The organism is Leifsonia shinshuensis, assembly GCF_013410375.1.
Classification (GTDB): domain Bacteria; phylum Actinomycetota; class Actinomycetes; order Actinomycetales; family Microbacteriaceae; genus Leifsonia; species Leifsonia shinshuensis.
In genome coordinates this window covers 4,218,225-4,275,895 of record NZ_JACCFL010000001.1, presented here as the reverse complement: position 1 = coordinate 4,275,895, position 57,671 = coordinate 4,218,225, and the positions used below count along the sequence as shown (strand labels likewise).

Annotated in this window: 49 protein-coding genes and 1 tRNA gene (2 of these 50 cut by a window edge); 34 read left to right on the top strand and 16 right to left on the bottom strand. The window is 68.3% G+C overall.

What is annotated here, in order from left to right; genetic code table 11:
• The 3 genes from HNR13_RS20575 to HNR13_RS20565 all read left to right on the top strand — a co-directional run.
• A protein-coding gene (locus tag HNR13_RS20575) for a glycoside hydrolase family 66 protein (RefSeq protein WP_208041633.1) crosses the window boundary here: on the top strand, window positions 1-651 show its 3' portion. 969 nt of this gene lie to the left of the window's left edge; only the last 651 of its 1,620 coding nucleotides appear in the window; its start codon lies off the left edge, out of view; the stop codon is at window positions 649-651.
• A complete protein-coding gene (locus HNR13_RS20570) occupies window positions 648-2,408 on the top strand; it encodes a glycoside hydrolase family 13 protein (protein WP_179608776.1) in 1,761 nt (586 codons plus the stop codon). Before HNR13_RS20575 ends, HNR13_RS20570 begins: the two co-directional genes overlap by 4 nt.
• A 720-nt stretch (window positions 2,409-3,128) precedes the next feature.
• Window positions 3,129-3,276, top strand: a tRNA-Ser gene (locus HNR13_RS20565).
• Between the two features lie 202 nt (window positions 3,277-3,478).
• On the opposite strand, the gene HNR13_RS20560 is transcribed toward HNR13_RS20565, so the two are convergent.
• On the bottom strand, window positions 3,479-4,315 hold the full coding sequence (locus HNR13_RS20560; RefSeq protein ID WP_179608774.1) for a nucleoside hydrolase: 837 nt from the start codon (window positions 4,313-4,315) through the stop codon (window positions 3,479-3,481).
• 4 nt (window positions 4,316-4,319) lie between these two features.
• Window positions 4,320-5,567 carry a family 1 glycosylhydrolase gene (locus HNR13_RS20555; RefSeq protein WP_179608773.1) on the bottom strand — a complete coding sequence of 416 codons (1,248 nt, stop codon included), beginning with the start codon at window positions 5,565-5,567 and terminating at the stop codon, window positions 4,320-4,322.
• A 98-nt stretch (window positions 5,568-5,665) separates the two neighbouring features.
• Between HNR13_RS20555 and HNR13_RS20550 the strand changes: the two genes are divergently transcribed.
• Complete coding sequence (locus tag HNR13_RS20550) at window positions 5,666-6,256, top strand: TetR/AcrR family transcriptional regulator (protein ID WP_179608771.1); 591 nt, start codon at window positions 5,666-5,668, stop codon at window positions 6,254-6,256.
• 103 nt (window positions 6,257-6,359) lie between these two features.
• Entirely contained in the window at window positions 6,360-7,259 is a 900-nt protein-coding gene (locus HNR13_RS20545) for a LysR family transcriptional regulator (protein WP_179608770.1), read from the top strand.
• A gap of 25 nt (window positions 7,260-7,284) precedes the next feature.
• Here HNR13_RS20545 and HNR13_RS20540 read toward each other — a convergent pair whose 3' ends face one another.
• From HNR13_RS20540 to HNR13_RS20525, 4 genes are read right to left on the bottom strand one after another with little or no spacing between them, the layout of a single operon-like run.
• Entirely contained in the window at window positions 7,285-8,154 is an 870-nt protein-coding gene (locus HNR13_RS20540; protein ID WP_179608768.1) for an ATP-binding cassette domain-containing protein, read from the bottom strand.
• The gene (locus HNR13_RS20535) at window positions 8,151-10,211 is read right to left on the bottom strand and encodes a dipeptide/oligopeptide/nickel ABC transporter permease/ATP-binding protein (RefSeq protein WP_179608766.1); all 2,061 of its coding nucleotides are present in this window, start codon (window positions 10,209-10,211) and stop codon (window positions 8,151-8,153) included. The genes HNR13_RS20540 and HNR13_RS20535 overlap by 4 nt, the downstream gene beginning before the upstream one ends.
• Window positions 10,208-11,149, bottom strand: a complete 942-nt coding sequence (locus HNR13_RS20530) for an ABC transporter permease (RefSeq protein WP_179608765.1) — start codon at window positions 11,147-11,149, stop codon at window positions 10,208-10,210. Before HNR13_RS20530 ends, HNR13_RS20535 begins: the two co-directional genes overlap by 4 nt.
• A 53-nt stretch (window positions 11,150-11,202) precedes the next feature.
• On the bottom strand, window positions 11,203-12,759 hold the full coding sequence (locus HNR13_RS20525) for an ABC transporter substrate-binding protein (RefSeq protein ID WP_179608763.1): 1,557 nt from the start codon (window positions 12,757-12,759) through the stop codon (window positions 11,203-11,205).
• Between the two features lie 186 nt (window positions 12,760-12,945).
• Between HNR13_RS20525 and HNR13_RS20520 the strand changes: the two genes are divergently transcribed.
• The gene (locus HNR13_RS20520) at window positions 12,946-13,503 is read left to right on the top strand and encodes a quercetin 2,3-dioxygenase (RefSeq protein ID WP_179608762.1); all 558 of its coding nucleotides are present in this window, start codon (window positions 12,946-12,948) and stop codon (window positions 13,501-13,503) included.
• 6 nt (window positions 13,504-13,509) lie between these two features.
• On the top strand, window positions 13,510-14,304 hold the full coding sequence (locus HNR13_RS20515; RefSeq protein ID WP_179608760.1) for an alpha/beta hydrolase fold domain-containing protein: 795 nt from the start codon (window positions 13,510-13,512) through the stop codon (window positions 14,302-14,304).
• A gap of 27 nt (window positions 14,305-14,331) precedes the next feature.
• Here the strand turns inward: HNR13_RS20515 and HNR13_RS20510 are convergent, their stop codons facing one another.
• Together HNR13_RS20510 and HNR13_RS20505 are read right to left on the bottom strand one after the other, a co-directional pair.
• Entirely contained in the window at window positions 14,332-15,108 is a 777-nt protein-coding gene (locus tag HNR13_RS20510) for an IclR family transcriptional regulator (protein WP_179608758.1), read from the bottom strand.
• A gap of 54 nt (window positions 15,109-15,162) precedes the next feature.
• Complete coding sequence (locus HNR13_RS20505) at window positions 15,163-15,717, bottom strand: carboxymuconolactone decarboxylase family protein (protein ID WP_179608756.1); 555 nt, start codon at window positions 15,715-15,717, stop codon at window positions 15,163-15,165.
• Window positions 15,718-15,786: 69 nt separating this feature from the next.
• Between HNR13_RS20505 and HNR13_RS20500 the strand changes: the two genes are divergently transcribed.
• Genes HNR13_RS20500 through HNR13_RS20485 form a run of 4 tightly spaced genes read left to right on the top strand, consistent with a single transcriptional unit; the run spans window position 15,787 to window position 19,165 of the window.
• Complete coding sequence (locus HNR13_RS20500; RefSeq protein ID WP_179608754.1) at window positions 15,787-16,587, top strand: SDR family NAD(P)-dependent oxidoreductase; 801 nt, start codon at window positions 15,787-15,789, stop codon at window positions 16,585-16,587.
• A gap of 29 nt (window positions 16,588-16,616) precedes the next feature.
• Window positions 16,617-17,399 (top strand): SDR family NAD(P)-dependent oxidoreductase, encoded by a 783-nt coding sequence (locus tag HNR13_RS20495; RefSeq protein WP_179608752.1) that lies wholly within the window; start codon window positions 16,617-16,619, stop codon window positions 17,397-17,399.
• Between the two features lie 36 nt (window positions 17,400-17,435).
• The gene (locus HNR13_RS20490; RefSeq protein ID WP_179608750.1) at window positions 17,436-18,305 is read left to right on the top strand and encodes a fumarylacetoacetate hydrolase family protein; all 870 of its coding nucleotides are present in this window, start codon (window positions 17,436-17,438) and stop codon (window positions 18,303-18,305) included.
• Window positions 18,302-19,165, top strand: coding sequence for a fumarylacetoacetate hydrolase family protein (locus tag HNR13_RS20485; RefSeq protein ID WP_179608748.1), 864 nt, complete (start codon window positions 18,302-18,304; stop codon window positions 19,163-19,165). Before HNR13_RS20490 ends, HNR13_RS20485 begins: the two co-directional genes overlap by 4 nt.
• Before the next feature lie 29 nt (window positions 19,166-19,194).
• Here HNR13_RS20485 and HNR13_RS20480 read toward each other — a convergent pair whose 3' ends face one another.
• Window positions 19,195-19,866, bottom strand: coding sequence for a TetR/AcrR family transcriptional regulator (locus tag HNR13_RS20480; RefSeq protein WP_179608746.1), 672 nt, complete (start codon window positions 19,864-19,866; stop codon window positions 19,195-19,197).
• A 115-nt stretch (window positions 19,867-19,981) separates the two neighbouring features.
• Between HNR13_RS20480 and HNR13_RS20475 the strand changes: the two genes are divergently transcribed.
• From HNR13_RS20475 to HNR13_RS20465, 3 genes are read left to right on the top strand one after another with little or no spacing between them, the layout of a single operon-like run.
• The gene (locus HNR13_RS20475) at window positions 19,982-22,666 is read left to right on the top strand and encodes a family 78 glycoside hydrolase catalytic domain (RefSeq protein ID WP_179608744.1); all 2,685 of its coding nucleotides are present in this window, start codon (window positions 19,982-19,984) and stop codon (window positions 22,664-22,666) included.
• Window positions 22,663-23,949, top strand: coding sequence for an MFS transporter (locus HNR13_RS20470; protein ID WP_179608742.1), 1,287 nt, complete (start codon window positions 22,663-22,665; stop codon window positions 23,947-23,949). The genes HNR13_RS20475 and HNR13_RS20470 overlap by 4 nt, the downstream gene beginning before the upstream one ends.
• 32 nt (window positions 23,950-23,981) lie before the next feature.
• Window positions 23,982-24,989 (top strand): alpha/beta hydrolase, encoded by a 1,008-nt coding sequence (locus HNR13_RS20465; protein ID WP_179608740.1) that lies wholly within the window; start codon window positions 23,982-23,984, stop codon window positions 24,987-24,989.
• 244 nt (window positions 24,990-25,233) lie between these two features.
• On the opposite strand, the gene HNR13_RS20460 is transcribed toward HNR13_RS20465, so the two are convergent.
• Entirely contained in the window at window positions 25,234-25,398 is a 165-nt protein-coding gene (locus HNR13_RS20460; protein ID WP_179608738.1) for a hypothetical protein, read from the bottom strand.
• Between the two features lie 103 nt (window positions 25,399-25,501).
• Here HNR13_RS20460 and HNR13_RS20455 point away from each other — a divergent pair, with 103 nt between their 5' ends.
• From HNR13_RS20455 to HNR13_RS20410, 10 genes are all read left to right on the top strand, one after another.
• On the top strand, window positions 25,502-26,779 hold the full coding sequence (locus HNR13_RS20455; RefSeq protein ID WP_179608736.1) for an extracellular solute-binding protein: 1,278 nt from the start codon (window positions 25,502-25,504) through the stop codon (window positions 26,777-26,779).
• A 118-nt stretch (window positions 26,780-26,897) separates the two neighbouring features.
• On the top strand, window positions 26,898-27,752 hold the full coding sequence (locus tag HNR13_RS20450; RefSeq protein WP_246313257.1) for a carbohydrate ABC transporter permease: 855 nt from the start codon (window positions 26,898-26,900) through the stop codon (window positions 27,750-27,752).
• Complete coding sequence (locus HNR13_RS20445) at window positions 27,749-28,588, top strand: carbohydrate ABC transporter permease (protein ID WP_179608733.1); 840 nt, start codon at window positions 27,749-27,751, stop codon at window positions 28,586-28,588. The genes HNR13_RS20450 and HNR13_RS20445 overlap by 4 nt, the downstream gene beginning before the upstream one ends.
• 49 nt (window positions 28,589-28,637) lie before the next feature.
• On the top strand, window positions 28,638-29,678 hold the full coding sequence (locus tag HNR13_RS20440; protein WP_425484999.1) for a LacI family DNA-binding transcriptional regulator: 1,041 nt from the start codon (window positions 28,638-28,640) through the stop codon (window positions 29,676-29,678).
• Between the two features lie 11 nt (window positions 29,679-29,689).
• The gene (locus tag HNR13_RS20435) at window positions 29,690-30,670 is read left to right on the top strand and encodes a glycoside hydrolase family protein (RefSeq protein ID WP_179608729.1); all 981 of its coding nucleotides are present in this window, start codon (window positions 29,690-29,692) and stop codon (window positions 30,668-30,670) included.
• Window positions 30,667-31,584: a carbohydrate kinase family protein gene (locus tag HNR13_RS20430; protein WP_343063644.1), complete on the top strand. Its 918-nt coding sequence runs from the start codon at window positions 30,667-30,669 to the stop codon at window positions 31,582-31,584. The genes HNR13_RS20435 and HNR13_RS20430 overlap by 4 nt, the downstream gene beginning before the upstream one ends.
• 107 nt (window positions 31,585-31,691) lie before the next feature.
• A complete protein-coding gene (locus tag HNR13_RS20425) occupies window positions 31,692-31,865 on the top strand; it encodes a twin-arginine translocation signal domain-containing protein (protein WP_179608727.1) in 174 nt (57 codons plus the stop codon).
• A gap of 33 nt (window positions 31,866-31,898) precedes the next feature.
• Complete coding sequence (locus HNR13_RS20420; RefSeq protein WP_179608725.1) at window positions 31,899-33,101, top strand: NosD domain-containing protein; 1,203 nt, start codon at window positions 31,899-31,901, stop codon at window positions 33,099-33,101.
• 59 nt (window positions 33,102-33,160) lie between these two features.
• A complete protein-coding gene (tatA, locus tag HNR13_RS20415) occupies window positions 33,161-33,343 on the top strand; it encodes a twin-arginine translocase TatA/TatE family subunit (protein WP_179608723.1) in 183 nt (60 codons plus the stop codon).
• Window positions 33,344-33,387: 44 nt separating this feature from the next.
• Entirely contained in the window at window positions 33,388-34,728 is a 1,341-nt protein-coding gene (locus HNR13_RS20410; RefSeq protein WP_179608722.1) for a NosD domain-containing protein, read from the top strand.
• 74 nt (window positions 34,729-34,802) lie between these two features.
• Here the strand turns inward: HNR13_RS20410 and HNR13_RS22105 are convergent, their stop codons facing one another.
• The gene (locus HNR13_RS22105) at window positions 34,803-35,810 is read right to left on the bottom strand and encodes a LacI family DNA-binding transcriptional regulator (protein ID WP_343063643.1); all 1,008 of its coding nucleotides are present in this window, start codon (window positions 35,808-35,810) and stop codon (window positions 34,803-34,805) included.
• A gap of 129 nt (window positions 35,811-35,939) precedes the next feature.
• Between HNR13_RS22105 and HNR13_RS20400 the strand changes: the two genes are divergently transcribed.
• From HNR13_RS20400 to HNR13_RS20380, 5 genes are all read left to right on the top strand, one after another.
• Window positions 35,940-37,280 carry an MFS transporter gene (locus tag HNR13_RS20400; protein WP_246312825.1) on the top strand — a complete coding sequence of 447 codons (1,341 nt, stop codon included), beginning with the start codon at window positions 35,940-35,942 and terminating at the stop codon, window positions 37,278-37,280.
• A gap of 17 nt (window positions 37,281-37,297) precedes the next feature.
• The gene (locus tag HNR13_RS21765) at window positions 37,298-42,367 is read left to right on the top strand and encodes a family 78 glycoside hydrolase catalytic domain (RefSeq protein WP_246312824.1); all 5,070 of its coding nucleotides are present in this window, start codon (window positions 37,298-37,300) and stop codon (window positions 42,365-42,367) included.
• Window positions 42,364-43,833, top strand: a complete 1,470-nt coding sequence (locus HNR13_RS20390) for an NAD-dependent epimerase/dehydratase family protein (protein WP_179608718.1) — start codon at window positions 42,364-42,366, stop codon at window positions 43,831-43,833. The genes HNR13_RS21765 and HNR13_RS20390 overlap by 4 nt, the downstream gene beginning before the upstream one ends.
• A 23-nt stretch (window positions 43,834-43,856) precedes the next feature.
• A complete protein-coding gene (locus HNR13_RS20385; RefSeq protein WP_179608716.1) occupies window positions 43,857-44,741 on the top strand; it encodes an alpha/beta hydrolase in 885 nt (294 codons plus the stop codon).
• A gap of 90 nt (window positions 44,742-44,831) precedes the next feature.
• Complete coding sequence (locus tag HNR13_RS20380; protein ID WP_343063642.1) at window positions 44,832-47,387, top strand: alpha-L-rhamnosidase; 2,556 nt, start codon at window positions 44,832-44,834, stop codon at window positions 47,385-47,387.
• 507 nt (window positions 47,388-47,894) lie between these two features.
• Here the strand turns inward: HNR13_RS20380 and HNR13_RS20375 are convergent.
• Window positions 47,895-48,791, bottom strand: a complete 897-nt coding sequence (locus tag HNR13_RS20375; protein ID WP_179608712.1) for an AvrD family protein — start codon at window positions 48,789-48,791, stop codon at window positions 47,895-47,897.
• A gap of 69 nt (window positions 48,792-48,860) precedes the next feature.
• Between HNR13_RS20375 and HNR13_RS20370 the strand changes: the two genes are divergently transcribed.
• Window positions 48,861-49,481: a ScbR family autoregulator-binding transcription factor gene (locus tag HNR13_RS20370; RefSeq protein ID WP_246312823.1), complete on the top strand. Its 621-nt coding sequence runs from the start codon at window positions 48,861-48,863 to the stop codon at window positions 49,479-49,481.
• A gap of 127 nt (window positions 49,482-49,608) precedes the next feature.
• On the opposite strand, the gene HNR13_RS20365 is transcribed toward HNR13_RS20370, so the two are convergent.
• Window positions 49,609-49,956 carry a hypothetical protein gene (locus tag HNR13_RS20365; protein WP_179608710.1) on the bottom strand — a complete coding sequence of 116 codons (348 nt, stop codon included), beginning with the start codon at window positions 49,954-49,956 and terminating at the stop codon, window positions 49,609-49,611.
• 103 nt (window positions 49,957-50,059) lie between these two features.
• Here HNR13_RS20365 and HNR13_RS20360 point away from each other — a divergent pair, with 103 nt between their 5' ends.
• Genes HNR13_RS20360 through HNR13_RS20345 form a run of 4 tightly spaced genes read left to right on the top strand, consistent with a single transcriptional unit; the run spans window position 50,060 to window position 54,400 of the window.
• Window positions 50,060-50,464, top strand: a complete 405-nt coding sequence (locus HNR13_RS20360; protein ID WP_281369294.1) for a peptidase inhibitor family I36 protein — start codon at window positions 50,060-50,062, stop codon at window positions 50,462-50,464.
• A 52-nt stretch (window positions 50,465-50,516) separates the two neighbouring features.
• Window positions 50,517-51,365 carry a hypothetical protein gene (locus HNR13_RS20355; protein WP_179608706.1) on the top strand — a complete coding sequence of 283 codons (849 nt, stop codon included), beginning with the start codon at window positions 50,517-50,519 and terminating at the stop codon, window positions 51,363-51,365.
• On the top strand, window positions 51,358-52,497 hold the full coding sequence (locus HNR13_RS20350) for an efflux RND transporter periplasmic adaptor subunit (RefSeq protein WP_179608704.1): 1,140 nt from the start codon (window positions 51,358-51,360) through the stop codon (window positions 52,495-52,497). The genes HNR13_RS20355 and HNR13_RS20350 overlap by 8 nt, the downstream gene beginning before the upstream one ends.
• The gene (locus HNR13_RS20345) at window positions 52,484-54,400 is read left to right on the top strand and encodes an ABC transporter ATP-binding protein/permease (RefSeq protein WP_179608702.1); all 1,917 of its coding nucleotides are present in this window, start codon (window positions 52,484-52,486) and stop codon (window positions 54,398-54,400) included. Before HNR13_RS20350 ends, HNR13_RS20345 begins: the two co-directional genes overlap by 14 nt.
• A gap of 210 nt (window positions 54,401-54,610) precedes the next feature.
• Here HNR13_RS20345 and HNR13_RS20340 read toward each other — a convergent pair whose 3' ends face one another.
• The 3 genes from HNR13_RS20340 to HNR13_RS20330 form a co-directional block, all read right to left on the bottom strand.
• Complete coding sequence (locus HNR13_RS20340) at window positions 54,611-55,708, bottom strand: chitinase (RefSeq protein ID WP_179608700.1); 1,098 nt, start codon at window positions 55,706-55,708, stop codon at window positions 54,611-54,613.
• Between the two features lie 127 nt (window positions 55,709-55,835).
• Window positions 55,836-57,350, bottom strand: a complete 1,515-nt coding sequence (locus tag HNR13_RS20335; protein WP_179608698.1) for a PucR family transcriptional regulator — start codon at window positions 57,348-57,350, stop codon at window positions 55,836-55,838.
• Window positions 57,347-57,671: the 3' portion of an S-methyl thiohydantoin desulfurase domain-containing protein gene (locus tag HNR13_RS20330; RefSeq protein ID WP_179608696.1), read on the bottom strand. 704 nt of this gene lie beyond the right edge of the window; 325 of the gene's 1,029 nt are visible here — the last part of the coding sequence; its start codon lies off the right edge, out of view; its stop codon occupies window positions 57,347-57,349. The genes HNR13_RS20335 and HNR13_RS20330 overlap by 4 nt, the downstream gene beginning before the upstream one ends.

The window sequence follows — 57,671 nt, the reverse complement described above, 5'->3', positions numbered from 1 at the left end:
GTCGCCATCGCCGCCTACCAGCATGTCTACGACTCCGTTCCAGCGGATGCGGCCGACAGGGCGACCGCGTTCACGATGGCGACACTGTTCTCCCATGGGGCCACCCAGCTCCTCGCCGGCGAGGCCGACCGCATCCTGGTGGACCCCTACTATGTCCGCAACCACACGGTGGAGCCCTCGACCGCTGAGCTACTCCGTCGCTGGTACGACTTCATGGTGGAGCACGACGAGCTGCTGTTCGACCCCCGCATCGTCGATGTCACCGGTTCCTACGCGGGGCCGTACAACGACGACATCGACGTCTCGTATGCAGCAACGCCGGTCTCGGGCGAGCCCGTAGCCGGAGCGGTCTGGCGACGTGTCACGAGCACCCCTCGCGGGCTCGTGGTGCAGTTGATCAACCTCGCCGGCCAGCCGGACACCCTCTGGGACGGACCCAAGGAAGCGCCGGTCGCCATCGGCGAGGGTGTCTTGCGCATCCGGAGCGTGGCCGGTTCATCGCCCCGCGTCCGCGTCGCCGACCCGGATCTCTCCCCGCGGCTCGTCGAGGTTCCCGTCGCAGCCGGCACCACCCACGCGACGGTCACCCTGCCGGTCCCCGGCACCTGGCAGCTCGTGCTCATCGATCTCGATCCGAACGGAATGGAATGACCGACGTCACGCTCCTGCCGACCGCGGTTCCGCCGCGCACGACGGCCGAGGAAGATCCGTGGTGGCGCTCTGCCGTCGTCTACCAGGTGTACCCGCAGAGTTTTGCGGATGCGGACGGCGACGGCATCGGCGACCTGCGGGGCATCTCCCAGCACCTCGACCACCTGGAGGAGCTTGGTGTCGACGTGATCTGGCTGTCGCCGATCTACGCCTCGCCGGGCGACGACAACGGCTACGACATCAGCGACTACCAGCAGATCGACCCGATCTATGGAACTCTCGACGATTTCGACCAGCTGCTGGCGGACATCCATTCGCGGGGCATGAAGCTCGTCATGGATCTGGTCGTGAACCACACGTCGGATGAGCATCCGTGGTTCGTCGAATCGGCGTCCGGGCCCGACAGCCCCAAGCGCGACTGGTACTGGTGGCGTGCACCCCGGGAGGGCTTCGCCGGTGGCGAGCCGGGGGCGGAGCCCAACAACTGGGGGTCGTTCTTCTCGGGATCCGCGTGGCAGTACGACCAGTCGTCGGGCGAATACTTCCTGCACCTGTTCTCGCGCAAGCAGCCGGACCTGAACTGGGAGAACCCGGAGGTCCGGGGTGCTGTGTACGACATGATGAACTGGTGGCTCGATCGGGGGGTCGACGGCTTCCGGATGGACGTCGTCAACCTCCTCTCGAAGGTGCCGTCGCTGCCGGATGGCGTCGTCGCACCCGGCGCCCTCTACGGCGACGGCTTCCCCTTCTATGCCCAGGGTCCGCGCATCCACGAGTTCTTGCAGGAGATGCACGAGCGCGTCTTCGGGCACCGCGAGGGCGCCTTCCTGACCGTCGGTGAGATGCCGGGCGTCACGGTCGAGGATGCGCAACTGTTCACGGATCCGTCGCGCCGGGAAGTGGACATGGTCTTCCAGTTCGAGCACGTCGGCCTGGACCACGGACCGGGCGGCAAATGGGACCCGCGTTCCGCTAGCGTCCGCGATCTCAAAGAGTCGTTCGCCCGGTGGCAGGACGGCCTGGCGGAGGCCGGCTGGAACAGCCTGTACTGGAACAACCACGACCAGCCGCGCGTCGTGAGCCGATTCGGGGACGACGGCGAACACTGGCGTGAATCTGCAACCGCCCTGGCGACCGTCCTCCACCTCCAACGCGGCACTCCGTACATCTATCAAGGCGAGGAGATCGGCATGACCAACATGCCGTTCGCCGACATCACCGGATTCCGCGACATCGAATCGCTCAACCACTACGCCGAGGCCGTGCAGCTGCGCGGCGTCGCTCCGGATGCGGTCCTCGCCGCCCTGCGCATCATGAGCCGCGACAACGCGCGCACACCATTCCAATGGGCGGCTGAGCCGAACGCCGGTTTCACGACGGCCGAGCCGTGGATCCCGGTGAACCCGAACTTCGACCGGATCAACGCGGATGCTCAGCGACGCGATCCCAAGTCGGTATTCGCGTATTACCAGGCTCTCGTCGCGCTCCGACACTCCGAACGTGCCATCTCGCACGGCAGCTTCCAGCTCCTACTGCGGGAGCATCCCACCGTGTTCGCGTATTTGCGGACTCTGGAGGCGCGGCAGGTTCTCGTGCTTGCGAATCTCGTCGGCACAGCGGCGACGTATGAACTGCCGGAGGCCGAGGCGTGGGAAGATGCGGAGCCCGTGCTCGGGAACATCGGGGCGAACGTGCCGCGAGTGGATGGGCGCCTGGGGCCGTGGGAGGCTCAGGTGTTCGTCCGGGACGCTCGGTAGCGCGCTACCGCAAACGGGCGGTCTCACACATTCGGGCCGAGGGAGTCAGCTGTCGTGCGAGCCCGGAGGCGGGCTCGTGGTGACACCGAAAGGCGCATCGCCCGTTGGGTGACCTGGCCTCCGCCCGGCGTCGAGCCTCGCGGGCTGCACGGAACCATAGGTTTCCATCCCGTTTCGCGCTTGAGAAACGCAAATGTGGGCGGGTCAGTGAGCGAGACCTCTCTGACGTCGGAGGCGTCGCTTGAGCTAGGTAGGGGCAGTTGTCTGGGCCAACTCCCTTACAGCTCCTCTGCACCGTCTTGGAGGGCTGTCGCTCTCTGCGAACGCGCTACAAAATCTGCTTACGCTTCTTCGCCAATGTTGCCTTCGGCGTCCGTGGGCACGGAAAACTCAATGGAGGCAACGGCTTGAAGAGGCAGCGCGGTGTATTCATTGCGAAATTGGTCAACCACCCGACCCGAATATCGCGACCAAATGGGCGGGGGACTTGTGAGGGGCGCGGGCCCCAGTCGGCCTGGTGGGGATGGGCTGCCGCATCCGGGCTGGGCGACCCGGGTTCCGGTCGCGCACCGTTTCGGCTACTCCGCCGCCATGGTGGCCACGTCCGTGCGGTTCGTCCGGGGCTTCTCTTGGCCGGCACGCTTCTAGCCCGTGGCGAGGGCGCGCCACGTCGTCCCGACGGCCTACGCGGGTCCAAGGAGCGGTGAGCCGGGACAGCAGGGGGACAGTTGTAGTCATCTCCCCTTTGTGCATGGCGCTCTACTAGTGGCATCCACTCCCGAGTCTTGCGGCCACGTCCCGAGTGTCTTGACCCTGCTAAGGTGGAGTCCCCGTAAGGGGACCGAGGGTTCAAATCCCTCCGTCTCCGCCGATGTATATGCTGGTCAGGGGCTATTTTCAGTTGCTCTATTTGACCCAAAACCCCACAAAAGCCCCACAGTTCACCCTGTAGATCCGCGCCATTACTGGGATCTGGCGGTAACGGAGCCCCCACAACTGGGTGAAGCTGTGGTCATCGAAACAGTGCCGTGGGCATCGACCTCGGCGCACCGCGAACCGCTGACGCACGACTATCTGCAGTGCCGGCTGTGCAGCCGCAGCCGCGCGAAGAAGTCCTCGATAATCAGCCGCCCCTCCAGCCGTTCGCAGACGAACCGGTTCGGACCCGCCGCCCTGTAGGTGCCGGCGCCCGGCCCCAGCGTCGAGAGCGCGAGGGGCGCACTGTCACCGAGCGGCCATACCGGGTCCGCGACCATGCCGGGAGGCAGCGGCAGGTTCGCATAGCGGTCCCACAGCCACTCGCCGACCGGGCCCGCCGAGCTGAGCCGGTCTTCGAGCTCCGCTACGGTGAGGGCGATGGCCCGGTAGACGTCGATCGGGAACGAGTAGATGGTCAACGCGTCGTGCGAGAACACGAAGTCGTGGGCGGCTACGTCTGTGTCGCGGTTGTACTCGAAGTCGCCTGAGTCGGCGGACCCGCCGACCCAGGCGAGGGTGATCGATTCGACGATCCCCGGATCGGCGCGGAGCGCGTCGGCGATGTTCGTGAGCGGGCCGCCGCAGACGATGAGCAGTGGGGAGTCGGCGCTGCCACGGCGCGCCTCCTGAACGATCCGTGTGGCGGCGGCCGAGTTACGTCCCTCTGACCCGAATGCCTGATCGCAGCCGGCCACGGCGGCGCCGGGACGCTCCTCCCCGAGCAGTTCCAGAAGCTCGTCGGCCGCCGCGGCTCCGCGCGCGGCGGTTCCGGCCGGGTCGCCGAACACCGGGCTGAGCGAGGAACTCGTCACTGCCACCACCTCGTCAGTGGGCGACAGCACGTGATGGGCGAGCGCCGCGAGCCCGTCGGGGTCGCCCGCCCAGTCGTTATCGATCAGGACACGGTGCCGCTCGAGGTGGTACCGCATGCGCTCAGGCGGAGAGGGTCGCGGAGCGCAGGCGGGCGACCTGCTCGGCGAGAACCCCGGCACTCGGTTTCGGGGTCCGCTCGAACGTGTCCCGGTTCACCGACAGGAGGCCGAGCTTGGGGCCGTAGCCGAAGATCCACTCGAAGTTGTCCATCAGGGTCCAGTGGCAGTAGCCGAGGACGGGAGTGCCCACCGCGATCTGCTCTCCCAGGGCGTCGAGCGCGGCGGGGATAAAGCCGGCGCGCAGCCCGTCGTCATCGGTCTGGATTCCGTGCTCGGTGACCAGCACGGGAACGCCCGCCACCTCGTGCGCGTACCGGACCGCTCCCGCGAGCGCCGCCGGCTCAACGGCGCTACCCATCCCGTTACGCGGTCCGTCGGGAATGACCTCGCCGTTAGGGCCGTGATAGGTGCGCTCGTAGTTCTGGACGCCGATGAAGTCGTCGTCGCGGGCCACCCGCAGCCAGTGGTCGTAGACCGCCGCGCGTCGGGCGTCCCGGTGGCGCTCGCCACCGGGGAGAGCGACCTCATCGCTCATCGCGATCGAGACACCGACCGGGAGATCGTCGCGGTGCGCCTTGATCGCCTCCCGGGCGGCCCGATGCGCCGCGGTGAATCCCGCCTGGAAGTCGTCCTGCGCTGTCGCCGGAATGACGTTGGACGCGAAGTACCGGTCGCTGCCCGCGGCCCGCGCCGCGGCCGCGAGCATCTCGATCTTCAACCCCTCTGCCGCGAGAGGGAGCTTGCCGCCGGCCTGCAGGAGCTGCTCGAGGTTCGGCTCGTTGAGCGTCACGGCCGCGGCGATCCGATCGCCGAACCTGCCCATGACCCGGTCGCACTGCGCAGCGAAGAGCTCGGCCGAGTCCGATGCGAGCCAGGAGCCGGCCGCGGAGAACCAGTGCGGCGAGGCGAAGTGGTTGAAGGTGACGATCGGCGCGAGCCCTCGCTCGTGGCACCCGTCGATCACGCGCTCGTAGTGGTCGAGCGCCGCTTCCGACACCTCCCCGCGCCGCGGCTCGATCCGCGCCCACTCGACGGAGAACCGGAAGGCGGTGAGGCCCATGCCGGCGACCGTGTCGAGGTCGGCCGGCCAGAGCTCATAGCCGTTGCAGGCCGAACCGCTCGGCTCCCGGAAGAGCGTCGGCGCCGTGTGCTCCAGGAACCAGATGTCGCTGTCGACGTTGCCTCCCTCGTTCTGATGACCGGCGGTGGCGACGCCCCAGAGGAATTCGGGCGGGAATGCGGTGCTCATCGAGCCCCCTTCTCGAACAGGATGGCGGGTGACGGCGAAGGTAGCACGAAAACCTGAAGGGTTTCAACTTTTCATCTCGATACTGCTACCGTGCTGGCATGGCAGGTCCCAGAGGCGAGTACCGCAAGTCAGCCGATCGCCGCGCGCAGATCATCGAGGCGGCCTTCGACGTCTTCTCCCGGGGCGGCTACACGGCGACCTCCGTCAACGAGATCGCCAGGGCGGTCGGGATGACCCAGACCGGCCTCCTGCATCACTTCGCCGGCGGCAAGCTGGCCCTTCTCGAGGCGGTCCTCGACAGCCGCGACAAGAAGGCGGAGAACACCCTGGAGGGACGGACCGGCCGCGACTTCTTGGCGGGCCTCATCGAGATCTCACGCGCTCAGGCCGGGCAGCGGGGCGTCGTCCAGCTCTACACGATCCTCTCCGCGGAGGCCACCGACCCGGAGCACCCGGCACACGACCACTTCCGCGAGAGATTCGAGCGCATCGCCGACGCAGTCACAGCCGCTCTCGAGGAGACCCGCGACGCGGGCGGCCTACGTGCCGATGTCGATCCGCGCACGGCGGCTCTGTCCATCCTCGCCATGACGGAGGGTCTCGAGCTCCTCTGGCTCAACGGCTTCGACGTCGACATGGCCGAGGACGTCCGCCGCTTCATCGGCACGTACCTCATCGACCCCTTGTAGGAGCGGCATGAGCTTGCGTGAGCCGCTCGTCTGATCGATCCCGGAACCATCGATGGCTTAGGCTCGCTGTCACCACACGCCGGACCGGCCGCTTCGGAGAGACATGGACGTCCCCATCCACACCCTGCGCTACTTCTGTGTGCTCGCAGAAGAACTGCACTTCGCGGCTGCAGCGGCGCGGCTCAACATCTCGCCGCCCTCCCTGAGCCAGCAGATCTCGCGGCTGGAGAGCGTCGTCGGGGAGCCGTTGTTCGAGCGGACGTCCCGGGCCGTCGCTCTGACGACTGCGGGGGAGGAGCTGCTGCCGCACGCACGCCGCGCGGTGGACGCGCACCAGGATGTCATCGACTGGATCACCGCCAGGCACAACGCGCCCGCCCCTGTTCTCCGCATCGGAGTGGTCGCGGCCGGAGCCGGCCCCCTCACCTCCCGAGCGATCGCGAGCGCCGTCCAGCGAATCCCAGGACTACGACTCGAGATGCGGAAGGTCGGTTTCTTCGACCCGCAGGTGGAACTCGCGGCGGGCCGAGTGGATGCGGTCTTCGCGCCAGCGCCGCTCGCGGTGGACGAGGACGTCGTGACGGCGACGCCGATGTGGACCGAACCGCGCGTGCTGGTGGTGCCGGCAGGGCACCACCTGGCTGAGCGCGCCTCCATCACCATCGACGAGACCAGGGACGAGACCTTCGTGGCCGTCTCAGGGGGCGACCCGCGGGCGATCGCCTGGTGGCTCGTCGACCCGCGCCCGGACGGCAGCCATCCACGCGTCGGTCCCGTCGCCCAGGACATCGACGGAATCCTGGCCCTGGTGGGTGCAGGCATGGGCGTTAACATCGCGGCGGCTTCAGCCGCGACACACTACCGTCGCTCCGAACTGGCGTTCGTCCCGATCGAGGACATCGAGCCGGCCACGATCCTCCTGTGCACCCGTCGCCGGCGCGACCCGGTGGTCGCGGCGTTTGTCGCAGTGGTTGAGGCGGAAGCTCGCGCCGCGCGCGCCTGACACAGTCCGCCGGTCATGCGCCGGCTCAGGCCGCGTCGGTCGCAGCGGATGCGCGCAGTGCGCGCCAGGTCTCCCGCCGCCGGGCCTGCTCGTCGGGGTCGGGCACGGGTGATGCCGCCATCAGCACTCGTGTGTAGTGCTCCTTCGGGTTCCCGACGACCTCGGCCGTCGTGCCCTCCTCGACGACCCGGCCACGGTTGAGAACCACGATGCGCTGCGCCAGGAACTCGACCACGGCCATGTCGTGGGCGATGAACAGGTAGCCCAGCTCGGACCGTTCCCGGAGGGAGGCCAGAAGGTTCAGGACCTGCGCCTGCGTCGACAGGTCGAGCGCGCTGACGGCCTCGTCGCAGACGACCAGGACCGGGTCGGTGATCAAGGCGCGTGCGATCGCGATTCGCTGCCGCTGGCCTCCGGAGAACTCGCGCGGGTAGCGGGCCGCCGAGGCGGCGGGAAGACCGACGGCGTCGAGAACCGCGGTGATCCGGCTGAGCCGATCGCCGCGCGATGTCCCCGCCACCCGCAACGGCTCGCCAATCGCCTGCCCGATGGTCTGCCGCGGGTCGAGGGAGGAGTACGGGTCCTGGAAGACGGCCCGGAGCTCGCCGCGGAGGGCGCGGCGCTGTGCGGCGGAGGCCTGGGTGATGTCGCGGCCCTGAAACAGGATCCGCCCGCTGGCGACGGGGACTAGTCCGAGGATCGCCCGGCCGATGGTCGTCTTCCCCGAACCGGATTCGCCGATCAGACCGAGCGTCTCGCCCTGACCGATGGTGAACGAGACGTCGTCGACCGCCGGCGCCGTGTTCTTGCCGTACCGGACCACGAGATTGCGCACCTCGAGAAGCGGGGGCGCGATCGCCGCGGTGCGGTCCTCCGTCGTCGTGTGTGCGCTCATGCGGCGCCCTCCTTGTCCGTGGGCGTGAGCCACGCCTCCTGCTGACCCCGGACCTCGTCGCGTCTGACGCAGCGGACGCCGCCCTCTCCCTCGAGCCTCGGCTCGAGCGGGACGATGCTCCGGCAGGCGATCGTCGCGAAGCGGCACCGGTCTGCGAACCGGCATCCGCGTGGCCAGTCGGCGGGCGCGGGGACCTGGCCCGGGATGGTGGCCAGACGGGCGAGCCCGTTCGGATCCGCCGCCATGTGCGGGTCGGCGGCGAGCAGAGCCATCGTGTACGGGTGCTCGGGCCGGAGGAGCACGTCGCGCACGCTTCCGGATTCGACGATCTCGCCCGCGTACATTACGGACACCTCGTCACAGAGGTCGGCGACCACGCCAAGGTCGTGGGTCACGAGGATCACCGACATCGACCGCTCCGCGACAAGGCTGCGAAGGAGCGCCAGGATCTCCGCCTGCACGGTGACGTCGAGGGCGGTAGTGGGCTCGTCGGCGATGAGGAGCTTCGGCCGCCCGGCCAGGGCGAGCGAGATCGCCACGCGCTGGGCCATCCCTCCAGAGATCTGGTGCGGATAGCTCTTGAGGACGCGTGGCACGTCGACGATCCCGACGTCGGTGAGGAGCTGAGCCGCGATCGTGCGGGCTTCGGCCTTGCGAACGCCGCGAAGCCGCTGGATGGCGACCCGCAGCTGCCAGCCGACCGTGAACATGGGATCGAGGGCGCGAGTGGGCTCCTGCGAGATGAAGGCGATCTCATGCCCGCGCACTCGCTGGAGCGTTTTCTCGCCGGCATGGGCCAGGTCGAGGGCTCCCCAGCGGATCGACCCCGAGCGGACGGACAATCCCGGCGCAAGCAAGCCCAGCAGCGAGTAGGACGTAACGCTCTTTCCGCAGCCCGACTCTCCGACGAGCCCCGTGACCGTGCCTGGGCGGACGCGCAGGGAGACGCCGGTCACCAAGGCGGGTCCGTCATCGACGCCGATGACGAGGTCACGGACGACGAGCTCGCCGTCCGCAGGCGTGCCGGATGCGGCCGCGTCGTTGGGAGCATCCAGCGGCCGGCGCCCGTCGAGATCGACGATCGGAGCGACCGGCGCGGACTCGAGGATCGCCTCTGACGGCGCGAGCACCGAGGCCCGCTCGAGTTCACCGGCGGCCGCCGTCCTGCCCCTCCGTCGCCGCAACGAGATGAGGGACGGAGGCGTCGCCGCGCCGCCACCGAGGATGTCGGCGAGGGCGTTGGCGGCGATGAGCGTGAGGGCGAGGATCCCGCCGGTCGGGATCATCATCCACGGGTCCTGGAAGATGTACTTGGCCGCGGTCTGGATCATGCCGCCCCAGGTCGGGGTGGGAGGCTGCGGTCCGAGCCCGATGAAGGCCAGTCCGGCCTGGAGTCCGATGGCCACACCGAACAGCAGCACGAACTGGACCACGATCGTCGCCGACATGTTCGGCAACACGTGACGCAGGCTCGCGCTCATCGGCTTCACCCCGTCGATCGCGGCGGCCTCGACGTAGAGCTGCCGGTGCAGCGACTTCGACTGGCCGAAGAAGATCTTGTAAAGCGCTCCGAAGAGGATGACGCCGAAGATCCCCATGACCAGGGGCATGTTCGTGCCGACCGCCGCGATGACGGCGAGCACGATGACGGTTCCGGGGAGCGAGAGCACGATCTCGGCGACGCGGTTCGTGACGCCCTCGGCGCGGGGGCGACGCGACGCCCACAGCGTGATGGGAACGGTGATGAGGACCGCGACGACGGGGGTGATGAGCGCCACGAGCAGCGTCGGCGCAGCCGCGGTGACCAGGCGGGACAGGATGTCACGGCCCAGCTCGTCGGTTCCGAGCAGATGGGCGAGGGAGGGACCCTGAAGAACGGCGCCGAGGTCCTGCTGGAGCGGACCGTAGCGCAGCCACAGCGGGGAGGTGAGGGAGGCGACGACGAGGAGCACCAGCCAGGCGATCGCGACGACCGCCCAGGGGGAGCGGACCAGCCGCCGGCTGAGCCGGCGCTCCGTGCGTCGCGGGAGGGCGATGGAGGTTGTCGAGGGTGTCATGCGGCACGCAGCTTCGGGTCGAGGACGCGGGTGAGGAGTTCGAGCACGAGGTTCACGACGACGACGACGAGCGTCGCCACGAGCACCAGGGCCTGGACGAAGGGGAGGTCGGCGGACCCCACGGCGGACTGCATCGCCTGTCCGATACCGGGCAGCGCGAACAGGACCTCGATCACGGCCGAGCCGCCGAACAGGACGATGAACATGATCCCGACGCTCGCGAGGATCGGGAGGCTCGCGCCGCGCAGGGCGTGGACGTAGATGATGCGGTTGGTCGGCGTGCCGAGCGCCCGGAGGCTGCGCATATGCTCCTGGGTGAGGACCTCGGACATCGACGCGCGCGTCTGGCGCGCGATGCCGGCGAGCGAGGTGACCGCGACCGTCAGAACGGGCAGGACGAGTGAGCGGGCCCACATGGTCGGGTTGACGGAGAAGGGGACGAAGCCGGTCGCGGGGAGCAGGTGGAGCTGCACGGCGAACACGAACACGAGCAGGACGCCGACCCAGAACGGCGGGACGGAGAGGAGGATGCCGGAGACCGCCGTGATCCCACGGTCGACGGATCCCCGCCGGACGGCGGCGACCACGCCGAGGGAGATTCCCGCCGCGCACGCCAGGAGAGTCCCGAAGACCGCCAGCGCGGCGGTGACAGGGAGCCGTTTGGAGATGTCGTCTCCAATGCTCCGCCCATCGATGAGGGAGGTGCCGAGGTTTCCGTGGAGGACCTGCCCCCACCACGCGACGTACTGCTGCGGCCACGGCTCGTACCACCCCGCCTTGACGTTGTAGGCGTGGATCTGCGCGTTCGTGGCCGTGTTGCCGAGGGCGACGCCGCCCGGGGTCGAACCGGAGAGGTGGACCAGCACGAAGGCGATCGCGGTGGCCACCAGGACGGTGAGGACCGCGAAGCCGACGCGCTTGAGTGCGAAGAGGATCATCGTGAGCTCCGAAGAGGTCCCGGTGACGGCCGGAGCCGCCACCGGGACCTGCGTCAGGATGCGGGCGTCAGGGACGCCAGGATCGGGAAGGAGTCGGCGCCCGGGAACGTCGGCTTCTTCAGCTTGCTCGTGCTGTACGCCCACGGCGACAGCTGCTCGAAGAGCGGGATGAGCCAGCCCGACTCGACCATGGCCTTGTTCAGGTCCTTGAGGGCCGCCGCTTGCTTCGCCGTGTCGCCTCCCGCTGCCCCGTAAGCGCCGAAGGCGCCCTTGATCTGGTCGTTGCTCGCGTTGTGCGCGTTGGCGAATCCGAACAGGACACCGAAGACGTTGGCCGCCGGGTTGGTCCAGGTCAGCGGGATGGGTCCGCCGACCGGTTCTGTCTTGACCGCGGCGAAAGCCTGCTCGGTGGAGGCCGCGTTCTTCAGGTTCACGGTGACGCCGATCGCCTTCCAGTACGGCTGGATGGCCTCCAGGTCGCGCTGGCTGGCGCTCGTGATCGTGAAGTCGAACGAGAACCCGTTCGGGTAGCCCGCATCTGCGAGCAGCTTCTTCGCCGCCGTCGGGTCGTACGCGTAGTCCTTCTCGAGCGACGGGAGGTAGCCGGGGTTGTCCTTCGGCAAGGCATTGGCGGTGGGCAGGTCGCCCTTGTGGACGGCCTTGACGTAGGCGTTCCGATCGATGGCGATCGACAGAGCCTTCCAGACCCGGGGGTCGCCCCACTGCGGAGCGAGGGTCCCGTTCTTGTCGAACGGCAGCAGGTCGACGACCGTCCCCCCGTTGGCGACGAGCCCGACGCCCGACGACTTGACCTGATCCTGCGTCTCCGCGGTGATGTCGGCCGTGTCGACCTCGCCCGACAGTGCGGCGTTGACGCGGGCCTGCGGATCGAGGATCGGCTTGAACTCGTACGAGTTGAACGGATACGCCTTGGCGGCGGGGTCGTTCTTCTTCTTCACGAGAAGGTAGCTGTTGCCCTTGACGGTCTTGCTCGCGTCGAGCTGAAGCGGACCCGACCCGTCGGGGGCCTTGTCCAGACTGCTCCGGTCCGTGACGCCCTTTTCCCCGACGACGACGCCGCCGGGGAAGACGAGGTTGGACTCGAAGGCCGGCTGAGGCGTTGCGAAGGTGAGGGTGACGGTCTTGTCATCCACGACCTTCACATCCTTGATCTCGTTCTGACCTCCCGCGGCGAACGACGAGTACGCCGACAGATTCGGGTTGGTGCGGGCGTCCAGGTTCTTCTTGACGAGGTCGGCAGTCAGCGTGCTGCCGTCGCTGAACGCGGCCCTGGTGTCGAGCGTCAAGGTCAGCTGGGTCTTGTCGGCGCTGTAGCTCGAGTTTGTGGCCAGATCGGGCACGACTTTGCCGGACTGGTCGATCTTGAACAGCGAGTCGTACATCCCCTCGAAGAACATGCGCTGGCCTGCCGAGTAGCGGAGCGGGTCGTAGCCCAGAGCGGCCTGATCCGATTCGAGACCGATCACGAGCTTCGTCGTGTCGACCTGACCGCCGGAACCGGAGCCGCTGCCTGAGCAGGCCGTGAGCGTCAGGGCGGCCGCGGCGATCGCCGCCGTCACCGCCAGGGCGCGGGAAGTGATTCGGGACATCGTGATCTCCAATGATCGTGTGGTGCCGTGTGGGTCGGTTTTAGCACGCGTCCGGACGCGAATGAAAGGAAATTTCGAAGAGTAAAAGTTTGGTTTCGCCTATCCGGCGTTAGGCAGGACGAACTGGCTTTCGCGCTGTCGAGCGCTCAGGCTGCTGAGGACGCGACTCAACGAGGAGGTTGACCCATGTCCCTGGACGAGACCACGAAACCCGGTCCCCACCCCCATGCCGGGATCCTGCCCGGCACCCCCGAACCGTTCTTCCTCGACAAGGGGGAGGGCGAGAAGAGCGTGGTGTTCGACACGCTCTTCACCGTCCTGCTCACGGGCGACGAGACCGAAGGCCAGTACGACGTCTTCACGACCGAGGGAGGCGCCGGCGACATCATCCCGGCCCACATCCACCCGTACACGCACGAGATCTTCTTCGTGATCGACGGCGCCGTGCATCTGTGGATGGACGACGAGAAGGGCTTCAAGGACGACCGCGTGCTCCAGGCCGGTGCGTTCGGCTACGTGCCGAAGGGCACCATCCACGCTTTCCGCATCGAGTCGACCGCACGCGTGCTCGGGGTCAGCTCGGGAGGCTTCGCCCGCTTCTTCCACGCTCTGGGCACCCCGACCACCAAGCCGGGGATCCCGCAGCCGTCGGAGTTCTACGCGCCGTCGTTCGACCAGATGCGCGCGGCCGGGGAGCTCTACGGCACGGTGTTCCGGCCCGACTACAAGTTCCTGGACGACTGAGCCTCCGTGCCGACTTACGCCTTCTCCGAGGCGGCTTCCGGGCCGCTCGAACTCGATCTGCATCTCCCGGAGCCGGGAGGGCCGCTCGGGTCTCCGCCTCCCGTGGTCGTGTTCGTGCACGGCGGCGGTTGGCGTGGAGGAGACCGCGGCACCTTCGTGCCGACCATGCGCCCGGGCCCGGAGGACGCTGGGCCGACGCCGTTCGAGCGCATCGCGGCGGCGGGAATCGCGGTCGCATCGGTCGACTACCGGCTGAGCGGCGAGGCGGTCTTCCCTGCCCAGGTCGACGACCTCAGCACCGCCGTGGAGTGGCTGCGCGCCCATGCCGACGAGCTCGGGGTCGACGCCTCCCGGATCGTGCTGTGGGGGGAATCGGCCGGCGCGACCCTTGCGGCACTCGTGGCTCTCGAGCCGGGATCCGGCGTCCGCGGGCTGGTCGACTGGTACGGACCGTCCGACCTGGAGGCGCTCGCCGTCTCCCTCGGCCAGACGCACGACGCGACCACCCGCGAGGCCGGCTGGCTCGGGCACGCGGTCTCCGCCGACCCGCGGCGGGCGCGGGAGGCGAGCCCCCGCCACCGGGTCAGGCCGGGCGCCCCGCCGACGCTCATCGCGCACGGGCTAGCCGATGACGCCGTCCCGCACTCGCAGAGCGAGCTCTTCGCAGCGACGCTGACCGGCGTCGGTGCCGAGGTCAGGTTGACCCTCGTGCCCGGTGCCGGGCACCTCTGGCAGGGCGACGTCGACCGGGACGCCTTGTTCGCCGACGCGCTCGCCTTCTGCGCGGCCGTCCTCGCCTGAACGGCGACCGCCATGCTTGAGGGAAGGTCAGGCCGCGCGCAGTCGCAGCGAGATGTCCGCCGCCGCGGTGCGAGCCCGGTCGAGCAGCGGCCCGCGCAGCTCCGCGAGATCGTGCCTGGTCGTGTTCACCGCGATGTTGATCGCGGCGGCCGGCCGGGCCTCGCGCCCGAACACCGGAACAGAGACCGAGCGGAGGCCCGGGGCGACCTCCTCGTCCTGGAGGGCGTAGCCCTGCTGCCGGATGGCGGCGAGACGCTCCTCCAGCTCACTCACCGAACGGACCGCGTTGGGACCGGCGGCCGTCAGGTCCGAGTCGGCGTAGAGCGAGCGCAGCTCGTCCGGCGACAGGTAGGAGAGCAGGAGCTTGCCCATGGAGGTGAAGGCCGCCGGAAGTGTCGAGCCGACCTGAATGTTGGCCGTGACGAGATCGGCGTTGCGGATCCGCACCAGGTAGAGCACCTGGTCGCCGCGCAGGACACCGAGGTTGACGGTCTCGCCGGTCGCCTCGGCCAGCTGCCGCAAGGGCTGTTCGCTGAGCTGGACCAGGCTGGAGCCGCGCAGTGCGGCCGAGCCCAGTGTGAGCACGGCGACCCCCGGCCTGATGGTGCCGTCTTCGAGCCGCTCCAGATAGCCGCCCTCCTCGAGCGTCGCGACGACCCGGAAGGCGGTCGGCATCGGGATGCCGGTGCGGTCGCAGATGTCGCGGAGCTTGAGCGCCGTCGTCGTCTCGTCGAAGAGGCTCAGGACATCGAGCCCCTTGGCGAGGGCCTCGATGCGGTAGCGGTTGCTCTCGGCGGCTTTCATAGAGCGAAACCGTATCTCAGCGCTTCGATCGACGCAAGGCGACCCTCCGCGTGGTCATCCGGCCCGGAAGACGCGCAGCTGGAGGGCGAGCATGCCGTAGTAACCGACGAGGGTGCTCACCTCGAAAACAGCCGCTTCGCCGATGCTCGACGCGGCGTCGTTCCAGTCGCTGTCGTCCAGGTCGCCGTCGAGCAGGGCGAGGGTCAGTCGCGCAATCGTGGCCTCCTCCCCTTCGAACGGATCCAGCCGCCCGCGCCGAAGGGCCTCGAGTTCGTCCTCCATCAGACCGGCGGCGCGCCCGACGCCCTCGTGCGCCTCTCGTTCGAAGGTGCTCTGCCAATGGCGGGCGACCAGAAGTATCACGATCTCGCGGGAGCGGTCAGGCAAGCCGCCGCGGTACCGCAGTCTCGACCCGAGCTCCTGAAGGGCATCGCCGAGGTCGGGTGCGAGCAGGAAGGCGTTGAACGGCCCGCGAAGGGCGCCACTCGGTTCCGTCAGCGCGAAATGCTGCGGGCCGGCCGCGCGCGGTCCCCCCGCGATCCGATCGTAGAGGGCTGCCTGGGCGTCGTCGAGGTCGGCTGGGGCCAGGGAGGGGAGGCGCGTTGACATGATGCGATCGTACCGGTTACATTCATCGAGTAAAACTAACTTTCACAGAACGAAGCGAGGGAGACGGAGATGTCTCTTCAAGAAACCAGCGTCAGCGAGGCGTCGGCGGCAGCGGCCGACTGGCTGGGCCTGACGGGAGCCCGCGTCGTCATAGCGGGAGCCGGCGGTATCGGAGTGACCTGTGCGCAGCGTTTCCTCGATGCAGGCGCGCGACTGCTCATCGTCGACCGTGATGAGCGACGCCTCCGCCAGCTCGAGGCGGACCCGGCGATCGGCGGCCGCGGTGGACGCACCCTCGCCGTGGACCTCACTGAGAAGGGTGCTGCGGCTCGGGTGATCGGGCAGGCAGTCGAGACGCTCGGCGGCCTGGATGTGGTCCTCCACTGCGTCGGCATCAACGACCGCCGCCCGCTGCTCGAGTTCAGCGACGACGAGTGGAAGCGCATCATCGACGTGAACCTGACCACCCTGTTCGCGCTCGGCCAGGCGGCCGGCCGTCGGATGACCGAACAGGGTCACGGCCGCATCATCGCGCTCTCCAGCGTGTCCGGTCTGCTCGCGCACGAGAACCACGGCCCCTACGCGGCCTCCAAGGGCGGCATCAACCAGCTCATCCGCGTCATGGCGCGGGAGTGGGCCAAGGACGGAGTGACCGTCAACGCCGTCGCTCCCGGCTACGTCGAGACGCCGCTCACCAGCGAGCACCTCTCCGAGGGCGGCAATCGCGAGCGTCTCGAGAGCCAGGTGCCGGCGGGGCGCCTCGGCACCCCCGACGAGATCGCCGGGCCGGTGCTCTTCCTCGCCTCGCGTCAGGCGGGCTTCATCACCGGACACGTGCTCTACATCGACGGCGGCCGCACGCTCGTCTGAGCGGCGCCGCCCCACGGAAAGGACATCGCATGAACGCACAGATCTTCCCCCGCTTCGCCGGGCAGACGGTCCTGGTGACGGGAGCCGGCACCGGCTTCGGCGCCGAGATCGCCGTCCGCGCCGCCCAGGAGGGTGCCCGGGTCGGCGTGCACTTCAACCGGTCCGAGGCGGGAGCGCGCAAGACCGCCGAGCGCATCGAGGCTCTCGGCGGGGAGGCGTTCGTCGTCCAGGCCGACATCTCCGACTGGGAGGAGGTCAAGCGTCTGCGCGACGAGGTCTTCGACACCGTCGACACGCTCGACGTGCTCGTGAACAACGTCGGCGACGTCGCCACCGACCTGATGTCGTGGCGCGACCTGACGCCCGCGACGCTGGACCGGGTGGTCGACGTGGATGTGAAGGGCACGCTCACGATGGTCCACGAGTTCGGAGGCCGGATGGTCGAGCAGGGCCACGGCGCCATCGTGAACATCGGCTCCACCGTCATCGTCCGCGGAAGCTCCCGGGCGCCGGTGTACGCGGCCGGAAAGTACGCCCTCCTCGGCATCACCAAGTCCTACGCGGCCGCGCTCGCCCCCGCCGTGCGCGTGAACATCTTCGCGCCCGGGTTCATGGAGACCGAGGCGACCCTCGCCCGGTCCGACTGGCAGGCCGGCCGCCGCGAGAAGCTCATCTCCCAGACCCCGCTCGGCACCATCCCGGCTCCGGAGGTCGTCGCCGGCACCGCGCTCTTCCTCGCCAGCGACGACGCGTCCCACATCACCGGCGCGTACATGCTCGCCGACGGCGGCTTCAACATGGTCGGCGCCTGACCCGGCCGTCCCACTACAGATAAGGAACACGACGCAATGAAGCTCATCACGTTCGACGAGGGACGGGTCGGCCGCATCGACGGCGACGACGTCATCGAGCTCGACATCCCCTCCACCAAGGCGTTCTTCGAGGCCGAGGGCCGGGTCGGCGAGACCGGCGAGGTCGTCCCCCTGGCCGATGTGCGCCTGCGCGCTCCGATCGTCCCGAAGAAGTTCTTTCACACCGCAGGCAACTTCGCCGCCCACCACCAGGAGCTGCAGAAGGTCAACTGGTCGCACCCGGTGCACAAAGGCATCGTGTTCTTCCAGAACGTGGACGCGATCATCGGCCCGGACGACCCGATCGTCTACCCGGAGCACCTCACGTCCGAGCTGGACTACGAGCTCGAGCTAGCTGTCATCCTCGGCAAGCCGGGTAAGTTCTTCAGCCCCGAGGAGGCCTGGGACCACATCGCCGGCTTCACCGTATTCAACGACATCACCGCACGCGACATCCAGCGCCGTGAGATGAAGTCGGGCGTCTTCTCCTTCAGCAAGGGGATCGACACCTTCTGCCCGATCGGGCCGTGGATCGTCACCAAAGATGAGATCGACGACCCGCAGAAGCTTGCGATGGAGTTGCGCGTCAACGGGGAGGTGCGCCAGCGCGGCAACACCGACCAGATGCTGGTCACCCTGCCGCACCTGGTCGCCTACCACTCGCCGCAGATCTTCAGCGCGGGCGACATCATCACCACCGGCACCATCTCCGGTGTCGCGGCCATCCAGGAGAACCCGTTCGACTTCTACCTGCAGCCGGGCGATGTGGTGGAGGCCGAGATCGAGGGTGTTGGGACGCTGCGCAACCCGGTCGTCAGCTGGCAGGACGCGCACGGCGAGCCCGCTCCGGCCAAGGTCGACTGGTGAGGTTCGGAAATCTTGACGGGCGCCTGACCGTCTTCGGACGAGACGGTTCGGCCCTCGACGCCGAGGCCGCGTCGGAAGGGCGGTTCGGCCCCGACCCGATGACGGCCTTCGCCGACTGGGAGGCCTTCCGGGCGTGGGCGTCGTCGCTCGGCGGCGGTGCTGCCGGCGCGGGCGGCGACCCCGCCGTTCCGGAGCGCCTCGGCCCTCCGGTGCCACGGCCTCCCCAGATCTTCGCCATCGGGGTCAACTACCGCGAGCACGCCGACGAGGCCGGGTACCCGCCGGACAGCCTGCCGGTGACCTTCACGAAGTTCCCGTCCAGCCTGACCGGACCCGATGCGACCGTGGAGCTTCCCGAGGGGAACGTGGACTGGGAGGTCGAGCTCGTCATCGCGATCGGAGTCGGCGGCCACCGCATTCCGCGAGCGGAGGCCTGGACGCACGTGGCAGGGCTCACGGTCGGCCAGGACCTCTCTGAGCGCGTGGCCCAGCTGGAGGGCACCCGCCCGCAGTTCTCGCTGGCCAAGTCGTACCCGGGATTCTCGCCGACCGGGCCGTGGCTGGTGACTCCTGACGAGTTCGACGATCCGGCAGACCTCGCGATCTCGTGCGCCCTCGACGGCGAGGTGCTGCAGAACTCGCGCACCTCGCGGATGATCTACGACATTCCGGAGCTGATCGCTCGCCTGTCGGAGGTCGTGACGCTGCTTCAGGGTGACCTCATCTTCACGGGCACGCCGTCGGGAATCGGCAATGCCCGAACACCCAAGCGCTTCCTGCGCGCGGGGGAGACCCTCGTCAGCACGATCGAAGGCATCGGCGCCATCACGACACGATTCACCGAACGGCGCGACGCCTGAGCGAGGGCGCATTCCCGCGCTGACGGCGGTCACACAGTGAGGTCGACGTGGGCGCCCGAGACCAGGATGGTCGGCGCTAGGCGTTCGAGGTTGCTCTTCGTGAGCGCGACGAGGTCGATGCCCCCGCGAGAGAGCACCCACTGCAGCTGGAGGCCGTCGGCGAGGGCGATGCACTCGCGCGCGACGGCGCGGTAGTCGACGTCCCGGCGCAGGTGGCCGGCCTCCACCGAGGTGTGGAAGAGCGACTCAAGCTCGCCGATGACCCGCTCGTAGCGGGCCGCGTACAGCTCGTGGGCGGGCGAGTCGGGGTCGGCAGCCTCCGCCGAGAGCAGAACGAACAGTTCCATCAGGCCGGGCTGCGACTGGAACATCGCCGCCAGGCGCAGCATCAGTCGCAGGGGCCCGAGGCCGTCGGTGTCGGCTGGCGCGTTGAATGCGAGCTGCCCGGCCAGATCGAAACGGCGTTCGGCGACCGCCAACAGGAGGTGCTGCTTCGACGGGAAGTGGTGCATCAGACCAGGCGTGGTGAGGCCGACGTCCTGGGCGATGCGGGCGAGGGAAGTCGCGGAGTAGCCGGACTGCGCGAAGCGCTCGGTGGCGATGTCGAGGATCTGCTCGCGTCGGGCGCGGCCGACGGCGTAGCTGCCGCGCCGCGTCGCCTTCTGCGGGGGCGCGGTCGCTGCCGACGGTTCACTGGCCATGCGATCACGCTAGCCGAACGGGTCCGGGATGAAAACCTTGCACATAAGGTTTTCGTCACCTAGACTCGCAGCACCCCGCGGCCGATGCGGAGGACGCAGCAGCGAAGGAGCAGCAGTGACGGAGCGACGATGCCGGGACCTCCGGGTGGAGTACCTTCGAGAACCCGCCGGAGTGGCGACGGCACGTCCTCGGTTCTCATGGGTCGCCGAACACGAACAGCGCGCCTACCGGCTCGTGGTCGCCGAGGCCGGCGGGCAGGTCGTCTGGGACACCGGGATCATCGACTCGGCCGAGACCACGCAGGTCGCGTACGCGGGAGAGGCGCTGGCCTCCGATGCCGTGTACACGTGGAGCGTCCGCAGCCTGGGTGCCGATGGCACCGAGGTGCGGGCGGAGTCGCACTTCGAGACCGCCGTGCTCGACCCTGCCACGTGGAAAGCCCGCTGGGTCGAGCCCGCGCAGCAGCCGACCGCGCTCGAGCGTTGGACGCTCCTCGACTGGATCCGCGGTGTGCAGCCTGAAGGAGGCCCGGCAGAACGGCTGCGGCCCGTGCAACTGCTGCGCCAGCGGTTCGTCGTCGGCGACGACATCGTGCGGGCCCGCCTCCACGCCACCGCCCGCGGCGTCTACCTGCCGCACCTCAACGGCACCGTCGTCGGCGACGAGGTGCTCTCGCCGGGCTTTGACAGCTACACGCATCGCATCTCGGTGCAGGCGTACGACGTGACCCAGCTCGTGCGACCGGGCGAGAACGTGCTCGCGGTCGCCGTCGCCGACGGATGGTGGGCTGGGCGCATCGGCATCACCGGGTCGAGTGCCCAGTGGGGCGACACGACCTCTGCGCTCTGGCAGCTGCACCTCGACCACGCCGATGGCGCCCGCACGGTCATCGCCTCGGGCGGTGACGTCGTGAGTGCCACCGGGCCGTGGGTGTACGCCGACCTGTTCGTGGGCGAGCGCTACGACCGTCGCCTCCTCCAGCCGGGCTGGACCTCCGTCGACTTCGACGACTCCGAGTGGACGCCCGTCGACGTGACTGATGGCGTCAGCGCCGCGCTCGTGCCGTTCGCCGGCGAACCGGTCCGCCGGGTTCAGGAACTCCCTGCGGTCTCCGTCACGGCCGTGCCCGGCGCTGACGGCGGCTGGATCGTCGACTTCGGGCAGGTGATAGCGGGCCGGGTCCGGCTCACCCTGCGGGGTCTGGATGCCGGCGACGAGGTCGTGGTCGAGCACACGGAGGCGCTCGCCGCCGACGGCTCGTGGTTCGTCAACATCGTCGGCATCAACACCGAGCAGACCGACGTCTACGTCGCTGCCGGACCCGAGGAGGACACCTGGGAGCCGTCGTTCACGTTCCACGGCTTCCGCTACGCGCGGCTGACCGGCCTCCCGCAGGCTCCGGCGCTCGCGGACGTCGTCGCTGTCGTGCTGGCCAGCGACCTGGAGCCGACCGGGTCGTTCACGACGTCGGACGCCCGGCTGAACCGGCTGCACGAGAACGTCGTCTGGAGTCAGCGCGGCAACTTCCTCAGCATCCCGACCGACTGCCCGCAGCGCGAGCGCGCCGGCTGGACCGGCGACATCCAGGTGTTCGCGCCCGCCGCGACGAACAACGCGATGGTCGCGCCGTTCCTGAGCCGCTGGTTGCAGAACCTGCGCGCCGACCAGCTGGCCGACGGCCGGGTGCCGATCGTGTCGCCGCGCTCGCCGTTCGACGAGGAGGCCGCCGCCTCCGGCCAGGGCATCGGGGGGATCGTCGCGGCGGCGGGCTGGGGCGACGCGATCGCGATCGTCCCGTGGACGCTGTACCAGCGGTACGGCGACGTGCGCGTGCTCGAGGAGTCGTTCCCGGCGGTCCTGCGCTGGATCGACCATCAGGCCACTCCGGCCTATGCCGAGGGTGCCCACTTCGGCGACTGGCTCGCCCCGAGCACGCTGGAGGGCAAGCCGTTCCACGAGGCGATCGGCGTCGCCCCCGCGTTGACGGGCGCGCTGATCGCGCCGATGTTCCGGGCGCGGACGCTGACGATCGCCTCCGAGATCGCGGACGTGCTCGGGCGCCCAGGCGAGGCCGCCGAGCTGGCCGGGCGCTCGGCCCAGGTGCGCGCCGAGTTCGCCGAGGCCCACGTCGCTGCCGACGGCGGCCTCCCGGTAGAGCTGCAGGGCGTCTACACGCTCGCGCTCGCCTTCGGGATGGTGCCGGAGGATCGCATCCCGGCGGCCGCAGCCCGGCTCGCGGCTCTCGTCACCGATCGCGGCGACCGCCTCGACACCGGCTTCCTCTCGGTGCCGTACCTCCTCGACGTGCTGTGGGACCACGGTTACCCGGAGCTCGCGCGCCGCGTGCTCTGGCAACCGGCCCAGCCCTCCTGGCTCTACGAGGTCGACCACGGCGCCACGACGATCTGGGAGAACTGGGACGCCGTTGCGCCCGATGGCACAACGCGCCAGACCTCCCTCAACCACTACGCGTTCGGCTGTGTCGACGACTGGCTGTACCGCCGCGTCGCCGGTCTGCGCGCGACCGCGCCGGGCTACCGCTCCGCGGTGATCGAGCCCGACCTCGAGGCGGGTGTCGACCAGGTGGAAGCGCACGTGACCACCCCGTACGGTCGGCTCGGCGTGCGGTGGGCGCGCAGCGGCGACCGCGCCGCCATCACGACAGATGTCCCGCACGGTGTGGAGGCCGAGCTCATCGTCGCCGGCCGCCGACTCCCGCTCACCGCGGGAACCACCACCCACGAGCTCGAACTCGCAGAGAACCCCATCCCGAATCCCGACGAAGGAGTCGCAGCATGACCGCATCACCCGACCTGGCCGCCTCGACGGCGCCGACCGCGGCGGCAGCCCGCCCAGGGCCGCGCCGCGGGTTCCTCTTCTTCCTGGGCGCCGCCGTCGCCACCGTCAATGGCGCGCTGCTCGCGTCTGCCGTGCTGACGCTGTCGCTGAAAGCGGTTGCGATCGACCCGACGAACGCCACGACCGTGCTCTCGATCGTCGTCGGCGTGGGAAGCATCGTCGCCCTGGTCGGCTATCCGCTCATCGGGCGGTTGAGCGATCGCACCATATCGCGCTTCGGCCGCCGGCGTCCGTTCCTCGTCGGCGGCGCCGTGCTCCTCGCGGTCGGGGCCGTGCTGGCTGTCGCGGCCTCCAGCACCGCGGTGCTCACCCTCGCCTACGTCGTCACCACGGTCGGCGCCGTCTGCTCACTGGTCGCCTGCAGTGCGATCGTCCCCGACCAGGTGGAGCCCTCTCGGCGCGGCACGCCGTCCGCCATCGTCGGCCTCGGCGCCCCGATCGGCGCCCTGCTCGGAATCTTTCTCGCCCAGACCGTGCAGCCGAACCTGGCTGCGATGATCCTGGTTCCGGCCGCCGTCGCCGTGGTGTTCACGCTCGCGCTCGCGTTCTTCGTGGCGGACCGCCCCCTCGCACGCGAGGACCGTCCGGCCTTCGCATTCCGCGCGTTCCTCGCCACGTTCTGGGTGAACCCCGCGAAGAGCCCCGCCTTCGCCTGGGCCTGGTGGAGCCGCCTGCTGATCTTCTTCGGCGTCGCCGCTGTGAACGCCTACCAGGCTTTCTACCTGATCATCGTGCAGCACGTGAACCCCGCGACCGTCGGCACCTCCCTCTTCGTCGCTTCGCTGGTCGGTACCGGTGTCTCGTTGGTCTTCGCCCCGCTGATGGGCAAGCTGTCCGATCGCGTCGGCCGGCGCAAGCCGTTCGTCATCGTCGCGGCACTGATCTTCGGCGTCGGCCTCGCATTGGTCGCGTTCGCGCCTTCCTTCCCGATGTTCCTCGTCGCGATCGCGGTGATCGGTGCAGGCCAGGGTGTCTACTTCGCAGTCGATTTCGCCCTGGTCACGCAGGTGCTCCCCGACCCGGCCAACCCGGCGAAAGACCTCGGCATCATGAATCTCGCGAGCGCCCTCCCATCGTCGCTGGTACCGGCTCTCGCCCCGGCGCTCCTCTCCCTCGGAGCCTCAGCGGCTCTGCCGCAGAATTTCGGCGCCCTTTTCCTCGCCGGGGCTATCGCGGCACTGCTGGGCGCCGCTGCCATCATCCCCATCCGTGGCGTGAAGTAGCCCCCTGCCGAATCGCCACGTGGAGATCCGCTATGAATGACCAACTCATCGGCCCGAAGCCGGCCCTCGACCCGGAACTCACCGGCCCGCTTGCCGCTCTGCGCGCCGCAGTTCCGGGCGGGATGCCCTCTCTCAGTGCGGACACTCTGCCTATCGTGCGAGAGATACTTCCACGAATCCCGGCACCGGCTAGGCAGCATTTCAGTCGAGAAGGCCGGTTCGCCGTCGAAGAAGTCGTCGCTGCCGGCGCCGAAGGCCAGCCGGACGTGCCTCTGCTGATCTGCCGACCCTCCGCGGGTCGGATACGAGGGCTCGTCTTCTATATCCACGGTGGCGGAATGGTCCTCGGCAGTTACGTCGACGGCGTCGACGAAATGCTCGACTACGCGGAGGCGCTCGGGCTCGCTGTCGTCTCCGTGGACTACCGGCTTGCGCCGGAGCATCCCCACCCGGCGCCCGTGACCGACTGCTACACCGGGTTGCTGTGGACGGCAGAACGTGCGAGCGAGCTCGCACACGCGAGCGCTCCGGTGATCATCGCGGGAGAAAGCGCGGGAGGCGGCCTGGCCGCAGCGACGACGCTTCTCGCTCGAGACGAGCAGCGGCACGTTCTTGCCGGACAGCTGCTGATAGCACCGATGCTCGACCATCGCAGCGCGAGCCGATCCATCCGCCTGCTCCGCGATGCGGGGATGTGGGACCGCGAATCGAACATGTTCGGATGGTCCGCCCTTCTCGGCGAGGGTGATCATGACGATGTGTCGCCTTATGCATCGCCGGCGCGTGCGACCGACCTCGCTCACCTCCCGTTCACCTATGTCGACGTCGGTGGGGCGGATGCATTCCGCGACGAAGCGATGGCCTACGCTGCCCAACTGAGCGAAGCCGGCAACTTGGTCGACCTGCACGTCTGGGCTGGAGCATGTCATGGCTTCGACGGCATCGCCCCGGACGCGGCGGTTTCGAAGTCGGCCCGCGCATCTCGCAGGGCGTGGCTTTCACGAGTCCTCGAGCAGGCCGAGAGGGCTGCGATCAGCTGAGCGAAATGCAGCGTTTACCTGCGCTGATATCCCTTTCCGAAGGGTTGTGACGCGTCGCGCAAGCGTCGCCAGAAATCGCATTCGCGAGCCCCCACAAAAACCCCACAACTGTGGTCAGCCGAGATGGTGCTTGGTCATTGGAGAGACGCGGAATTCCGCGGTTTTCCGGGCATCCTGAGATGGGTTAAGGAGCGCCGTGAGGGTCCAAATCCCTCCGTCTCCGCCGACGCAGTAGCAGTGCTGATCAGCTGCACTCTTCCGATCCCAGGTTCTCGCCGGCCTCGTTGTCGCCCGCCGCACCCTTGCGATGTCGCGGCCACACCGCGCCGATCAGGCCGCAGCGATACTTCTCGGCTTTGGCAAGTTTTGGCATTTTGGCGCGTTTTGGCGGTTGCAGATATTCGGCCAACCGTCGTACCTTCATGCCAAGACGTTTTGCCAAAACGTCTTGGCCACGTAAGATGGTCCCAATCACACGCAGCGAGAGCTGCTCATCACAATCCGGAGTAACGATGCTTCGCAAGAAAATCGCAGCAGCGACCGCGGTGGGGGTCGCCGTCGCGCTGGCGCTCGCCGGATGCGGCGTGTCCGGAGGAACCTCCTCGTCCTCCTCTGCCAAGTCCATCACCGTCCTCGTCGAGGCCGGCGGTCACGCCGAGCTCCAGCCGATCGCCGACCAGTACACCAAGGACACCGGCACGAAGGTCACCTTCGTCGAGCTGCCCTACAACGGTCTCTACAACCGCGTGAACAGCGAGCTGTCGACGGGGAGCATCTCGTTCGACGTCGCCGCTCTCGATGCGATCTGGCTGCCGGCGTTCGCTGCCGGGCTCCAGCCGCTCAACAGCATGTACACGTCGGAGGTCAAGGCGGACAACTTCCCCGCCGTGGTGCAGGAGGCGAAGGTCGGGAACAACTACGTCGGCATGCCGGCGTTCGCCAACTCGGAGATCCTCTACTACCGCACCGATCTCTTCAACGACCCGGCCAACCAGTCGGCGTTCAAGGCGAAGTACGGTTACGACCTGAAGCCGCCGACCACCTGGCAGCAGTACTCCGACGTCGCCGCGTTCTTCACCAAGGACGGCATGTACGGGGCTCCGCTCCCGGGCGCTGTCGAGACGCAGTACCTCGCGACGCTGTCCCAGGCCGGCGAGAAGAACATGGTGCTCAACGCCGCCGGGACGAAGTCGACGCTCGGCGACGCTGCCAGCCTGAAGGCGCTCGACTACTACACCAGCCTCGCCAAGTACGGCCCCTCGGGCGCCGCGGCTGTCGACTGGAACGCCGCTCAGAACCTGTACAACCAGGGCAAAGCCGCGATGATGCTCTTCTGGGCGCACGCCTACCGGCAGATCCCGAACAGCTCTCCCGTGTACGGCAAGACCGGCGTCGCTCCGATGATCGCCGGCCCCGGAGGGATCGCCGGCGTGCCCGGCCCGTTCTACCTGAGCATCCCGAAGCAGGCTGTGCACCAGGCCGCCTCGACCGCGTTCGTGAAGTACGCCTACGATCACAACGCGCTGAGCGCGCAGACCTCCCTCGGTCTGGTCGCCCGGATCTCCGCGCTCAAGCAGTACGCCGACAAGCCCGGCTACGAGTCCTACGGCCCGATGGTCACGACCCTCTCCGCGCCGGGCACCGTCACACGGCCGGCCAACGCGAACTGGCAGAACATCGTCAACAACGTGCTCGTGCCGATGATCCAGAAGTCGCTCCAGCCCGGGGCCGACAATGCGGCTCTGCTCAAGTCCGCAGCCGACCAGATCGACCAGATTGTCCAGCAATAACATGACCACCGCAACACGTGAACGGCCGGCCGCCCGGCCGGCCGTTCACGGCCCCCGCACCCAACCGCGACGCCGGTCCCGGTTCCGCCTCACCGACGCCAGGTTCGCGCTGCTGCTGATGCTGCCCGCCGCCGCCTTCCTCGCCGTCTTCGTGGCGTGGCCGCTGATCCAGTTCGTCGTCAACGGCTTCTACCGGTACAACCCGATCGCCGGAAGCGCCCACACCTTCGTCGGTTTCGGCAACTACGTGACGGCGTTCACCTCGTCCGAATTCGGCAACTCGGCCATCCGGACCATCGCCTACACCGTGATCGTCGTCACGCTGGAGTTCGTGCTCGGGCTGACCGTCGCACTGCTCTTCAGCGGGCTGGGCAACCGGTCCCGGATCTTCCGCACGATCTTCCTCTACCCGCTGATGATCGCCCCCATCGTCGCCGGACTGCTGTGGCGGTTCCTCCTGATCGACAACTCCGGGATCGTCAACCAGCTCCTCTACGAGGCGCACATCATCTCCTCGCCGAACCAGATCCAGTGGCTCAGCGACCCGAGCATCGCACTGTTCTCCGTCGCCCTGCCCGACATCTGGCTGACGACCTCGTTCATCACGCTGGTCCTCTTCGCCGGTCTGCAGAACGTGCCGGGGGACATCATCGAGGCGGCACGTCTCGACGGAGCCAGGTACCCGACCCTGCTGTTCCGCATCATCGTCCCGCAGCTGCGGCCCATCATCGCGGTCGCGCTGATCGTCCGAGGTGTGGATGCCGCCCGGGCCTTCGACACGATCGTGGTCCAGACCAACGGCGGCCCGCAGAACTCCACCAACGTGCTGTCGCTGCTGGTGTACAACACCCAGATCGCGAACGGGAACCCGGGCCTCGCCAGCGCCATGGGAACCGTCTACCTGATCGCGATGATGGTGATCGCCATCATCGCCGTCCTCACCATCTGGCGTCCAGGGAGCGAAGAGCGATGAACGGCCTCGAAACCCGCCGCGGAGGAACCCGCGCCGTCCTCTGGATCTCGCTGAGCGTCCTCGTGGTCCTGTACGCGTTCCCCTTCGTGTACATGCTCTTCACCTCGTTCAAGACGCCGATCGAGACGAACGCCATCCCGCCGCAGATCCTGCCCTCGACGTGGACGATCCAGAACTACCTGAACGTCCTGAGCACCCAAGGTGTGCCGGAGTCGTTCGTGAACAGCCTCCAGACGGCCGCACTGAGCACGGTGCTCTCGCTGGTGCTGGGAGTGCCGGCGGCCTACGCGGTGACCCGGTACCGCACCCGCCCTGGGCGCATCTTCATCCTGCTCGCGCTGATCATGCGGATGGTCCCGGCGATCATCGTCGGTGCGCCGCTGATCACGATGTTCCACAGCCTCGGGCTGTCGGACACGTCCCTGGCCCTCGCGATCGCCCAGACGACGATCTCGCTGCCGCTCTCGATCTGGCTGATGGCCAGCTTCTTCGAGGCCGTCCCCGACGAGCTGGACGAATCCGCCCGGGTGGATGGCTGCTCCCGGCTGGGCTCGCTGTGGCGGGTCGTCCTCCCGGTGGCGCGGGGTGGAGTCGCGGTGACCGCGATCTTCGCCTTCCTCGCCTCGTGGAACGACTTCATCTTCGCCCTGCTGCTCACGTCGGTGCGCGCGGTGACGACTCCGCTGCAGATCGCGAACTTCCAGAGCCAGTTCGGTCTCGACTGGGGCAATATGACCTCGCTCGCCGTGCTCTACTCGGTCCCGGTGATCATCCTGGCGATCGTCCTGCAGCGACACATCGTGGCAGGTCTGACGCTCGGCGCGGTCAAGGGCTGAGGCACGCGGTATGAATAACCAGAATCCGCCGGGAGGAAGAGCTGTGGCAGTGAAAAGCGCTGGTATCCGGGACGTCGCCGAGCTGGCGGGCGTATCCGTCACGACGGTGTCGCACGTGTTGAACGACACGCCGCACACGAGAGTGGCCGAAGAGACGCGGGCACGAGTCCGCCACGCGGCGAAGACGCTGGGCTATGGCCCGAACCGCGCCGCGCAGGCGCTGCGAACCAATCGGTCCGGGCTCATCGGGCTGCTCAGCGAGGAGATCGCGACCACCCCGCACGCCGGACGGATCATCCTGGGGGCCCAGGACGCCGCCCGGGAGCACGACCTCACCCTGGTCATCATCAACACCGAGCGCGAATCCAGCGGCCACTCCCACAGGGATGATGTCCAGGCGCTGCTGGACCGTCAGGTGGACGCCGTCCTCTACGCCACCATGTACCACCGCCAGGTGTCCCTCCCGCCGAACCTGCAGGCGCTGCCCGCCGTCCTCATCGACTCGACCGATCGGGCCGGCATCGTCCCGGCGGTCGTCCCGGACGAGGTCGGTGGTGCGATCGCAGCCGTGACTCATCTCGTCGAATCGGGCCACACCCGGATCGGCTTCCTCAACAACGACGACGACGTCCCCGCGACGCACGGCCGGTTCGAGGGCTACCGCCAGGTGCTGGACGCGCACGGCATCTCGTTCGACGCGACCCTCGTCTCCACCGCACCGTCCGAGACGCTGCCGGGCTACGAGCTGGCGCGCGAAATGCTCGGCCGGAGGGATCGGCCGACCGCCCTCTTCTGCTACAACGACCGGATGGCGATGGGCGCGTACCGGGCCGCGACGGAGCTCGGCCTCAGCATCCCGGACGATCTCTCCATCGTCGGCTTCGACAACCAGGAGCTCATCGCGGCGAACCTGTTCCCCGGGCTGACGACCGTCGCCCTTCCCCACTACGAGATGGGCGTCTGGGCAGTGGAGACGCTGGTCCGTCTCCTGCACGGCGAGGGGGAGTACAAACTGCTCGCCGACAAGCCCACACTGCTCGACTGCCCGCTCGTCGTCCGAGGCTCGGTCGCCAGACCGACAGCCCACTGAAAGGTACACACATGCTTCGACTCGCCTCGTCCTGGGTATGGGACTTCTGGCTCGCCGACGACGGTGACAGGTACCACCTGTTCTTCCTCAAGGCTTCGCGCGCGCTGCTCGACCCCGACCGCCGCCACTGGCGCGCCACCGTCGGGCACGCCACCTCCACCGACCTGACGACCTGGACCGAGCACGCCGACGCCGTCATCCCCGACGATTCGCCGGCCTTCGACGACCTTGCGACCTGGACCGGGTCCGTCGTGCGCGACGACGACGGATCGTGGCGGATGTTCTACACGGCGGTCAGCCGGTCCGAGGACGGCATCAACCAGCGCATCAGCTCCGTCGTGTCCGACGACCTCTTCACGTGGCGGCGCGAACCCGGCCGGCAGGTGCTCGAACCCGATCCGCGCTGGTACGAGACCGCGGAGACGAGAGAGTGGCCCGACCAGGCCTGGCGCGACCCGTGGGTGTTCCGCGACCACGACAGCTGGCACATGCTGATCACCGCCCGCGCGAACCACGGCGACGCGGACGACCGCGGTGTCATCGGTCACGCGACGTCGCCCGACCTGACGACGTGGACGGTCCAGCCTCCGCTCTCCGAGCCCGGCGCCGGCTTCGGGCACATCGAAGTCGTGCAGACGGTGGCCGTCGATGGGAGGCCGGTCGGCCTGTTCTCGTGCCTCGCGTCCGAGCTCGCCTCCTCGCGTCTCGCCGAGGATCCGGTCGGAGGTGTGTGGGCGTTCCCCGCCGAGACGCTCGCAGGACCGTTCGACACGGCCCAGGCCTACCGGATCACCGACGAGCGGCTCTACGTCGGTCGCCTGATCCAGGACCGAGCGGGCCGCTGGAAGTTCCTGGCGTTCAGGAACGACGACGAGAACGGCGGGTGGATCGGCGAGATCACGGACCCCCAGCCGGTCGCCTGGGTGGACGGTCGCTTGTCGGTCGGGTCGGAAAGCCAGCTCGAAAGCCGCGACGTTCGAGTCTCATCGTGAACGCGGGCGCGCTCGTCGTCGGCGAGGCCCTCATCGACGAAGTCGTCGAACCGAATCGGATACGCCGTCACCCGGGCGGATCGCCCGCGAACGTCGCCCTCGGGCTCTCCCGGCTCGATGTCGTCACCCGACTCCACACGACGATCGGCGACGACCCCGACGGCGACCTGATCCGGGCGTACCTCGGCGGATCGGGGGTGGAATTGACACCGCAATCGGTCACGGCGGCGCCGACCTCCCGAGCGGTCGCCACGCTCGCCGAGGATGGCTCGGCCTCCTACGAGTTCTCGCTGACCTGGGATCCCCGAAATCTCGACGACCTCGGGGCGCCGAGAGCCATCCACACCGGCTCGCTCGGTGCGTTCCTCGACCCGGGTTCGGACCTCACCAGGGACATCATCAGGCGCGGCCGCGCGGCCGGCGCACTCATCACGTTCGATCCGAACGTGCGTCCGTCACTCGTTCCGGATGCTGAGAGGTCGCGCACACTGTTCGAAGCGCTGGCCCTCTCGAGCCACCTGACGAAACTGAGCGACGAAGACGCGGAGTTCCTGTTCCCCGGCAGATCCCTCGACTATGTCCTCGACCTGCTCATCGACGGCGGAGTTGCGGTCGCCGGGATCACGCGAGGAAGCAAGGGCGCTCTGCTGGCGAGCGGCGACGGCCGGGTCGCGATCCCGCCGGTCACGACCGTCGTGGCCGACACCGTCGGGGCGGGCGACTCGTTCATGGCCGCCCTGATCCGGGCGCTCATCTTCGAAGGCGGGGGCTGGGACGGGCTGTCGGTCCAGCCGGACCGGCTGCAGGAAGTGGGCGCGAAGGCGGCACGCGCCGCGGCGATCACGGTGTCCCGTCCGGGCGCCGACCTTCCCGTTCTGAGCGAGCTCACCGCGGCCGCAGCCCCGGCCGGCTGAATCGGCGAGCCGCGCCCGTCGAACTCTCCCTTCCATTCGCCGACACGAATCGCTACTCTGAGCCGCCCACATCGTGCCAAAACGATTGGGCAGAAAGGGGCAACCCCATGACGGAGAAGATGCGGCCCTCCCGCCGCGCCGTCCTCCAGACCGCGGCGACAGCCGCGGTACTCGCCGCGCTCAGCTACCTGGGCGCCGAACCGGCGGTCGCCGAAACCACGCCGCCCCAGCAGGCCCAGCGGCCTGCGCCCCGACGCCGAGTCCCTGTCGGCCTCCTGTAACAGCGAAGTTGCGAACGAACGAGAGGAACACAGATGGAATCCAACGTCTATGACGTCACCGATTGGAAGACCCCCGGGAAACCGATCGACCCGCGGTACGACATCGGTGCGGTGATCAACAGCATCATCGCCGACATCAAAATGCGCCAGACCGACCCGGCCGACAAGCCCGGCGCGGTGATCTACATCCCGCCGGGGACCTACTCCTTGAAGACCCGCGTCGTCGTCGACGTGAGCTTCCTCACCATCCGAGGCTCCGGCCACGGGTTCACGTCGCTCTCCATCCGCTACAACTCCGACACCACCGGTTGGCACGAACTGAACCCGGGCGGTAGTCACATCAAGGTGGAGAACACCGATGGCGCCTCCGAAGCGTTCCTCGTGGCCCGCAACGGCAACCCACGGCTCAGCGCTGTCGCCTTCGAGAACTTCTGTCTCGACGGTGTGTCCTTCGGCAGCAACCAGAACTCGTACCGCAACGGAAAGGTCGGCATCCGCTTCGGCACCGACAACGATTCGGCGCGGATCCGCGGGATGGGGATGGTGTATCTCGAGCAGGCTCTGGTGATCCAGGGCCCGGACGCTCTCGACGTATCCGGCAACTTCATCGCCGAGTGCGGGACCTGCATCTTCATCCTCGGTGGGAGCCAGGCGACCAAGATCGAAGGCAATCACCTGGGCGCCGGCCCGGTCGGCTTCTCGATCTTCGCCGAGAACAGCAACGGACTCCTCATCACCGGGAACAACATCTTCCCGCGCGGAATCGACTCGGTGCACATCAAGAACTCGTTCCGGTCGAACATCTCCGCCAACCGCCTCCAGTCGTTCTATCCCGGAAGCATCACGCTGGAGGGCAACTGCAAGGAGAACCTGATCAGCTCGAACGTCTTCGAGCGACAGGTCGAGACGTACGGCCCGTTCATCGGTATCGGAAACGGACTGGACGACGACTTCGGGGTCGTGCAGGTCAACGGCGACGGCAACACCATCACCTCCAACCACGTCACGCTGATCATCCCGCCCGACCAGGTGAAGCCGGCCGGCGGCACCGCCGCGATCTTCCGGATCAAGAACGGCGACCAGAACCTGATCGGCGCGAATCACGTCATCTCCAACCTCGCCGTCCACACGGTCGTCCTCGACGCGGGTACGACCAACTCGCACGTCTTCGACAGCGGGACCCAGCAGCAGCTGCTGGCGAACTCCACCAGCTACGGGTTCCGCCCGACGCCGTAAGTTGGGCGGGTGCGAGGGGGACCCCCTCGCACCCGCTCCGAACAGACGAAAGGCCGTCCATGTTCGCGAACCTGACCGGTTGGCACCTTCTTATCGTTCTCGCTGTCGTGCTCCTCCTCTTCGGAGCCGCGAAGCTGCCGGCGCTCGCACGAGCGCTCGGCCAGTCGGCCCGCATCCTCCGCAGCGAAGCCAGAGACCTCCACGACGAGCCGAGCCGAAAGCCGAATCAGTCCGACACGTGACTCGGCACCGCCTCGGATCACGCAGCACACCATGGGAAAGACAGATGCCAAGCACCACGAGATACGACGTGACCACCTGGCCCTTCGGCGACGCGAAGGACGACATCGGCGAGGTGATCAACAGCATCATCGCTGACGTGAGACAGCGGCAGAACGGCTCCGTCGATCCGGACGGCGGCAAGCCCGGGGCGGTGATCTACATCCCGCCGGGGGACTACCGCCTTCGCACGCAGGTGCTGATCGACGTCAGCTTCCTCCGTATCGAGGGCTCGGGACACGGCTTCACGTCCTCGAGCATCCGGTTCAACGTCCCCGAGGAGCAGTGGCCGGATCTCCACGAGCTCTGGCCCGGCGGCAGCCGCATCCTGGTCGAGATCGCGGCGGATGCCGGCCATGACGAGTCCGCCGGTGCCGCCTTCCTCGTGAAGAGAACAGGCAGCCCACGGATCAGCTCGGTGGAGTTCTCGAACTTCTGCATCGACGGGCTCCACTTCCGGGCCGACGGGTCGGACCTCCACCCCGAGAACACCTACGTCAACGGCAAGACGGGCATCTACGTCGCGAGCGCGAACGACTCCTTCCGGTTCAACGGAATGGGTTTCGTCTACCTCGAGCACGCAGTCACCATCTACAACGCCGATGCGCTCTCGATTCACGACAACTTCATCGCCGAGAGCGGCAACTGCATCGAGTTGCGTGGCTGGGGACAAGCCTCGAAGGTGACGGACAACCTGATCGGCGCCGGGCCCCGCGGCTATTCGATCTTCGCGGAGAACCACGGCGGCCTCCTCATCACGGCGAACAACGTGTTCCCGCGCGGCGCCAGCAGCGTGCACCTCAGGAGCGTGACGAGGTCGAGTGTGACGAACAATCGTCTGCACTCGTTCTACCCGGGCATGCTGATCCTGGAGCAGAACGCTTCCGAGAACCTCGTCGCCGCCAACCATCTGCTTCGCGACCGCGAACCCTGGGCTCCGTTCATCGACGTGGACAACGGACGCGACGACCTCTTCGGACTGCTGCTCATCGAGGGCGCCAACAACTCGGTGATCGGGAACCACTTCTCGGAAGTCGTCGACTCGCGCAAGCTGCGTCCCGGCGGCGCCACCCCGATCATCATCCGCCTCGCCGAAGGGGTCGGAAACTACGTCGCGAACAACCACACGGTCGCCCTGGATGTCCGGTCCACGTCAGGAGACTCGGCGTTCGACGCGCAGGTGGACGCTCTGCTCGCAACGGCTGCGACAGCGCCCCTCGACATCGTCACGGTCCTCGTGGAGCCGAGCTCCAGCGGGAACACGATCCTCGATTCCGGAACCGACGCCCAGGTCGATCTCGACCGCACGGTGAATGCCTTCCGGGCGACGCCGGGCATCGGTTCGTAGTGCCGACCCCGTCGCTCCTGCGTCAGACCTGGGGGCGGCCGGCGCGGCGGTGGGCACCGCGCGACCTCGCGTGACTACTGTGCGCCGGTCGACTCCCGGACGACGAGCTGCGCCTCGGTCTCAGGCCCGGCCTCGGGCTCGGGCGCATCGGTGACGGCGCTCAGTGCCAGTTCTGCGACATAGCGGCCGAGGCCCGCCGTGTCGACGCGCACGCTCGTGAGGCTGGGGACGAACAGCGATGCCAGGGGACTGTCGTCGTGGCCGATCACTGCGACATCGCCCGGCACGGTGTGGCCGGAGCGGAGAACGGCGCCGGCGACGAGTGCTGCGATGTCGTCGTTGTAGGCGACTACAGCGTCGACTCCCTGCGCGAGCCAGGCCTCGACCGTCCGGGCCGCATTGGTCGGATCGATGTCCGCGTCGGCGGCGAAACCCTCGCCGGTCCGTTCCACGAGCGTTCGACCCGCGAGGGCGCGGCGGGTGCGCACAAGGTCCGCGATGCGCGGATCGGCCGAACCGGCGAATGCGAGCGTGGTACGGCCCCGCTCGAGGAGGTGCTCCACCTGGAGGCGCGGTCCTTCGACATAGCGGAGACCGTCGTCGGCGGCCTCCGACTGGTCCTCGAGAACGGCCGCGATCACGTGCTGCACGCCACTGGCGCGGATCTCCGAGACCGTCTTGCGGGGGAGGGGCGCCATCCCGAGCACGACGTCGGGACGGAGCGTCTCCCAGAGCGGCTGAGCCTGGCCGCCGGGGTGCGGCGTCATCGTGACCAGCGAGTACCCGGCCCGATCGAGAACCAGCGATGCCTCATCCAGGTGGGTGCGCATGCTGTAGTCCATCGGCCAGTCCGGGAGGATCAGCAGCACGATGCGGCTCTGACCGCTCCGGAGTGCGCGTGCGGCCGTGTGCGGCCGGTACCCGAGGCGCTTCGCCTCCGCCAGCACGCGCTCCCGGGTCGCGGGGGAGATCGTCTGACCGGGGGTGTTGTTCAGGACGAAGCCGACTGTGGCGCGGGAGATGCCCAGCGCGCGCGCGACATCGGCCGCGGTCACGCGCTTGAGGGTTTCCGAATTCGTCACAGACTCTCCTTCGCCAACTCGACTCTATCTCGCACTTGCACGTGCTAGCTATTCGCGTCTATAGTGACTTCACTAGCTCGTGCTAGTGCCCTTCCCCGAACAGAGCCCCTGACGATGGAGTCACCTGACATGTCGAACCCCACCAGCGACGAACCGGTCGTCGCAGCGATGCCGGCACCGCTCCCCGCCCCGACCGTCAATCCCGAGGTGATCGCCGAAGAGGCGCAGACCCCGCCGGAGCTTCCGAAGGTCGGCGCCACGTACATCTGGTTCATGGTCCTGGCGCAGTTCGGCGTCTTCATGGCCTTCATCACCCCGATCGCGATCTCGCTCGCGATCCGCGTTCAGGCTCTCGCGCCGGGTCACGCCGAGTACCTCGGTTACATCACCGGCGCCGGTGCCCTCTTCGTCATGCTGAGCGCCCCGTTCATGGGCGTGTGGAGCGACCGCACGCGGACCCGGATCGGCCGCCGCCGCCCGTTCATGATCGGCGGCATGGTCGTCGGCGTCATCTCGCTGGTCTGGATGGCGGTCGCACCGTCCGTCGTGCTGCTCGGGGTCGGCTGGGTCCTGGCGCAGTGGGGATGGGGCACCGTGCTCAGCAACCTCCAGATCTCCACTGCGGACCGCCTCCCGGAGTCCCAGCGCGGCAAGGTGGGCGGTCTGACCGGCTTCGCGACGCAGATCGCTCCCGTATTCGGCGTCGTCATCGCCCAGTTCTTCACGGCCAATGCTTTGCTGCTCTTCCTCGTCCCCGGCGCGGTGGGCGTGGTCCTGGTGACACTGTTCGTGACGCTCGTGCACGAAGACGACAGCCGCGGGCTGCCGAAAGACCACCTGACCGTCGGGCGACTCCTGCGGAAGTACGTCTACAACCCGGCGCAGTTCCCGGACTTCTCCTGGAACTGGCTCGGCCGCTTCCTCTTCTACTTCGGGCTCACCCTGAACACGACCTTCACCGCCTTCTTCTTCGCGGAGCGCATGGGGGTCACCGTCGACAAGGTGGCCGGCGTCATCGCCGCCCTCGGCGGCATCGGCGTGCTCGCCACGACGGCCGGCGCGCTCGGTGGCGGCTTCCTCTCCGACCGCCTCCGCCGGCGCCGCGTCTTCCTCGTGCTCGGCGGTGCGGTGATGGCCGCGGGCATGACGACGATGGCCCTCTCGGCCTCGCTGCCCTTCCTGATCGCGGGCTCCCTCGTGGTGTCGCTCGGCATCGGTCTCTTCGCCGCCGTCGACCAGGCGCTGCTGCTCGACGTCCTGCCGGAGAAGGACACCGACGCGGGCCGCTTCATGGGCATCACCGGCTTCGCCACCTCCATCCCGCAAGCCGTCGCACCGCTGGCCGCCTCCGCGATCCTCCTGATCGGGGTCGGCGGTGGGCAGAAGAACTACACACTGCTCTTCCTCGTCGCCGCGGCACTGGTCCTCCTCGGCGGGCTCGTCATCCTCCGCATCCGCTCCGTCCGCTGAACCCCGTAAGGCTCGTCATGACCGTCACCGTCACCCCCGTCCGGTTCGAACACCACCGCGATGCCCTCGGCATCGGCGAGGCCGCGCCGCGGCTGAGCTGGATCGTCGAGGACGCCCCGGCCGGCTGGTCCCAGGCCGGCTATCAGCTCGAGGCTGGTTCCGGCGAGGTCGTCTACGTCAGCAGCGGCGAATCGGTGCTCGTCCCGTGGCCGTTCGCCTCGCTCGGTTCGCGGGATCGCGAACGCGTGCGCGTGCGGGTGACCGGTGCGGACCGGACCGTCTCCGAATGGTCCGAGTGGGCGCAGGTCGAGGCCGGGCTGCTCCACCCGGACGACTGGACGGCCCAGCTCATCGCACCGGCTCCCGGAGCGGCCGCCCTCCTCCGGCGCACGACCGAGCTTCCCGCCAAGCCGGTGCGCCGAGCCCGCGTCTACGCCTCAGCGCACGGCCTCTATCAGCTCGAGATCAACGGCCGGCGGGTCGGAGACGACGAGCTCGCACCCGGGTGGACGGCCTACGAGTCGCGCCTGCGGTATCAGACCTACGACGTCACGGACCTGATCCGCGGCGGAGAGACGACCATCGGCGCGTGGCTCGCCGACGGCTGGTGGCGCGGCTACCTCGGCTGGGACGGACGCAGGGAGTGGTACGGCACCGAACTGGGGCTGCTGGCCCAGCTGGAGGTCGAGTACGAAGACGGCGAACGACGGGTGATCGGGACCGACCGTGCCTGGGAGAGCGCCGCCGGGCCGACCGTCTCCGCCGACCTCTACAACGGAGAGCACTTCGATGCCCGGCTGTACGATCCGGGCTGGTCGACGCCCGCCAGCACGACGGGCGACTGGACGCCGGTGACGGTCTCCGAGCTCGACACCGGCTTGCTGGTCGCGCCCGACGGTCCGCCGGTGAAGGTCACCCAGACGGTGCCGGTCGCCGACGTCATCGTCTCGCCGTCCGGGCGCACTATCCTCGACTTCGGTCAGAACCTCGTCGGCCGCCTGCGGATCACCGTGAACGGGGACGCCGGGGACACGATCGTGCTGCGCCACGCCGAAGTCCTGGAGGCGGGAGAGCTCGCGACCGAGCCCCTGCGCGGCGCCGAGGCGACGGACACCTACGTGCTGCGCGGCGGCGCCACGGAAGAGTGGGCGCCGCGATTCACCTTCCACGGGTTCCGATTCGCGGAGGTGACCGGCTGGCCCGGCGAGTTCGACGCCTCCGCGGTCGTCGCCGAGGTGCTGCACTCCGACCTGGAGCGCACCGGCTGGTTCGCCGCCTCCGATCCCAAGCTGGATCGGCTGCACCAGAACATCGTCTGGGGGATGCGCGGCAACTTCGTCGACGTCCCCACCGACTGCCCGCAGCGGGATGAGCGGCTGGGCTGGACGGGAGACCTCCAGGTCTTCGCCCCGACCGCCGAGTACCTCTTCGACACGGCCGGCTTCCTGACGTCGTGGCTGAAGGACCTCGCCGCCGAGCAGGCCCGGTACGGCGGCACACCGATGGTGGTCCCCGCGATCACGACCGGGTACACCGGGCCGATGGCCGGCTGGGCCGACGCTGCCACTGTCGTGCCGTGGACCCTGTACCAGTCGACCGGTGACCTCGATGTCCTCGGGCGGCAGTTCGACTCGATGCTCGCCTGGGTCACCGAGGTGGAGGCGGCGGCCGGCCCCGACCGGATCTGGTCTGCCGGCTTCCAGTTCGGCGACTGGCTCGATCCCTCCGCGCCGGCCGGTCGTCCCGAAGCCGCCGCCACGTATCCGGAGATCGTCGCGACCGCGTACTTCGCGCGGTCGGCACGCATCGTCGCCGACGCGGCAGCGCTTCTCGAGCGCGCGGAGGCGGACCGGCTCCGCTCGCTGGCGGACGAGGTCGCCACCGCCTTCCGCCGCGAGTACGTCTCCGAGGCCGGGCGCGTCCTCTCCGACTCCGCCACGGCCTACGCGCTCGCGCTCCAGTTCGACCTCGCCGGCGACGCTGCCGCGCGGACGCGGGCCGCCGACCGGCTCGCCGAAATCGTGCGCTCGAACGGCTTCACGATCGCGACCGGGTTCATCGGCACACCGTTGATCTGCGATGCGCTGTCGGCCAACGGCCACCTCGACACCGCCTACAAGCTCCTGTTCCAGACGAAAGCGCCCTCCTGGCTCTACACCGTCGATCAGGGCGCCACCACGATCTGGGAGCGGTGGGACTCGCTGCTTCCCGACGGCACCGTGAACCCGTCCGGCATGACCTCGTTCAACCACTACGCGTTCGGCGCCGTCGGCGACTGGCTGCACCGCGTCGTCGCCGGCCTCGCACCGGCGGCACCCGGATACCGGCAGCTCCGCATCGCACCTCAGCCTCCCCGTCGCGGCCTCACGTCGGCCTCGGCCCGGCTGAAGACGCCCTACGGCACCGCCGAGAGCGGCTGGGTGCTCGGCGACGGCGAACTCCGGCTGGCCGTCCGCGTCCCGATCGGGGCCACCGCCGAGGTGGTGCTGCCCTCCGGCGCCCGGCAGGTCGTCGGCCACGGCGAGCACGAGTTCACCGAACCCTTCGAGGTCGACCAGGAGACGCACGCCACCGTGACCGTCGACACCCCGCTCGGAACACTCATCGAGAACGCGGAGGCAATGGCCGTCCTCACCGGCGTCATCACCAAGCACGTCCCCGAAGCGGCCGACCACATGGCCGCGGGGCTGCGCGGACAGGAGGCCGTCACGCCGCGCCAGATCGCCGCGATGCTCCCTGGACCAGACGCGGTCCTCGCCGACCTGGAACGCGGCTTCGCGGCCGTCAGCTCGGGCGAACCCGTGCCGGACGACGTACTCCACGCGCCCGAGCCGACCGTGGACGACGACGCGCTCGCCCGCGACGCGGCCCTCCTCACCGGACGCGACTTCTGGTCCACCCGCGACGGTGACGGCATCCGCTCGCTCGTGCTGGTGGACGGCCCGCACGGGGTCCGTCGGCAGGGCGGCACGGCCGACAACCTCGGCTTCAACCAGAGTCTCCCGTCCACCTGCTTCCCTCCCGGGGTCGGCTTGGGCTCCACCTGGAACCCCGCCCTGGTGCGGGAGGTCGGCGCGGCGCTGGGCCGCGAGGCGCGCGCTCTTGACGTGGACGTGCTGCTCGGGCCGGCGATCAACATCAAGCGCTCGCCGCTGGGCGGTCGGACCTTCGAGTACCTGTCGGAGGACCCCCGGCTCACCGGGGCGATCGCCACCGAGTACGTGCACGGCCTTCAGAGCACCGGCGTCGGCGCGTCCCTGAAGCACTTCGCCGTCAACAACCAGGAGACCGAGCGGATGCGCGTGGACGCGCAGGTCGACGACCGTGCTCTCCGCGAGATCTACCTGCCCGCGTTCGAGCAGGTCGTCACCGAGGCGCAGCCCGCGACCGTGATGAGCGCGTACAACGCGATCAACGGAGCGTTCGCCTCCGAGAACGAGTGGCTCCTGACCGAGCTGCTCCGCGACGAGTGGGGCTTCGAAGGCCTCGTCGTCTCTGACTGGGGCGCGATCAAGGACCGCGTCCAGGCGCTGAAGGCCGGCCTCGATCTGGAGATGCCCGGCACCGGCGACGAGGGCACGGAGGCGATCCTCGCCGCCGTGCGCGACGGACGTCTCGACCGTTCCGTGGTCGAGCGGAGCGTCGCCCGGCTCGCCGAGCTCGCCGAGCGCACCGCCCCCGCTGCCGGCGACCACACCTTCGACGCGGACGCCCACCACGACCTGGCCCGCCGAGCGGCCGGCGAGGCGATCGTGCTGCTCCGGAACGAGAACGACACGCTGCCGCTGCGACGGGGCCGGCGCGTGGCCGTACTCGGGCAGCTCGCCGCCGAGCCGCAATACCAGGGCGGCGGCAGCTCGCACGTGAACCCGACGCGCCTCGACATCCCGGTGGAGGAGCTGCGCGCTCGACTCGGCTCGGAGGTCGTCTTCGCTCCCGGCTACGACCGCACCGCCCCGGAGGCGGACGAGCGCCTGCGTGAGGAGGCGGTCGAGGCAGCGCGCAACGCCGAGGTCGCGGTCGTCTTCGTCGGCCTGTACGAGGAGGACCAGTCCGAAGGGTTCGACCGCACGCACCTCGACCTCCCTGACGCGCATGTCCGCCTCATCCAGGCCGTTGCCGCGGCCGCACCCCGGACCGTGGTCGTGCTCTCCAATGGCGGTGTCGTCTCGCTCGAGCCATGGCACGACAGCGTCGACGCGATCGTGGAGGGCTGGGCACTCGGCCAGGCCGTCGGCCACGCGCTGGCAGCCGTCCTCACCGGCGACATCAACCCGTCCGGCCGGCTCGCCGAGACCATCCCGCTGCGGCTGGAGGACACCCCCTCCTACCTCTCCTTCCCGGGCGAGAACAAGGTCGTCCGCTACAGCGAGAGCGTGTTCGTCGGCTACCGCTATTACACGACGGTCGGGCGCGCGGTCCGCTATCCGTTCGGGCACGGACTCAGCTACACGACCTTCGAGTCGGCGCTGGAGGTGGAGGCGACCGGTGCTGACAGCGCGATCGCTCGCGTGACGGTCACGAACACCGGTGCCATCGCCGGTGCGCACGTCGTGCAGCTGTACGTCGCGCCGAGCAACGCGCCAGTCCGGCGCCCGACCCGTGAGCTCGCCGGTTTCGCGAAGGTACGGCTGGAGCCGGGGGAGTCGACCACGGTCGAGATCCCGCTGGTCCGGCGCGCGTTCGCCTTCTGGGACACCCCGCAGTCGCGCTGGTGGGTCGCTCCCGGCCGCTACACGATCCTGCTCGGTGAATCGGCCGAGCAGATCATCGGCGAGCAGGCGATCGACCTGGACGGCGATGTGGACGCACCCCAGGTGCTGTCACTCGCATCCACCGTCGGCGATTGGTTCGGCCACCCCGTGGTCGGCCCCGCGCTGATGCGGGCGATGATGGCGGGCGCATCCGACGAACAGCTCGCCGCCGCAGAGGCGAACGGCAACATGCTCAAGATGGTCGAGTCGATGCCGATGGGACAGTTCGCTCGGTTCCCGGGAGTCGAGATTCCGGACGAGGCGCTCGACCAGCTGATCGCGTTGAGCAGTGATGTCGCCGGCGCAGCCGACCTCGCGGCGGCGCAGCAGTGACGGCCACCGATCCGAGAACCCGCGTCCTCCTCACCGGCGCCACCGGCAACTGGGGACGCGCCGCGCTCCGTGAGTTCCGCGAGCGAGGCGACCGGACGCGCGTCGTCGCGTTCGCGCTGGACACCCCGCAGGACCGGGCCGTCCTCGACGAGTTCCACGACATGGAGAACCTCGAGATCTTCTGGGGCGACCTGCTGAACTCCGCCGACGTGCAGCGCGCCATCCGGGACGTCGACCTGATCCTGCATGTCGGCGCCGTCGTCTCCCCGCTCGCCGACCAGCATCCCGAGCTGGCGCAGCGGGTGAACATCGGCAGCATGCAGAACATCATCCGCGCGGTCGCGGCACTGCCGGATCCGGGATCGGTCGGGGTCGTGGGCATCGGCTCCGTCGCGGAGACCGGCGACCGCACTCCGCCGATCCACTGGGGACGGGTGGGCGACCCCATCCGGGTCTCCCGGTTCGACGAGTACGGGCAGACGAAGGTCGTCGCGGAGAAGCTGCTGATCGAGTCGCGGCTGCCGAAGTGGGCGTGGTTGCGTCAGACCGGCATCTTCCATCCGGGGATGCTCGCCCTCCGCGACCCGATCATGACCCACTCCACGCTGGGCGGCGTCATGGAGTGGGCGACCGCGGAAGACTCCGCCCGGCTCCTGGCCGGCCTCGCCGAGCGCGACCTGCCCGACGAGTTCTGGGGCGGGATCTACAACATCGGCGGCGGCGAGGAGTGGCGGCTGACGAACTGGCGGCTCCAGACCGCCATTAGCGGTGCCCTCGGCGTCACCGACGTGCGCGGCTGGTACGACCGCAACTGGTTCGCCACGCAGAACTTCCACGGGCACTGGTACACCGACAGCGACCGGCTCAACGACCTCGTGCCGTTCCGGAAGGACACGTTCGATGAGGCGCTCGCGCGTGCCGTCGCGACGCTCCCGAGTTCAGTCAGGTCGGCCGGCCGGGTCCCGGGATGGATCGTGAAGAACCTCGTCATGCGACCGCTCACCCGGAAGCCGCGCGGCACCATGCACGCCATCGCGCACCACGACGAGGCGGCGATCCGCGCCCACTTCGGGTCGCTCGAGGCATGGCACGCCATCGGCGACTGGACCACGTTCGCGGTGCCGGAGCCTTCGCGAACTCCGGCGTACCTGGATCACGGCTTCGACGAGGACAAAGCGGCAGAAGGCTGGGATCGCACCGACTACGTCCACGCCGCCGAGTTCCGCGGTGGGGAGGTCGTCTCACCGGTGGTTCAGGAGGGGCGCCCCCGCGAGCCGCTGATCTGGAGCTGCGCGTTCGGCCACATCTTCGCCGCCAGCCCGCTCCTGATCCTGATCGGCGGCCACTGGTGCCCCGACTGCACGCGCGACACCGCCGGCTACGAGCGCCAGGCCGAGCACAACCCGTTCCTCGCCCAGCTGTACTCGCACACGCCCGCGCGGCGTGACGAGGCCGCGCGGCGCTGACGGCCCACGTTCAGGAGTACTCCATGTCGATTCGAGCGCTCGCGATGGACGCCATCGTCAAACGGGTCGTTGCCCGCGGCGGCACGCAGGAGGTCGCCGCGGAGATCGCCCGACGCCACGCTGAGGGTCCGCCCGCCCCCGCCGCCGTACCGCCCTCCGTTGCCAAGCGGTTCCGCGTCAGCGAGGAGCGGGTGGCCGGGTCACGGGTCGTCACGCTCCGCCGCCGCGACGCGACGCCCGGTCGCGCTCTCGTCTTCCTCGCCGGCGGTGGCTACGCGCACCCCATCGCGACCGCGCACTGGAAGGCCGTCGCCCGGTTCGCGACGGCCGCCGGAGTCGACGCCGTCGTACCGCTCTACGAGGTCGTTCCCGTCGGTGACGTCAGCCGTGCGCGGGCGTTCGTGGCGGAGGTCCTCGCTACGACCATTTCGGAGCGCGGTGCCGGCGAGGTATACCTCGCCGGCGACTCCGCGGGCGCCGGCCTCGCGCTGAGTGTCCTGCAACTGCACCCGGAGGGAGTCCGCGCCGCCATCCTCCTGAGTCCGTGGCTCGATGTCGAACTCGCCCACCCCGCAGCCGATGTGCTGCAGACCTGGGACGCGATCCTGGACCCGGACGAGCTCCGGCACTGGGGCCGGGCATGGGCCGCTGAACTGTCGACGTCCGATCCGGTGGTCAGCCCGCTCCACGGCCGATTCGACGGCCTGCCGCCGGTTCACGTGGTCTCGGGCGGTCGCGACCTCCTGCTGCCTCAAGCTCTGGAGGCCTACCGTCTCCTGCGGCGGGCAGGTAACGCCGGCACCTTGACCTATTCGCCCGACGGCAACCACGCGGTGGGACTCAGCGGCTCCGCCACCCCCGAGGCGAAGCGTGCGCACGACGAAGTCGTCCGCATCCTGCGATCCTGACCGAGGAGACGACCCTTCATGCTCACCCTTCAGCAGACGTCACCGGCGGCGGCCCTCGCAGACGCCTCATGGATTACCACGCCCGATGTCGTGCCAGCGCCCGGTGAACGCCCGGCGTACGAGTTCCGTCGCGCCTTCGCACTGGTCGGCAGGGCGACGAGCGCGATCCTCACGGTCACGGCCCACGGCGTGTACGAGGCGTTCCTCAACGGAGAGCGAGTCGGCTCCTTCGAGCTGACGCCAGGCATCACCAGCTACCGCAAGACCCTCCAGGTCCAGCAGTACGACGTGAGCTCCTTGATCGTCGCTGGGCGGAACGAACTCGTCCTGGTCGTGAGCGACGGTTGGTTCCGCGGCCGCGTCGGCGCGCACCGCGTGCCCGACAGTTTCGGAACGCAGACTGCTGTAGTCGCGGCGCTCGCGATCGAGAAGGCAGAAGGCACTATCCGGGTGGTTACGGACCGCACCTGGGCGACCGGTGTCGGTGCGATCGTCCGAGCCGACCTGATGGACGGGCAGACCAGCGACCTTCGCCGTATCGGCCGCACCGACTGGCAGCGGGTCGCGATCTCCGACGACCCACTGACGCAGGACACCGACCGGCTGGTCTGGTCGGTCGCCCCACCAGTACGCAAGACCGAGACCTTCAGTCCCGTCGCGATCACGCGCCTCCCGTCCGGGCGGCAGATCGTGGATTTCGGGCAGAACCTGAACGGCTGGGTCCGCCTCACCCAACTGGGCCCGGCGGACACCACCATCCAGCTCACCCACGGGGAGGCTCTCGACCAGGAGGGTGACCTCACCCTTGAGCACCTCGACATCACCGTCGCCCCGGGGCTCCCGAAACTGCCGGTGGGTCAACGTGACACCGTCATCTCCCGCGGCAACCCGTCCGACGTCTTCGAGCCCCGGCACACGAGTCACGGATTCCGTTACGTCGCGGTCGACGGGCTGGAAGACGACCTCACTCCCGAAGACGTCAGCGCTCACCAGGTGCGCACCGACCTCCATCACACCGGGACGTTCTCCTCCAGCGACCCGCGACTCAACGAGCTCCACCGCATCGCCGTCGCCAGCTGGAGGTCGAACAGCCTCGACATCCCCACCGACTGCCCGCAACGGGAACGCTGGGGATACACCGGCGACTTCCAGATCTTCGCCCGCAGCGCCGCCTACCTCGACGACATCAGCGGATTCGCCCGCAAGTGGCTGACCTCCCTGGCGGACGACCAGCACGCCGACGGCACGATCACCAATGTCGCGCCCGATTGCGGAATCGAACCCGACCCGGTGATCCCCATCTCCTTCGACGGCTCCGCCGGCTGGGGAGACGCCGCGACGATCGTGCCGTGGGAGCTCTACCGCGCCTACGGCGACCCAAGCATCCTGGCGGAGACCGCCCCCATGATGCGCGCCTGGGTGGACCACGCCGCGCGAACCGCGGCCGGCGGACGCCACCCGAGCCGCGTGGCGTCCCGGCCGGAGCCGGCGCCGCACGAGCGGTTCCTCTGGGACACCGGATGGCACTGGGGCGAATGGCTGGAACCCGATGTCCCGTTCAACCCCCAGGGCGACCCCGCGATCGTCGCCACGGCGTACCTGGCCCGCTCCGCCCAGCTCACCGCCGACGCCGCCCGGGTGATCGGAGACGCGGCCGAAGCCGAGCGGTACGCGCGACTCGCGCGGGATGTGGCCGATGCCTGGCGAACGGAATTCCTCAACGCCGACGGAACGCTCACCGTCGCCACGCAGGCGAACTACGTCCGGGGTCTCGCCTTCGGTCTCATCCCAGCCGAGCTGACCGCGGCCGCGGCAGATCACCTCGTGCGGCTGGTCGAGGAGAACGGGACGCATCTGGGCACCGGCTTCCTCTCCACGGGGATGCTCCTGCCCGTCCTCGCGGACAACGGTTATCCCGACGTGGCCTACAACCTCCTGTTCCAGACCGACGAGCCCGGTTGGCTCGTCATGCTCGAACGCGGCGCCACCACGGTGTGGGAGTCGTGGTCCGGCATCGACGCGGACGGGAACCCGCACGAGTCGCTCAACCACTACTCCAAAGGTGCGGTCATCGCGTTCCTGCACGAGTACGTCGCCGGGATCCGCCCGGCCGAGCCCGGGTACACGAAGGTGGACATCCGCCCCCACCTCGACGAGCGCCTGACGTGGGCTGAAGGGACCCTCGAAACCCCGCACGGCGTCATCCGCAGCCGCTGGGAGCGCGACGGTGCGAACGCGACCATCCGAGTCGGCATCCCCCAAGGCGTGACCGGGATCGTGCACCTGCCGAACGGCGAACTCCACGAGGTGGCAGCGGGCGATTGCACCTGGAGCACGGCTATGCCCGCGCGAGCCCCTCGCACCCCCTACCCGGATCTCCGCGCTGCGCGCGCCAACGCGGCCCAGGCGCCTTCGGACGAGCCATTGAGCTGGGGTCGAATCGACCCGGACGTCATCACCCTCGGTGAGCTCCTGGACGACCCGGCCTCGCGCGAGGTGTTCGATCGCGTAGTTCCCGGCGTCGCGGACAGCCCGATGATCGTTATGGCGCGAGCCGTCCCCTTGAACACGGTGCTGAAGATGGCCGCCGGGTCGATCGCTTCGGCGGAGATCCGAGAACTGCGCGCGCAGCTATCTCGGCTCTGAAGCCCTCGAGAAGGCGGCAAGCGCAGCCCCCACAGAAACCCCACAACTCCAGTAATTGTGAGGGGTGCAAGGTCATCGGGGCGCCGCGAAATTCCGCGGTTTTCCGGGCATCTTGAGACGGGTTAAGGGGCACCGTCAGGGTTCAAATCCCTCCGTCTCCGCACTTGGGCTCCTCCCAAATGAATTCGGCGGAACTGTCCTAATTCAATCGTGACGTCGTTTCAAGCGCCTGATCAGGTACTTTTTTGGGTCGTATCTTCCGATTGCTCGCTCCGGAGCCTCGGGGCTGAGCGTTTGGGACCGCGGCCATCAGTCACCTCACAGGCGTGTCGCAGCGCGTCTGGCTTCCTGCGTTGCTCGTGTCACGTTTCGCTTCGGGACACTTCGAATCAAATCGCCGCAAGTGACGATCTTGGTTGAGACATCATCGGTGACGGCCACCAAACTGCATCGATGGCCGGCGCCACTTCCCTGCGTAAGCGGCAAACGCAGCTGAGAGGTGCACGGTCAGTGCAAGACCTCGAACGCCAAGGCGGCTGTCCCCGTCCAACCGGGGAACGCATCGATGCGAACGTGTGAGCTCACGACGTCGGCCGAACCCACCATCATCCTTTTCGTCCGGAAGACGGTGAGCTGCGCGTGACCGCCACGAGTTTCGCGGTTGGTCGCGGTGAACTCGCACATGCGCATCCACAGGTTCCCAGTGCCTTCACGAGCAACGTTCGCGGCCGAGTACAGCGCGACCTGAGCGAGTTGCGACGTCAGCGCCAAGCATTCGACAATCCCGAGATCCGCTTCGGGAGGGTCAGCCAGAAAGGTGCACGCGGCCGTCCCCTCGGAGACAACGAGGGAGTCGGCCATCAGCCGGCGGTGACGGTACCCGTCCGCGAAGTACCGGTCTGCGCGCGGGCCGAGGAGAGCGTCAGGGTCCACTACGCCGCTCAACACAGGGGAGCTGACCGGTCGAGCTGGAAGCATGAACGATACCGACACCTTCAGGGTGCCGATCCGGCAGATGACCTCTGCACTGGCCGTGGAGGCTGGACGGGCCAAGCGGGCGGTCGCTGATATTCCGGTTTGGGCCAATTCGGGACGACCGCCGGCACGAACGGTGACGCCAGAAACCGGAACCTCTCCGCCCGCGGCTGCGCAGCCGGAAGCGATCAGAGCTATCGAGCCGAGAGAAGCGGCGACCGCAATCGCGTCGATAGTGCCGAGGTGCGCGACTCGAGCGACCCCTTCCCGTCGCCACTGCCGTAATCGAACGGAGGCTTCGACCAGGACCCCGCCATCCGACTGTTCGACCACGACGTCCTCCAGCCACTGCTCCGTTTGCCGGAAACCGTCGCCGAAGTATCGTTCGCGAGCTGGTCCAAGACGCGATTCAAGAGCGTCCGTGGTCACGCGAGACCCGGAATCATGATGAAGAGTACGGTTTTAGGCGCTATGGTCGTGTAACTACTGGCCGAAGGGATGGGCAACTTCGGAATGGCGAAGCAAGAACGCGCGGAACGCACCCGTGTCGCGATCCTCGAGGCCGCAGCGAAAGAGTTCGACGAGTTCGGATACGAAGGCGCCCGGCTGGAACGGATCGTTGAACGCACCGGTGCGACCAAAGGCGCCGTGTATTTCCACTTTCGATCCAAGCTCGACATTGCGCGGGCACTGGTGGAAGAGAAGTACACGAACTGGCCCGTCATTGTGGCCGAAGTGGCCGGGACCGGGTTGCGGGGATTAGCGGCGGCGGAAGAGCTGACCCAGCGAGTTGGCCGGGTCTTCGCGCAAGATGTGCGCGTGCGAGCAGCGATGAAGCTCACGCAAACGGTGCTTCCGCCCGCGCCAGAAGACAACCCGTACGAGCGGTGGACCCAGCTCATCACGGTCTTCGTCGCCCAAGAAGTCGAGGACGCCGGTCTCCAGCATGTGAAGCCGCGCGAGGTGGCTACGGTCGCAGTCCAGTCGTTCTTCGGGGCGTACATGATCGCCCACGAGTTGGGTCGCCTCGACACTCTCCCCGACGACGTCAAGCGGCTCTGGCAGATCATCGGCGCTTCGTTTACCTTCCCAGCGGCTGCCCCCGCAACCGTCGCCTAAACATACCGGGAAGTCTGAACGGTCTCTCACCCCTCAAAAGGGGTCGCCGCTGCGTCAGCATGGTATTTCGCCAATCGGGACCGGCTCGCGGAAGCCGGACGCTTCCAACCAACCGGAAGAGCGAAGCCTAAAACTCCAACTGACCGATCAACGGCTTGCCCACAGTCAGCAGTAGCACGCCGACAAACGCCAGCGACGCCGGAATCATCGCCCACCACGGGTGGCGCCGGCGTCGAATCGGAACAAACGCGGACACCGCGGCGAGAAGCCCGAAGAGCGTCGGCGGCAGCAGGAAGAAGTAGAAATAGGCGCTGCTGAGTGCCAGCGCAGAATTCGTCACCAGCCACACCACGAGCGGGAACAGTGAAATCGCAGCGACCGCCAGCAGTGCCAGAGTCACAAGAACGTAAGGCGCCATCGTGAACACGATGGTTCGGGGCGACTGGGCGGGCGAGGTAGCGGCTGATGCGTTCACAATCGCATTCTTGCACCACTTGCAGAAACAAGCAGGGAGGTCGGTATTATTTCGCTCAGTCGCCTGAACAACCGTCCGGGCGCTGAAACGATCGGGGAAATGAATGAGTCTACGAAAGCGGTTGATCGCAGCTGCCGCGGCCGTCGGAATCGTGGGGGCGGCCGGAGTCGTCGCAGCGACACCGGCGTATGCGGCCTGGGATTCATGCGCATCCGGCCAGATGTGCGCATACGTTGACGCCAACGGCGGCGGCCCGGCAATGCGGGCGTACTACAGCAATAGCAGCTGGAACGGCAGCTGGGGGAACTACAACAACTCCGCCAGCTCCATCTGGAACAACGGCAACTCGCAGAACGTGAACGTCTACGTCAACCAGAACTACAGCGGCAGCAACTTCACCGTCTACCGCGGTACCGGCAACCGACACACCGACCTGTACTGGGACCAGACCGGAGGCGTCGGGATAGCGTTCTGGAACGACAATCTCGAGAGCAATCTCTGGACCTAACGCTCCGACACCTCACCAGAAAGCAGTCGTCGGCGCACGCGGGGGAACACACATGTCAGCATCCAGAACCATTGTCATCGCGTTCATCGCGTGCGCCGGCGCTGCCGGGCTCACCGCCTGCAGCACAGCTGCGCATAGCATCGACGTCGACTTCTCGAAACGAACGGTCATCAGCGGGCAAGCAAAACTCGACGAGGGCACAGACAGTGCAGTTCTTCCCCTCGACCGATACATGCCCTCCGACGCGGAAGACAGAACCGTCGACTACGCCATCGACTTGAGCCTGCGCAGCTGCATGGCAGGCAAAGGGTTCGACTTCAAGGTCATCGACCGCCGGCAAGGCCATTCGACCGTCGGCTTCCGCCTCTTCGGAGTTTGGGTACTCAACAAAGCGGCGCAGTACGGGTACAACCCGCCGCCGCCGGATCAGGTCACACAACAATTGCAAGCGTTGAACGCACAAACGACGACACCGGACTCCCAAGCCGCCTACTCCGCGTGCCTGGACGCCGCCGCCAAGAAGTTTCCACGGGTCGACCCAGTGTCCACGCTCGCCGCGCAAGGAGCGGCAACCGCGTTCGACAAAACCATCCACGACGACAGCGCAGGGAAGAAGATCGTCGCTGACTGGCGATCATGCATGAGTGGCCACGGGATCGCGCTCGCAAAAGACGGCCTGAACGTCGACGTGTCCAACGTCAACGACGAGCAGAAGACCAAAATCGCAGTTCAGGACGTTGAATGTAAAACCGCGACGAACGCCGTTCAACGACTTGCCGACATCGACGCCAGCTACCAAACAGCGATCGTGAACCAGAAGCAGGCAGCGCTCAACGACGAGCGGACGAAGATCGACAAAACGCTGGCGGCAGCGCAGACCTACATCGACCAGAATGGCTGAGCAGATCGCACCCCAGGTCAGAGTGCCCAGGTTCCCCAAGCCCATCACAACCGTCGTGGTCCTGCTGCTCATCATCGCCGCCGCCGGCGGCGGACTCGCCATCGGATACCGGATGCAATCTGACGTCGCCGCGTCCATACAACAAGCGCAGACCCCTGTCGAGACCACCGCGCTGGTGGAATCAAAAGCGTATTCACTTCCCCCGATCGTCGGCACTGTCGGGGCGATCAACTCGTTCGACTACGCAACGACGATCAACCCAGCCGTTGTCACCCGACTCGGCGTAGCACCCGGCGAAGCCGTCAAAAGCGGATCCCTGCTGGTGTCCATCAACGACTCACCCGTCTTCGCATTACGGCTCGCAATCCGACCGTGGCGCGACCTCGCAGTAGGTGACCGTGGAACCGACATCGCATCCCTCAACGACGAACTGAACGCACTCGGGCTCCGCAAAGGTGCAGCCAGCGACACGTACAACGACGCGACACGGGACGCCGTTCAGAAGATGTTCAAACAGGCGAAGCTGGACGCACCGGGCACCCCAGCGGGCGCGTCCCTCCCGCTCGCGAACATCGCAGTGCTCCCGCAAGGGGACTACATCGTCAAGTCCAGCGTCGCGCGCGGCTCCGCAGCCGGAGAGGGACCAGTTGTGCACGCGGTCCAAGCGGCCTCCCAGGTCGTCACAGTCCTCGACGTCGTCCATGCACAATCAGCGAGAGCCGGGTCGAAAGTCGATCTCACCATGAGCGGAGGCGCTCACCTCGGCGCAGGCTCCATCGCCAGGGTCGGGGAGTTCCGCGCCGGGGACCCGAAAGCATCCGGATTGGACGCGCAATCCGGGTACCCGGCCACTATCACGTTCGACAAGCAGCCCGAGGCGTCCCTGGCCGGCGACGAACAGGTCCAGATCACTTTCCCCTCCGACACCGCCGCCCAGTCGTCGGTTCCGACGATCGCTATCCACCAGGCCGGAAACCGGACGTGGGTTGTTGTCAAACAGGACGGGAAGAAGACCAACGTTGACGTGAAACCGGAATGGCAGCAGGGAGGGTGGACCGGCGTCGCCGCCGGCTCAAACCTCAGCCCCGGAACCGTCATCGTCCTCAGCGGCGCTGTGAATGACAACCACTGAGTCCGCGCCGCTCCTCAGCTTGCGAGGCGTCGGCCGCCGATACAACCGCACCGGCGCGTGGGCTCTCACACGCATCGACCTCGACATCTACCGCGGCGATTTCATAGCCATCACCGGTCCGTCCGGGGCGGGAAAATCAACACTCCTCAACGTCCTCGCCCTCCTCGACTCGTACGACGTCGGCGAATACCAGCTCGACGGGCAGGACATTCGAGCGCTCCCGCGGCGCAAGCGCGACACCCTGCGTGGGGAAACGTTCGGTTTCGTCTTCCAACACTCGAATGCGATCGACAACCGGACGGTGATCAAGAACGTCGAAGTGCCTTTGGTATCGACGGCGGCACCGTTCGAGGAGCGTGCCACCCGCATTGGCGAAGCCCTCACCCAGGCGAACATCATCCACAAAGGATCGCAACGTGTCTCCCTGCTCTCCGGCGGCGAACGGCAACGGATGGCGATCGCCCGAGCTCTCACCACCAAACCCGCGGTTCTCTTCCTCGACGAACCGACCGGGAACCTCGACTCCGCGAACTCCGCCGCGATCATGGACCTCCTCGACGAGCTCAACGCTTCCGGCACTACGATCGTGCTCGTCACCCACGACGCCGCCCTCGCCGCCCGCGCCCGCCGGCAGATCACCGTCAACGACGGAGTCATCGCCGAGATCAGCGCCGACGCGACCCGCCCGGCGGTCACCGGTCACGAGACACGAGCACGTGGCGACGACCACCGGCGATGGTGGCGACGAACCGTGGACGCCGTCTGCGAAGCCGCCTGGAGCCTCTGGGACAACCGAACACGAAGCGCCATCGAGATCCTCACCACCGCTGTCGCCATCTGTGGTCTCGCCGCCAGCGTCAGCCTCGGACTGACCGCCAGCAACCAAGTGGATCAACTCATCTCCGCCGCATCACAGAACATGGTGACCGTCGCCACTCAACAACCGACTGGCACCGCAGAAGCATTCAGCGACGACGCGCTGCAACGCGTCGCACGCCTCGACGGGATCGTTGCCGCTGGACGGCACGACCGCGTTGCCGCCTCGGACGCCGACATCTCACGATTCGGGGCGAATGTGCCCGGCGATACCGCGAGCGTTGAACTCGTCGGGGCAACGGCTGGCACATTCCAGGCGCTCCGGATATCCTCCCCGCCCATCGTTGCTGGGCTGTTCGAGTCGAAAGGGCCGGGCCAGAACATCGCCGTAGTAGGTGCCGCGGCCGCGCGATCCCTGCATGTCGGCTCCGGTCCCGGGCAGACGATCTTCGTAGGCAACCACGCCTTCGATGTGCTGGCGATCACGTCCAGTGCCAGCGTCGCCAACTCTGTCGTCGTCCCGCACGCGGCCATCGTCTCCTTGCGGTTACCGGCGAAACAGACACTTGTCGCACGCACGGCGCCTGGTCGTTCAGCCGTGGTATCCGATGCTGTGCCGCTAGCGCTCGACCCCGGCAACCCGGGGGCGTTCACGGTGACCGGCGCAGCCAACCTCGGCCAACTCCGCGGTGACGTTTCGAGTTCGTTCCAGTGGCTTCTTCTGCTGCTCTCCAGTGTCCTCCTCGCGGCGGCCATCATCGCAACGTCGGCGATCATGAGCAGCGCTGTCATCCAGCGACGTGCGGAGATCGGCCTGCGGATGGCGACCGGCGCGAGTCCTTCGTCGGTCGGGTCGCTTTTCGTCGTCGAGGGAGGTGTGCTCGGCGCGGTCGGCTCCGTCTTGGGGGTCTTCCTGGCGGTCGGCACGGTGCTGCTCGTGTCGATGGCTCGCGGGTGGACGCCGTATTTCGACTTCGTCAGCCTGGTCGGAGCTCTCGTCATCGGAGTTGTCGCTGGTTTGCTCGCGTCGATCATTCCAAGTGTCCGCGCGAGCCGGATCCAGCCGGCAATCGCGGTTCGGGGGTAGCCCGTCAAAGACGGCACCTACTGGGGAACATCTGGGCCGGGCATTCACACCCAAACCAAGATCAGCGGCAAATGAGGCCTGTAGCGGGGCGGTCCACGACACCACCCTTTGATGGGTCGACACTATCGGGGTGAGTCGTCGTGACGGGTCAGCCGGCGACAGGGAACGCGCCGGCCGGCGCGGCGGCCTACGCCGCGCCGGCTCGGCTCATCACCACCAGCTCGTGAACCGGGCGAAGGCCTTCGAGAATGCCCACGGCGACTGCACCACGCCGGAGCAGTTGCTGGCGCCCTTCACCCCGGGGCAGGAGCCGTTGTCGCGCTCGAGGGCCCAGAAGCTCAGCTCGTTGATGTGCTTGGCGGCCGCCCACTGGACCAGCGGCGAGGCCTGGGCGACGGTGAACGTCTCCTGCGGGCCGAAGTCGTCGATCCCGTTCATCTGGATGATGCCGACCTTGTGCCAGAGGGCCGCGTCCGACGCGGTGGGGGCGATGGTCGCTCGCAGCTGGCCGACCAGGCCGGCGGCCGCCGTCTGCGCGTCGGCCAGCATGTCGTGGGTGAGGCCGTCCCAGTAGTCGAAGGTCATGATGTTGACCGCGTCGATCGGAGCGTTGTACTTCGCGGCCGACTGGAGGAGCGCGACGCCGGTGGCTCCCAGTCCGTGCGGCGTGGACGGCAGCGTGTAGGCGATCGAGAGCGGACGGTGCTGCGCGGCCGCCCACGCCGTGACCTCGACGATGGCCTGGTTGCGGCGGTCGATGCCGGCCAGGTTGCTGAGCGAGTCGGCTTCGATGTCGAAGTCGAGTCGCTGCACTTTGTAGGTCGTGATGACGTTCTCGTAGGCCAGCGCGATCTTGTGGACGTCGGTGCAGCTGTCGGCGATCTCGGTGCTCGTCGTGTCGGCCGTGTATCCGCCGAAGGACGGGATGACGTCGCCGCCGCGCAGCCGGATGCGATCGATCGCGTCACCGAAGGTGCTCGCAGCGACCGGGGTGGCCGTGTTGCCTGCCCAGTAGAGGGTGCACGACCCTGCCGCCTCGGTCTGCAGGAACGCCAGGCTGAGCACCTTGGATCCGGACTGCCTCGAGATGTCCGCGAGGTCGCTCACGGCGGTGACGTCGACGTACGGCGCCGAGAAGTGCGGAGGCAGGGGGAGGGCGGGGAGGATGAAGGGGGAATGGGCACCGCCGGAGGAGGTGACCGGCTCCGTGCCGGGCGGTGTGGTCGCGGCCGCGGGCAGCGCGGTGGTCGCGAGGCAGAGCGCGGCCCCGAGCAGTGCGGCGGCGAGTGTGGAGATGGCGCGTTTCATGTACGGCTCCTCGTTGACGTTGAGTGCAACGGCCCCCTTCGCGCACCCATGAGCGAATCTCACATTAGTTAGTAAAGTTAACTAACAAACGGGAATGTAGCAGCAGGGGCGCTATTCCCACAAGAGGTCACCTCCGCACGGTCCGGCAGGCGAGCTGCACCGCGAGCCGCGTCTCCGGATCGCCGAGGTCGAGTCCCAGCAGCTCCTGGGCTCGGATGATCCGGGTGGAGACGGTGTTCCGGTGCAGGCCGAGCGCGTCGGCCGTCGCCGCGATCCCGGACTCGTGGTCGAGGTAGGACGCCAGTGTCTCCAGCAGTTCCGGGCCGCGGGCGAGCAGGGGCGCGAGAAGGGACTCGGCCGCCGGGACGAAGGTGTCGCTCCCCGTCCAGGACAGCAGCAGTTGCTCCAGACCGAGCGCGTCGATGCGCAGGAAGTATCCCGTGGCCGACCGATCGGCCGCGAGCCGGGCCGCGTCGGCGGCGCCCTCCAGGGTCGCGACCAGGCCGGAAGAGCCGGTCTCCAAGGTTCCGACGCCGGTGGCCACGTTGAACACCCGGCGGGCAGCGGTGTGCAGCACGTGCAGGGCGCGCACGCTGTCCTCCACCCGGCTCGGCGCGGGCGGCGCGGCGAAGCTCAGCCAGCCGGTGATGCCGCGTCCGCTCGTGGCGGCGTGCGAGTCGGCGGGCAGCGCCGTCAGCTCGCTGGTGACGAACCGCAGCAGCTGGAGGGTGTCGACCCGGCTGCGTCCGACCAGCCGGAAGCCCAGGTGGTAGCCGCTGGAGCGCCAGCCGCGCTCCAGCATCCTCTGGTCGAGCTCCGGATCGCGGTCGTCGCCGCGCTCGAGGAACTCGCGCAGCAGCCCGGAGGCGACGGCGGCGTCGTTGACGTCGGCGACCTCGTCGATCAGGATGCGCGCGGCGACGACCGGCATCGCCACCTCGGCCGCAACGCCGAGCGCGCTCAGCTGCAGGGTGCTGAGCCCGGTTCCGAACACCGCGAGCCGGAGCCCCGCCCGGCTCGGGCTGTCCACCCGGACGGAGGCCGCTGCGTCGTCGGCGACGGACACCAGGTCCAGCCAGGGTGCGAAGTCGATGGCGGCGTGCACCGCGGCGGGGAGTTCGCCGCCCGCCTGGAGGAGGACGCCCTCGCTGTCGATCAGGGCGACACCGTGCCCGACGCTCGTCGAGAGGTGGCGGAGCAGGTCGGCGAGGTTGTCCGCGTGGTACTCGATCGACTGCGCGACCCGGCGCACATACCCGAGCGTGAGAGCGTCCCGGCCCTCGACCAGCTCCCACGCGGCCCGCGCGAGCGCCATCGGCTCGTCGACGTCGAGCAGGGCGAGGCCGAACCGCTCCGCCAGGGTGCGCGTGCCCGAGCCGAACGCCTCCGCTCCCGGCGCGGCCAGGGCGCGGTAGCCGCGATCGCGCACCCGGCGCACGAGCGCGTCCTGCTGCCACGGCGTGGCCGGGGGCGGCGACGTGAGCAGAGCGAGGAGATCCGCGCCCTGCGGCGGGAGGTCCGACTCGGTCGCGCCGACGACGAGGTCGCGCCAGGGCGTGGCGGGATCGGCCCCGGCCAGGATGCGGACGCCGCCGCCTGCGGGGTGCGCGAGCAGTGCGGCGAGGTCGAGGCTGTCGCTCATGCCGCCTCCAGCCCGGCGAGGCCGAAGGCAGCGGGTGTGACCCGGGCCAGCCGGTCGGCGCGGGCGGTCCACCACGCGGGCGCAGGGAGGGCGAGCACCGTCACGTGGCGGGCGATGGTCACCCCGTCCACCTGCAGGATGTCGCGCGAGCGGGTGTCCAGCGCGACGATGATCTCCGGCGCGGCGGCGACCGTCGCTCCGTCCCGCACCACCGCCAGCAGCTCCGACCGGGCCACCAGCCGCAACAGCGAGCCGTCGTCGCCCTCGACCTGGGCGGCGCTGACGAAAGGATCCTCGGGCGAGGGCTCGACCAGCGACACC

Coding starts and splice junctions, on each gene's coding strand:
- HNR13_RS20435 (WP_179608729.1), top strand. CDS start 29,690: ATGCTTCGACTCGCCTCGTCCTGGGTATGGGACTTCTGGCTCGCCGAC.
- HNR13_RS20355 (WP_179608706.1), top strand. CDS start 50,517: ATGTCAGCATCCAGAACCATTGTCATCGCGTTCATCGCGTGCGCCGGC.
- HNR13_RS20525 (WP_179608763.1), bottom strand. CDS start 12,759: ATGTCCCGAATCACTTCCCGCGCCCTGGCGGTGACGGCGGCGATCGCC.
- HNR13_RS20540 (WP_179608768.1), bottom strand. CDS start 8,154: ATGAGCGCACACACGACGACGGAGGACCGCACCGCGGCGATCGCGCCC.
- HNR13_RS20505 (WP_179608756.1), bottom strand. CDS start 15,717: ATGTCAACGCGCCTCCCCTCCCTGGCCCCAGCCGACCTCGACGACGCC.
- HNR13_RS20570 (WP_179608776.1), top strand. CDS start 648: ATGACCGACGTCACGCTCCTGCCGACCGCGGTTCCGCCGCGCACGACG.
- HNR13_RS20385 (WP_179608716.1), top strand. CDS start 43,857: ATGTCGATTCGAGCGCTCGCGATGGACGCCATCGTCAAACGGGTCGTT.
- HNR13_RS20455 (WP_179608736.1), top strand. CDS start 25,502: ATGCTTCGCAAGAAAATCGCAGCAGCGACCGCGGTGGGGGTCGCCGTC.
- HNR13_RS20345 (WP_179608702.1), top strand. CDS start 52,484: ATGACAACCACTGAGTCCGCGCCGCTCCTCAGCTTGCGAGGCGTCGGC.
- HNR13_RS20560 (WP_179608774.1), bottom strand. CDS start 4,315: ATGCGGTACCACCTCGAGCGGCACCGTGTCCTGATCGATAACGACTGG.
- HNR13_RS20550 (WP_179608771.1), top strand. CDS start 5,666: ATGGCAGGTCCCAGAGGCGAGTACCGCAAGTCAGCCGATCGCCGCGCG.
- HNR13_RS20555 (WP_179608773.1), bottom strand. CDS start 5,567: ATGAGCACCGCATTCCCGCCCGAATTCCTCTGGGGCGTCGCCACCGCC.
- HNR13_RS20545 (WP_179608770.1), top strand. CDS start 6,360: ATGGACGTCCCCATCCACACCCTGCGCTACTTCTGTGTGCTCGCAGAA.
- HNR13_RS20535 (WP_179608766.1), bottom strand. CDS start 10,211: ATGACACCCTCGACAACCTCCATCGCCCTCCCGCGACGCACGGAGCGC.
- HNR13_RS20495 (WP_179608752.1), top strand. CDS start 16,617: ATGAACGCACAGATCTTCCCCCGCTTCGCCGGGCAGACGGTCCTGGTG.
- HNR13_RS20335 (WP_179608698.1), bottom strand. CDS start 57,350: ATGAGCGACAGCCTCGACCTCGCCGCACTGCTCGCGCACCCCGCAGGC.
- tatA (WP_179608723.1), top strand. CDS start 33,161: ATGTTCGCGAACCTGACCGGTTGGCACCTTCTTATCGTTCTCGCTGTC.
- HNR13_RS20465 (WP_179608740.1), top strand. CDS start 23,982: ATGAATGACCAACTCATCGGCCCGAAGCCGGCCCTCGACCCGGAACTC.
- HNR13_RS20450 (WP_246313257.1), top strand. CDS start 26,898: ATGCTGCCCGCCGCCGCCTTCCTCGCCGTCTTCGTGGCGTGGCCGCTG.
- HNR13_RS20410 (WP_179608722.1), top strand. CDS start 33,388: ATGCCAAGCACCACGAGATACGACGTGACCACCTGGCCCTTCGGCGAC.
- HNR13_RS20350 (WP_179608704.1), top strand. CDS start 51,358: ATGGCTGAGCAGATCGCACCCCAGGTCAGAGTGCCCAGGTTCCCCAAG.
- HNR13_RS20490 (WP_179608750.1), top strand. CDS start 17,436: ATGAAGCTCATCACGTTCGACGAGGGACGGGTCGGCCGCATCGACGGC.
- HNR13_RS20420 (WP_179608725.1), top strand. CDS start 31,899: ATGGAATCCAACGTCTATGACGTCACCGATTGGAAGACCCCCGGGAAA.
- HNR13_RS20425 (WP_179608727.1), top strand. CDS start 31,692: ATGACGGAGAAGATGCGGCCCTCCCGCCGCGCCGTCCTCCAGACCGCG.
- HNR13_RS20445 (WP_179608733.1), top strand. CDS start 27,749: ATGAACGGCCTCGAAACCCGCCGCGGAGGAACCCGCGCCGTCCTCTGG.
- HNR13_RS20510 (WP_179608758.1), bottom strand. CDS start 15,108: ATGAAAGCCGCCGAGAGCAACCGCTACCGCATCGAGGCCCTCGCCAAG.
- HNR13_RS20370 (WP_246312823.1), top strand. CDS start 48,861: ATGGGCAACTTCGGAATGGCGAAGCAAGAACGCGCGGAACGCACCCGT.
- HNR13_RS21765 (WP_246312824.1), top strand. CDS start 37,298: ATGACCGTCACCGTCACCCCCGTCCGGTTCGAACACCACCGCGATGCC.
- HNR13_RS20530 (WP_179608765.1), bottom strand. CDS start 11,149: ATGATCCTCTTCGCACTCAAGCGCGTCGGCTTCGCGGTCCTCACCGTC.
- HNR13_RS20400 (WP_246312825.1), top strand. CDS start 35,940: ATGTCGAACCCCACCAGCGACGAACCGGTCGTCGCAGCGATGCCGGCA.
- HNR13_RS20470 (WP_179608742.1), top strand. CDS start 22,663: ATGACCGCATCACCCGACCTGGCCGCCTCGACGGCGCCGACCGCGGCG.
- HNR13_RS20340 (WP_179608700.1), bottom strand. CDS start 55,708: ATGAAACGCGCCATCTCCACACTCGCCGCCGCACTGCTCGGGGCCGCG.
- HNR13_RS20500 (WP_179608754.1), top strand. CDS start 15,787: ATGTCTCTTCAAGAAACCAGCGTCAGCGAGGCGTCGGCGGCAGCGGCC.
- HNR13_RS20520 (WP_179608762.1), top strand. CDS start 12,946: ATGTCCCTGGACGAGACCACGAAACCCGGTCCCCACCCCCATGCCGGG.
- HNR13_RS20480 (WP_179608746.1), bottom strand. CDS start 19,866: ATGGCCAGTGAACCGTCGGCAGCGACCGCGCCCCCGCAGAAGGCGACG.
- HNR13_RS20360 (WP_281369294.1), top strand. CDS start 50,060: ATGAGTCTACGAAAGCGGTTGATCGCAGCTGCCGCGGCCGTCGGAATC.